At 38.4% G+C, this 56,161-nt stretch carries 47 protein-coding genes and 2 pseudogenes; 6 read left to right on the plus strand and 43 right to left on the minus strand.

Features of this window, described 5'->3' with window-relative positions; translation table 11 throughout:
• Nucleotides 1-55: 55 nt before the first annotated feature.
• The 21 genes and pseudogenes from GPDM_RS06805 to GPDM_RS06910 all read right to left on the minus strand — a co-directional run bounded on the left by GPDM_RS06805 (nucleotide 56) and on the right by GPDM_RS06910 (nucleotide 25,992).
• A complete protein-coding gene (locus GPDM_RS06805; protein WP_008430154.1) occupies nucleotides 56-769 on the minus strand; it encodes a CpsD/CapB family tyrosine-protein kinase in 714 nt (237 codons plus the stop codon).
• Nucleotides 763-1,497, minus strand: coding sequence for a YveK family protein (locus GPDM_RS06810; RefSeq protein ID WP_008430155.1), 735 nt, complete (start codon nucleotides 1,495-1,497; stop codon nucleotides 763-765). Before GPDM_RS06810 ends, GPDM_RS06805 begins: the two co-directional genes overlap by 7 nt.
• Nucleotides 1,498-1,703: 206 nt before the next feature.
• The gene (locus GPDM_RS06815; RefSeq protein WP_008430157.1) at nucleotides 1,704-2,417 is read right to left on the minus strand and encodes a sugar transferase; all 714 of its coding nucleotides are present in this window, start codon (nucleotides 2,415-2,417) and stop codon (nucleotides 1,704-1,706) included.
• A 19-nt stretch (nucleotides 2,418-2,436) separates the two neighbouring features.
• Nucleotides 2,437-3,762, minus strand: a complete 1,326-nt coding sequence (locus GPDM_RS06820) for a UDP-glucose dehydrogenase family protein (RefSeq protein ID WP_008430159.1) — start codon at nucleotides 3,760-3,762, stop codon at nucleotides 2,437-2,439.
• A gap of 14 nt (nucleotides 3,763-3,776) precedes the next feature.
• Entirely contained in the window at nucleotides 3,777-4,664 is an 888-nt protein-coding gene (gene galU / locus GPDM_RS06825) for a UTP--glucose-1-phosphate uridylyltransferase GalU (RefSeq protein ID WP_008430160.1), read from the minus strand.
• 267 nt (nucleotides 4,665-4,931) lie between these two features.
• Nucleotides 4,932-5,884: pseudogene (manA, locus tag GPDM_RS06830) on the minus strand (mannose-6-phosphate isomerase, class I).
• A 62-nt stretch (nucleotides 5,885-5,946) separates the two neighbouring features.
• A complete protein-coding gene (locus GPDM_RS06840) occupies nucleotides 5,947-7,332 on the minus strand; it encodes a sugar phosphate nucleotidyltransferase (protein ID WP_008430165.1) in 1,386 nt (461 codons plus the stop codon).
• 426 nt (nucleotides 7,333-7,758) lie between these two features.
• Nucleotides 7,759-9,069: a glycosyltransferase family 4 protein gene (locus GPDM_RS06845; protein ID WP_008430166.1), complete on the minus strand. Its 1,311-nt coding sequence runs from the start codon at nucleotides 9,067-9,069 to the stop codon at nucleotides 7,759-7,761.
• A 48-nt stretch (nucleotides 9,070-9,117) separates the two neighbouring features.
• Nucleotides 9,118-10,227: a glycosyltransferase family 4 protein gene (locus tag GPDM_RS06850; RefSeq protein ID WP_008430167.1), complete on the minus strand. Its 1,110-nt coding sequence runs from the start codon at nucleotides 10,225-10,227 to the stop codon at nucleotides 9,118-9,120.
• Nucleotides 10,228-10,300: 73 nt separating this feature from the next.
• Nucleotides 10,301-11,677 carry a hypothetical protein gene (locus GPDM_RS06855; RefSeq protein ID WP_008430168.1) on the minus strand — a complete coding sequence of 459 codons (1,377 nt, stop codon included), beginning with the start codon at nucleotides 11,675-11,677 and terminating at the stop codon, nucleotides 10,301-10,303.
• 57 nt (nucleotides 11,678-11,734) lie between these two features.
• Nucleotides 11,735-12,706, minus strand: coding sequence for a glycosyltransferase family 2 protein (locus tag GPDM_RS06860; protein WP_008430169.1), 972 nt, complete (start codon nucleotides 12,704-12,706; stop codon nucleotides 11,735-11,737).
• 39 nt (nucleotides 12,707-12,745) lie between these two features.
• Complete coding sequence (gene gmd, locus GPDM_RS06865) at nucleotides 12,746-13,810, minus strand: GDP-mannose 4,6-dehydratase (protein WP_008430170.1); 1,065 nt, start codon at nucleotides 13,808-13,810, stop codon at nucleotides 12,746-12,748.
• Between the two features lie 11 nt (nucleotides 13,811-13,821).
• Nucleotides 13,822-14,763 carry a GDP-L-fucose synthase gene (fcl, locus tag GPDM_RS06870; RefSeq protein WP_008430171.1) on the minus strand — a complete coding sequence of 314 codons (942 nt, stop codon included), beginning with the start codon at nucleotides 14,761-14,763 and terminating at the stop codon, nucleotides 13,822-13,824.
• Nucleotides 14,764-15,027: 264 nt separating this feature from the next.
• Nucleotides 15,028-16,503 carry an MOP flippase family protein gene (locus GPDM_RS06875; RefSeq protein ID WP_008430172.1) on the minus strand — a complete coding sequence of 492 codons (1,476 nt, stop codon included), beginning with the start codon at nucleotides 16,501-16,503 and terminating at the stop codon, nucleotides 15,028-15,030.
• A 21-nt stretch (nucleotides 16,504-16,524) separates the two neighbouring features.
• On the minus strand, nucleotides 16,525-18,639 hold the full coding sequence (locus tag GPDM_RS06880; RefSeq protein WP_008430173.1) for a protein kinase family protein: 2,115 nt from the start codon (nucleotides 18,637-18,639) through the stop codon (nucleotides 16,525-16,527).
• 38 nt (nucleotides 18,640-18,677) lie between these two features.
• Nucleotides 18,678-19,694: a dTDP-glucose 4,6-dehydratase gene (rfbB, locus tag GPDM_RS06885; RefSeq protein ID WP_008430174.1), complete on the minus strand. Its 1,017-nt coding sequence runs from the start codon at nucleotides 19,692-19,694 to the stop codon at nucleotides 18,678-18,680.
• Nucleotides 19,695-19,706: 12 nt separating this feature from the next.
• On the minus strand, nucleotides 19,707-20,597 hold the full coding sequence (gene rfbA / locus GPDM_RS06890; RefSeq protein ID WP_008430175.1) for a glucose-1-phosphate thymidylyltransferase RfbA: 891 nt from the start codon (nucleotides 20,595-20,597) through the stop codon (nucleotides 19,707-19,709).
• Between the two features lie 17 nt (nucleotides 20,598-20,614).
• The gene (locus GPDM_RS06895) at nucleotides 20,615-21,766 is read right to left on the minus strand and encodes a DegT/DnrJ/EryC1/StrS family aminotransferase (RefSeq protein WP_008430176.1); all 1,152 of its coding nucleotides are present in this window, start codon (nucleotides 21,764-21,766) and stop codon (nucleotides 20,615-20,617) included.
• 36 nt (nucleotides 21,767-21,802) lie between these two features.
• Nucleotides 21,803-23,281, minus strand: coding sequence for a lipopolysaccharide biosynthesis protein (locus tag GPDM_RS06900; protein ID WP_008430177.1), 1,479 nt, complete (start codon nucleotides 23,279-23,281; stop codon nucleotides 21,803-21,805).
• A gap of 474 nt (nucleotides 23,282-23,755) precedes the next feature.
• Nucleotides 23,756-24,667, minus strand: a complete 912-nt coding sequence (locus GPDM_RS06905; RefSeq protein WP_008430179.1) for a glycosyltransferase family 2 protein — start codon at nucleotides 24,665-24,667, stop codon at nucleotides 23,756-23,758.
• A 200-nt stretch (nucleotides 24,668-24,867) separates the two neighbouring features.
• Nucleotides 24,868-25,992: a right-handed parallel beta-helix repeat-containing protein gene (locus tag GPDM_RS06910; protein ID WP_008430180.1), complete on the minus strand. Its 1,125-nt coding sequence runs from the start codon at nucleotides 25,990-25,992 to the stop codon at nucleotides 24,868-24,870.
• Nucleotides 25,993-26,326: 334 nt separating this feature from the next.
• Here GPDM_RS06910 and GPDM_RS06915 point away from each other — a divergent pair, with 334 nt between their 5' ends.
• Nucleotides 26,327-27,316 (plus strand): GNAT family N-acetyltransferase, encoded by a 990-nt coding sequence (locus tag GPDM_RS06915; RefSeq protein ID WP_008430181.1) that lies wholly within the window; start codon nucleotides 26,327-26,329, stop codon nucleotides 27,314-27,316.
• A gap of 35 nt (nucleotides 27,317-27,351) precedes the next feature.
• Here GPDM_RS06915 and galE read toward each other — a convergent pair.
• The 5 genes and pseudogenes from galE to GPDM_RS06940 form a co-directional block, all read right to left on the minus strand.
• Nucleotides 27,352-28,318, minus strand: a pseudogene (galE, locus tag GPDM_RS06920) (UDP-glucose 4-epimerase GalE).
• 250 nt (nucleotides 28,319-28,568) lie between these two features.
• Nucleotides 28,569-29,696 (minus strand): right-handed parallel beta-helix repeat-containing protein, encoded by a 1,128-nt coding sequence (locus tag GPDM_RS06925; protein ID WP_008430185.1) that lies wholly within the window; start codon nucleotides 29,694-29,696, stop codon nucleotides 28,569-28,571.
• 133 nt (nucleotides 29,697-29,829) lie between these two features.
• A complete protein-coding gene (locus GPDM_RS06930) occupies nucleotides 29,830-30,063 on the minus strand; it encodes a hypothetical protein (protein ID WP_008430187.1) in 234 nt (77 codons plus the stop codon).
• Nucleotides 30,064-30,250: 187 nt separating this feature from the next.
• Nucleotides 30,251-30,730 carry a VanZ family protein gene (locus GPDM_RS06935; RefSeq protein WP_008430190.1) on the minus strand — a complete coding sequence of 160 codons (480 nt, stop codon included), beginning with the start codon at nucleotides 30,728-30,730 and terminating at the stop codon, nucleotides 30,251-30,253.
• 171 nt (nucleotides 30,731-30,901) lie between these two features.
• Nucleotides 30,902-31,900: a peptidoglycan bridge formation glycyltransferase FemA/FemB family protein gene (locus GPDM_RS06940; protein ID WP_008430192.1), complete on the minus strand. Its 999-nt coding sequence runs from the start codon at nucleotides 31,898-31,900 to the stop codon at nucleotides 30,902-30,904.
• Between the two features lie 343 nt (nucleotides 31,901-32,243).
• Here GPDM_RS06940 and GPDM_RS06945 point away from each other — a divergent pair, with 343 nt between their 5' ends.
• Nucleotides 32,244-33,245 (plus strand): polysaccharide deacetylase family protein, encoded by a 1,002-nt coding sequence (locus GPDM_RS06945; RefSeq protein ID WP_008430193.1) that lies wholly within the window; start codon nucleotides 32,244-32,246, stop codon nucleotides 33,243-33,245.
• 56 nt (nucleotides 33,246-33,301) lie between these two features.
• On the opposite strand, the gene galU (GPDM_RS06950) is transcribed toward GPDM_RS06945, so the two are convergent.
• Nucleotides 33,302-34,183, minus strand: a complete 882-nt coding sequence (galU, locus tag GPDM_RS06950; protein WP_008430194.1) for a UTP--glucose-1-phosphate uridylyltransferase GalU — start codon at nucleotides 34,181-34,183, stop codon at nucleotides 33,302-33,304.
• A gap of 297 nt (nucleotides 34,184-34,480) precedes the next feature.
• On the opposite strand from galU (GPDM_RS06950), the gene GPDM_RS06955 reads away from it, so the two are divergent.
• Nucleotides 34,481-36,457, plus strand: coding sequence for a putative bifunctional diguanylate cyclase/phosphodiesterase (locus GPDM_RS06955; RefSeq protein ID WP_008430195.1), 1,977 nt, complete (start codon nucleotides 34,481-34,483; stop codon nucleotides 36,455-36,457).
• 45 nt (nucleotides 36,458-36,502) lie between these two features.
• Here the strand turns inward: GPDM_RS06955 and GPDM_RS06960 are convergent, their stop codons facing one another.
• A complete protein-coding gene (locus GPDM_RS06960) occupies nucleotides 36,503-37,696 on the minus strand; it encodes a cation:proton antiporter (RefSeq protein WP_008430196.1) in 1,194 nt (397 codons plus the stop codon).
• A gap of 142 nt (nucleotides 37,697-37,838) precedes the next feature.
• Nucleotides 37,839-38,210 carry a helix-turn-helix domain-containing protein gene (locus tag GPDM_RS06965; RefSeq protein ID WP_008430197.1) on the minus strand — a complete coding sequence of 124 codons (372 nt, stop codon included), beginning with the start codon at nucleotides 38,208-38,210 and terminating at the stop codon, nucleotides 37,839-37,841.
• 193 nt (nucleotides 38,211-38,403) lie between these two features.
• On the opposite strand from GPDM_RS06965, the gene GPDM_RS06970 reads away from it, so the two are divergent.
• On the plus strand, nucleotides 38,404-39,165 hold the full coding sequence (locus tag GPDM_RS06970; protein ID WP_008430198.1) for an SGNH/GDSL hydrolase family protein: 762 nt from the start codon (nucleotides 38,404-38,406) through the stop codon (nucleotides 39,163-39,165).
• Nucleotides 39,166-39,209: 44 nt separating this feature from the next.
• Here the strand turns inward: GPDM_RS06970 and GPDM_RS06975 are convergent, their stop codons facing one another.
• From GPDM_RS06975 to GPDM_RS07000, 6 genes are all read right to left on the minus strand, one after another.
• Nucleotides 39,210-40,229, minus strand: coding sequence for a N(5)-(carboxyethyl)ornithine synthase (locus tag GPDM_RS06975; protein ID WP_008430199.1), 1,020 nt, complete (start codon nucleotides 40,227-40,229; stop codon nucleotides 39,210-39,212).
• A gap of 269 nt (nucleotides 40,230-40,498) precedes the next feature.
• Complete coding sequence (locus tag GPDM_RS06980; RefSeq protein ID WP_008430203.1) at nucleotides 40,499-41,461, minus strand: hypothetical protein; 963 nt, start codon at nucleotides 41,459-41,461, stop codon at nucleotides 40,499-40,501.
• 162 nt (nucleotides 41,462-41,623) lie between these two features.
• Entirely contained in the window at nucleotides 41,624-42,631 is a 1,008-nt protein-coding gene (locus GPDM_RS06985; protein ID WP_008430204.1) for a GNAT family N-acetyltransferase, read from the minus strand.
• 158 nt (nucleotides 42,632-42,789) lie between these two features.
• The gene (locus GPDM_RS06990; RefSeq protein ID WP_039863071.1) at nucleotides 42,790-43,575 is read right to left on the minus strand and encodes an ABC transporter ATP-binding protein; all 786 of its coding nucleotides are present in this window, start codon (nucleotides 43,573-43,575) and stop codon (nucleotides 42,790-42,792) included.
• A 2-nt stretch (nucleotides 43,576-43,577) separates the two neighbouring features.
• Complete coding sequence (locus tag GPDM_RS06995) at nucleotides 43,578-45,314, minus strand: DNA/RNA non-specific endonuclease (protein WP_008430206.1); 1,737 nt, start codon at nucleotides 45,312-45,314, stop codon at nucleotides 43,578-43,580.
• A gap of 160 nt (nucleotides 45,315-45,474) precedes the next feature.
• Nucleotides 45,475-45,714, minus strand: a complete 240-nt coding sequence (locus GPDM_RS07000; RefSeq protein WP_008430207.1) for a hypothetical protein — start codon at nucleotides 45,712-45,714, stop codon at nucleotides 45,475-45,477.
• Between the two features lie 541 nt (nucleotides 45,715-46,255).
• On the opposite strand from GPDM_RS07000, the gene GPDM_RS07005 reads away from it, so the two are divergent.
• Together GPDM_RS07005 and GPDM_RS07010 are read left to right on the plus strand one after the other, a co-directional pair.
• Nucleotides 46,256-47,080: an aldo/keto reductase gene (locus tag GPDM_RS07005; protein ID WP_008430209.1), complete on the plus strand. Its 825-nt coding sequence runs from the start codon at nucleotides 46,256-46,258 to the stop codon at nucleotides 47,078-47,080.
• 72 nt (nucleotides 47,081-47,152) lie between these two features.
• Nucleotides 47,153-47,554 (plus strand): DUF2512 family protein, encoded by a 402-nt coding sequence (locus tag GPDM_RS07010; protein ID WP_008430210.1) that lies wholly within the window; start codon nucleotides 47,153-47,155, stop codon nucleotides 47,552-47,554.
• Between the two features lie 71 nt (nucleotides 47,555-47,625).
• Here GPDM_RS07010 and GPDM_RS07015 read toward each other — a convergent pair whose 3' ends face one another.
• The 8 genes from GPDM_RS07015 to GPDM_RS07050 all read right to left on the minus strand — a co-directional run bounded on the left by GPDM_RS07015 (nucleotide 47,626) and on the right by GPDM_RS07050 (nucleotide 55,618).
• On the minus strand, nucleotides 47,626-48,141 hold the full coding sequence (locus GPDM_RS07015) for a DUF6241 domain-containing protein (RefSeq protein ID WP_008430211.1): 516 nt from the start codon (nucleotides 48,139-48,141) through the stop codon (nucleotides 47,626-47,628).
• A 172-nt stretch (nucleotides 48,142-48,313) separates the two neighbouring features.
• The gene (locus GPDM_RS07020; RefSeq protein WP_008430212.1) at nucleotides 48,314-52,462 is read right to left on the minus strand and encodes a tetratricopeptide repeat protein; all 4,149 of its coding nucleotides are present in this window, start codon (nucleotides 52,460-52,462) and stop codon (nucleotides 48,314-48,316) included.
• Between the two features lie 262 nt (nucleotides 52,463-52,724).
• Nucleotides 52,725-53,201, minus strand: coding sequence for a VanZ family protein (locus tag GPDM_RS07025; RefSeq protein WP_008430213.1), 477 nt, complete (start codon nucleotides 53,199-53,201; stop codon nucleotides 52,725-52,727).
• 171 nt (nucleotides 53,202-53,372) lie between these two features.
• A complete protein-coding gene (locus GPDM_RS07030) occupies nucleotides 53,373-53,672 on the minus strand; it encodes a putative quinol monooxygenase (RefSeq protein WP_008430214.1) in 300 nt (99 codons plus the stop codon).
• Between the two features lie 28 nt (nucleotides 53,673-53,700).
• On the minus strand, nucleotides 53,701-53,991 hold the full coding sequence (locus GPDM_RS07035) for a putative quinol monooxygenase (protein WP_008430216.1): 291 nt from the start codon (nucleotides 53,989-53,991) through the stop codon (nucleotides 53,701-53,703).
• Between the two features lie 154 nt (nucleotides 53,992-54,145).
• The gene (locus tag GPDM_RS07040; protein WP_008430217.1) at nucleotides 54,146-54,442 is read right to left on the minus strand and encodes a putative quinol monooxygenase; all 297 of its coding nucleotides are present in this window, start codon (nucleotides 54,440-54,442) and stop codon (nucleotides 54,146-54,148) included.
• Between the two features lie 35 nt (nucleotides 54,443-54,477).
• Entirely contained in the window at nucleotides 54,478-54,906 is a 429-nt protein-coding gene (locus GPDM_RS07045; protein WP_008430218.1) for a MarR family winged helix-turn-helix transcriptional regulator, read from the minus strand.
• A gap of 64 nt (nucleotides 54,907-54,970) precedes the next feature.
• Nucleotides 54,971-55,618 (minus strand): nitroreductase family protein, encoded by a 648-nt coding sequence (locus GPDM_RS07050; RefSeq protein ID WP_008430219.1) that lies wholly within the window; start codon nucleotides 55,616-55,618, stop codon nucleotides 54,971-54,973.
• Nucleotides 55,619-56,161 lie beyond the last annotated feature (543 nt).

Below are 56,161 nucleotides of genomic sequence, written 5' to 3' on the forward strand. Positions count from 1 at the left end.
GAAAACTGATTGAACTTTTTTTATATTATTGTAACAACAAACGCATAATATTCACTTATTTTTCATTAGGAGCGCGAGTATAGTACTGAGCATAATTAAAATCCTTTTCCACTTGAACGTTGTTGAGGACGGTTCCAAGCAGTCGCGTTTTTGTTGAGGCAGTAATGGCATCTTTTGCTTTTAACGCATGTGCCCTTTCTGTTTTTCCCGAATTCAACACTAAAATAGTGCCTTCGCATTTATTGGCTAAAATAACACTGTCTGTAACCGAAAGCACTGGCGGACTGTCAAAGATTATCATATCGTACGTATCCAAAGCACTTTCAAACAGGAGGTCCATATTAGATGAACCTAGTAACTCTGCTGGATTCGGTGGAATAGGACCTGAAGGCAGTAAGTCTAAATTTTCTATTCCACTCGCTTGAATTGCCATTTTTAATGAAAATCGGCGAACCAGCACATTAGATAATCCCTTTGAATTACTAATTTTAAACGTTTGATGCATTGTCGGCTTTCTCATATCTGCATCAATCAATAAAACACGTTTGCCTTCTTGCGCAAAAACAATTGCCAAATTCGATGAGGTCGTTGATTTGCCTTCTAAATGAGATGCTGAAGTCACGACTAATGAACGAACTTTTCCACCCGGAACAGTAAAATGAATATTCGTGCGCAAAGTTCGAAATTGTTCAGAAACACGTGATTTCGGATTGGTAAATGCAATCAACTTTCTATTTTTCACTTCCGGTTTGTTCTTTTTCTTTACCATTCTTGTTCCTCCCTGCGCTTAAAAGCAATCGGTTCGTTAACCGGAATGTCTTCTTCATCATTCATTGGCGAGATTGCTCCGAGAACAGGTAAATTCAAAAGATCTGTTACATCTTCTTCTACTCTAATTGTCGTATCTAAATAGCGTAATATCATAGCAATTGCTGCTCCAATGATAAGTCCGACTATTGCACTTAATAAAATATTAAGTGGAGGATTTGGCGACACAGGTGTCTGATTTTCCAGGACCACAGCCGGTGATAAAATGGAAACATTATCGATATTCATCAATTCCATAATTTCCGTTTCGAAAACTTCAGCTACTTTATTCGCAATTCCAACAGCTACAGCAGGATCTGGATCTGTAACAAATATGGTAAGTAGCTGTGAATTTTCTGTAACCTCAACATTTACTTTTTCTACCATTTCTTGATACGACATTTCCAAATCCAACTGACTAATTACTTGATCCAATATAATAGGACTTTTTAATATCTCACTATATGTACTAACCAATTGCAAATCAATATCGATACTTTGGGAGTCGACGATTACTTCACTTTGCTTTTGACTAATAAGTAATTGAGTGGATGTTTGATAAATTGGGGTGATAAAGTAATACGATATCAAGGCTGTGATGATCATTATTACAATGGTAATAGCTAGTATTAATCGAATCTTATTTTTTAAGATGCTATAAATTTCACGTAAGCTGATGGTTTCTATCATTTCGCCAAACCTCCTTTCAATTAAAATTTCTCAAAAGCGAATAGCCTCCGCTCCTAAAGTGAGCCCCCTATATTTGCTTTTAAAACTAGTTATAGGACATCAAGGTCATTCCCTGATGTCCCCCAGTTCGAATGTATGAGCATTATGTGCAACTTCAACTTGTAGATTGCTTACCTTCATTCTGAAAATCTACTCATTGGTCACCATTAATACGCATCTTTAGATCCGAACAACACTAGAATCGTTTTACAGATTAACTTAATATCTAATGCCGTCGAGCGCTTGCGGATATATTCTAAATCCATTTCGACCCACTCTTTGAAGCTTATATTGCTTCTACCATTAACTTGCCAAAAACAAGTTAATCCAGGAGTTACACTAATACGTTGTTTCTCATAATTTGTGTACTGTGCGACTTCGTCCGGTAAAGCTGGTCGTGGACCTACGATTGTCATATCTCCACTTAGCACATTAACCAACTGAGGAAGTTCATCGATACTTGTTTTTCTAATAAATTTCCCGATTTTAGTAATTCTCGGATCGGATTTGATTTTGAATACAGGTCCCGATGCCTCATTTTGTTGTTGCAAAGCAGCTTTTAAATCTTCCGCGTTACTGACCATCGATCTGAATTTGTACATATCAAAAGTTCTGCCATGCTTGCCCACTCTTTTTTGTTTAAAGAATACGGGTCCTTTAGGATCTTCCATTTTAATTAACAGACTGATAATCAGAAATACGGGAATCAACATAATCAGCCCTACTAATGAACCGATAATATCTAGAAAGCGTTTTGTATACAAATAGCCATTGCTGGTATTTGTTTTTACGCTTTCAAATACCAATTCGCTGTATCTTGTTTTTATATTCATCTTTTCTTTTTCAGGAGCGGATACTGACATTTGAATCACCACTTTCATCATAAATTCCTGTTACGTATCAGATGGGAGTTACTTCAATCTGCTTGGCTGCAACCGGTCTACCGATCGAACGATACTCTATCCCGTGCGTTTCCATATCTTTTACCAAGAAGCAATTTCGCCCATCAATAACAAGCGGGGTTTTCATTTTATTAAATACGGATAATTCTACATTTTTAATCTCATCCCAATCCGTTAAGATCAGAGCTGCATCGCTATTTTCGATTGCTTCTGCTATGGAGTCAGCGTATCGAACACTTGAGTTAAGAACATTTTTTGCATTATCCATTGCAATTGGATCATAAGCCACTACCTCTGCTCCTTGCTTAATCAATTCGTCAGTCACTAAAATAGAAGCGGATTCGCGTAAGTCATCTGTATTCGGCTTAAATGCTAGTCCTAGAACAGCAATTTTCTTACCAGTAAGATTGGGAAGACAGTCATTCAACTTTCGTATGATAAGGCCTTGCTGCTTTTTGTTGACGTTAACTACACCTTTTAACAATTCAAACTCATATGCCACGTTACCCGCGATTTGGATAAGAGCTTTCGTGTCTTTCGGAAAACACGATCCTCCATAGCCAATTCCAGCTTTTAAAAATTGACTGCCAATTCGTTGATCTAGCCCCATACCCGTTGAAACATTTTCGATATTTGCACCTAACAATTCGCAAATATTGGATATTTCATTAATGAAGCTAATTTTAGTAGCTAAAAATGCATTGGATGCGTACTTAATCATTTCGGCGCTTTTAATATCTGTTTTGAAAATTGGGACATTAAATGGTTGATTGATCTTTTCGATGACGTTAAATGCATGTTCACTATCAGCTCCGATCACAATACGGTCTCCATGAAATGAATCATGAATAGCCGAACCTTCTTTTAGAAACTCTGGATTTGAAACAACTTCAACTTTTAAATCGCTTGTTAATTGAGATTGAATAATGCCTTTTATCATGTCGTTTGTTCCAACTGGAACCGTGCTTTTCGTTACGACAATGACATCCTTCTCTATGCAGTCGACAATATTTTCTGCTGCTTGAACAACAAAAGATAGTTCAGCAGAGCCGTCTGCATTTTCTGGAGTTCCTACCGCAATGTAAATGACATCTGCTTGCTGAAGTCCTTTACGATGATCACTTGTAAAACTTAAACGCTGTGCTGCTATGTTTTTTGTCATTAATTCACTTAAACCCGGTTCATAAATAGGCGATATCCCTTTTTGCATTTTTGCTACTTTTTCTTTATTAACATCGATACAAACAACGTCATGACCAATTTCAGACAAACTCACACCAGTGACCAACCCAACATATCCAGTTCCGATTACAGCTATTTTCATACCGATACCCCCGACTAAAATAGTGGTGTAGCTGATTTTTCAGCCATCAATTCGTTAATGATGTTTTCTACATCTCGGCCGAACTCGGGGCTATCTAAAGCGAACTCAATAGTTGTCCGCAAGAACCCAAGCATCTCACCTACGTCATAACGTTTGCCTTCAAAATCATAAGCAAAAACATTTTGAACTTCGTTAAGCTTTTGAATGGCATCTGTAAGTTGGATTTCTCCTCCTGCACCTGCACTTTGGTTGCCTAAATACTCAAATATTTCCGGTTCTAAAATGTAGCGTCCCATAATTGCCAAATTCGAAGGAGCAGTACCGGGCTTTGGCTTTTCTACAAAGTTACTAACTTCATAACAACGTCCATCCACTGCGCTTGGTTCGATAATGCCGTAGCGGTGAGTTTCGTGATCTGGAACTTGTTGGACCCCAATAATGGATGATTGCATTTTGTCGTATTGATCGATTAATTGCTTTAAGCAAGGTTTTTCAGCTTTAACAATGTCATCTCCTAATAGCACTGCGAAAGGTTCATTTCCGATAAACTTACGTGCACTCCAAACCGCATGCCCTAAACCTTTTGGTTCTTTTTGACGAATATAATGAATCTCAACATTAGAGGTGTGCTGAACTTTTTCAAGAAGTTCAAATTTGCCTTTTTTAAACAAATTATCTTCTAACTCGAAATTCTTATCAAAATGATCTTCAATAGCACGTTTGCCTTTGCCGGTGACAATAATAATATCTTCAATACCAGAAGCGATTGCTTCTTCCACAATGTATTGTATTGTCGGTTTATCTACGATTGGCAACATTTCTTTGGGCATCGCTTTTGTGACTGGAAGAAATCGAGTACCTAGACCTGCTGCTGGAATGATTGCCTTTGTAACTTTTTTCATTAGAGTACCCACCCGCCTTTCATTTTGCTAAACGATATTTTTTGATATTGGAATGGGTACCAAACGCGCCATTTTAAAAACATTTTTTACATATAGCCCGTTAAATATTGCCCCATTGTAACATCGATAGTCCCTAAATAGAAGTTTATTTATACTAAATTTTCAAATAAATTTTTATAAATAGTTTTATATACCTACTAACTAACTCTAAAAAACATAAAATGACGAACTTTTCATTTTTAAATATTCTGATAATTTAAGTCAGTTTTAAGTATGAGAAACAATCATTTCAAGATCTCCGTCAACAAAGTATTCACCGATTGTAGCCGGAACGATGAAATTATCACCTTTTTTCACCGTGGACACACTTTCTTTCGTCACGATTTGACCCATTCCATTAATCACACTAACTAACAAAAATCCAGTTGTTAATGGGACTTGTGCTCTTCCTTCGAGTTTCCAGTGATAAACTGTGAAGTATTCTCCTTCAATCAATCGTGTAGACTCAAGGTTTTTCAATCGCTCTTTCAAATTGTCTTGCATTACTTGTTTATGCGGACAAGTCATTACCGCCATCGCTTGTTCTAAGTGCAATTCACGCTTTTTACCTTCTTGATCCACTCGATCATAATCATAAAGCCGGAATGTAATATCTGAACTTTGTTGTGTTTCTAAAATCACTATTCCTTTTCCAATAGAGTGCAACGTTCCACTTGGAACATAAACAAAATCCCCTTTTTTCACTTTAAGACTTTGAAGTAACTTACTCCATTCACCGCGGTTAACGAGTTGCTGAAATTCTTCTCTCGATTGGGCTTGGTGACCAATAATGATTTCAGCATCTTCTTCACAATCCAAAATATACCAACATTCAGTTTTGCCACATGGCTTATGAATAGATTCATCGGCATACTGATCATCCGGATGTACTTGCACAGACAATTGGTCGTGTGCATCAAGTATTTTTACTAGGAGCGGAAATTCTCTATCCGTTATGTCAAAACCAAATAACTGAGGATATTTCCACCAAACATCCGATAATTTTTTCCTTTTAATTCACCATTCATAATAATAGAAGGTCCATTTTCGTGAGCAGATATAACCCATGCTTCACCCGTCGTTTGTGACGGAATATCATAATCGAACAACTCTTGCAGCTTACCACCGCCCCAAATTCTTTCTTGGAAAACAGGTTTTAAAAAAACAGGTTCTTTATACATGAGACTTCCCCCAATCATAGAAATAACAAGTCGTTACTCCTGTGCCAACTCTTTCGCTCAAGTCATCCGTAGCGAGCAGTCAGTTTCACTTTGCAAATTTCTTCGATTTCTTCCCACTCATTTGATGTACGGAAAATATCTTCTTCGATTAATTCACTGCCTGTTTGTACTTCAATAATTTCCATATTTGTAGTCGCTTTTAATGTATGCTTCGCACCTAACGGGATATGAATTACATCACCTGTTCGTACATGGCTCAATTGATCATTAAAAACGAAAATCCCTTCACCTTTAACAATGGTCCAGACTTCACTTCGTTTATAATGCATTTGGTAGCTAAGGTTTTTCCCAGCAGTTATCCCTAGCCGTTTGATGAGTACTTCGTTGCCTTCAGCATATCGCGTATATTCCAGCACACGATACCATCCCCATCTACGCTCTTCATACATCGGTCGACTATTAAAGCCATCGACATACTCTTTTACTTTCGTACTCGCATCTTTGTCTGTCACCAAAATCCCATCTGGACTAGCAGCAACCACTACATTGTCCAAACCAAGCAAAGTAATTGGAATATCGAGCTCGTTAACAATGTGAGAGTTTTGTACTCCTTTGCCAATGACGCCTTTACCCGTCACTTGAACGGCCATTTCATCTGTTAGCGTATTCCAAGTACCCAAATCTTTCCAATAACCGTCATAAGGTAACGATACAATGTGATTCGTGCGTTCAACCACTTCATAATCAAAACTGTTTTTAGGAAGTTTATGATAATTTCTTAACAATTGAGAATATTCAACAGGCATTCCTCTGTCTTTAAGTAAGTCGATTATATAACCTAATTTGAAAGCAAAAACACCGCAATTCCAAAGCGCTTGTTGTTCAATCAACTCTTCCGCTTGTTCTTCTGTCGGCTTTTCTTTAAAGTAATCGACCGTTAAATAAGAATCTTCGGCTTTATTTTTCGGAATAATATAACCGTATTTTGCTGAAGGATACGTAGGTTTTACTCCCATTAATGCCAAGTCTGCTCCAGAAGAAAGTAAAGCTTCTTCCAAATCTTGAACACGATTAAAGAAACGATTTTCCACGTAAGGATCTACCGGCAACATTCCTACAACTTCATCTAAACTGCATTTTTGAACTGAATACAGATAAACAGCTGCAAGTGCAATCGCTGGGAATGTGTCTCTTCTTTCTGGCTCAGTAACAACATGCACCCCTTGCCCTAGTTGTGTTTTAATCATATCCACTTGAGAGCTACTAGTTGCAATAATAGAATTCTCAGCCATCCCTATTTCTTCGATTTGCTTCCAAACCCGTTGGACCATCGAAACTTTGTTGCCATCTTCATCACTTAACACTTTAAGAAATTGTTTTGATCGCGCGTCATTTGAAAGTGGCCATAGTCGTTTCCCTGACCCACCTGACAATAATACTAATCTCATATTACGTCCTCCTCCTTGCTATACGCTTCTACCTGAGTAATAGTTACTAAGACTCATAAAATATTCTCGTCATGTGACATTTAGATATTTTTTATTTGAAAAATAAACTAAGTAACCAGTTGAACTAGTTAATCTGTAACGTTATGAACTCATTATATATATAAATACCTAATATTTCAATCTAATTTTCTAATTTATTAGAAATATCAGATATATTTACCCATTTAGTGTCCCGAGCATTGGTATATCAAGGGTTGTAAATTATTTTATTTTTCATTCTTTTTAGAAATTTAATAAATTCTTAGAATAATTTCTATGTTCACAGCTATTATCAGCTTTTATTTTCCATATAGTAGGAGAGAATATAGACACAAAAAACCAGATTTACGAAATCAGTTGATTTCGTAAATCTGGTTTTTGTTTGGTTTATTTATTTTTATGAACTGCTCTTTCATATTGCTCAATAGATCGAGTTGCGTCTGGCTCTGAATGATCTGATACTGTTTGCAAAACATTCCGGTACTTATTAATAGAAGTTTCTCTTGTTAAGTTTTGTTCGAGGTAAGATCTTCCTTTCAAGCCCATCGCTTTTAGCTCGTCTTTATCCAGACTCTTTAAGTATTGGATCGCATGAACAACTCCTTGGTAATTTTGAGGTTCAATAACGACACCTGCTCGACTTTCAAAAATCAAGCGTTGCACTTCGCTTCCTTGTTCCAAAACTCCAAGCACCGGCTTTCCAGCAGCCATTACACCATAAATTTTACTTGGTACGGAAACCCCTTTTATCCCTTTTTGATTTACGACCAAATGGACATCTGCTGCATTTAAGGAGTACTTAAGAAATTCTTTCGGTTGGTACGGTAGAAACTTAACGTTTTCCAACTTATTTTCTGTCGCATACGTCTGTATCCGCTGTTTAACAGCACCTTCTCCGATAAATAAAAAGACGATTTCGGGCTGATCCACAAATTCTTTAGCCACTTGAATTAAGTTTTCTAAATCATAATACAATCCGAGATTTCCAGAATACATAACGATAAATTTGTCTTGTAGCCCATTTAATTCTAAAAACTCACGAATTTCAGGTTCGGTTTTCTCAAGCGGTACAATCGCGTCTTCATCTGTCCAATTGCTGATGACCGTATGATTTGGTACTTTTCCTCCCTTAAAACGCGCTCGTAACGTTTCAGCCATGTCTTCACCGACAACCAATACTTGATCTGCATAACTACAGTTTAATTTGTCAATCGCTTTAGCAATTTTAAAGACGGTTTGGTTATTGGTATAGGCTACCGCTTGCGCCTGTTCCGGGTTAAAGTCATGAATGCTGTAAACATGTCGTGAGCGTTTCAACAGCTTGCCGATGGTTCCGATCAATCCGCCCAGTACAGGGGGCTGAGAAATCGTAAAAATAACATCTGTCCCTTTTTCTTTGAGCAAAGCGATGTTTGCCAACAAGAAATAAGAAGAGATGTATTTGATCCGACTGATTTTCGAATTTTTGTTTACTTCGGGCAGCTTGATCCGAACCACTTTAATATTCTCTACGTATGCTTCTTCAAACAGCTTGTGACTGCCATGATTTTCTCCTGCATATCCGGGTTGTGCTGCAATAACTGTGATTGTGAAATTTTGTTGGAGATGTTTTGTTAGCTCGGTCATTAATTGGCTTGTAGCTGCAAGATCCGGATAGAAGTAATTAATAACAAAGGTGATTTTTCTTTTGCGTATCATATGACCCTTCCTTTCCCTAAATGCATGCAACAAATTTGTTGCCTTTATTTACAGTTCATCAAATATAGAAACCAATCGTTCGGTGTATTTATCTTCTGTATAAAACGCTTCAAACGTATCACGGCTCTTTCTTCCAAGACGCATACGCTCTGCATCATTTGTCACCAAATCTTTTATTGCAGCTTTAACACCTTCTACTGTAGGTTCGATAACTACACCACAATCTTTGATCAACTCTGCAATAATTCCTCGGTCCGAAGAAATAATCGGCAACCCCGCTGCCATCCCTTCAATAATAGACATCGGTTGACCTTCCACTTTATATTTGGTCGGTAACGCCATCATATCTGACTCAAGGAAAAACCGTTTTTTCTCTTCTCCTTGCTTCAACCCATGATACTGAATCAAGTGATCCACATCATTTTCTGCGATATAATGCTTGATCTCTTGAAATTCATTTTCATTTTGAATTCCCCCAACCAAATCTAAACGTAAATTATGCCCTTCATGAATAAGCGCAGTTGTTGCTTTAATTAATTCGATATAGCCTTTTTCAAACATAAGATTACTTAAATACAAAAGAGAGATTGGTCCTTTTTTCTTACCTTGTCCCACTTCGTTTTTTAATATAAAGTCTGAAGGAATCCCATTAGAAACCACTTCTACCCGGTTGACATGACCGCGGTAATTCGGCGTCAACTTCTCACCTAATACGATGCCTACATCAATTTTACGCAATGAAGAGATGATAAACTTTTGTGTGATGCCAGAAGTAGCATCAATCGTGCCACCTAAGTTATTGCCATGCAAATGACTTACCACTTTGCCGCGCCCAAGAACTTTACATGCTTGAATCATTACACAATCACGCAATAACCCCATTTTTGTTTGTGAAATGGAAATATACAAAATTGGTTTTCTCATACGTACCGCTAAAAACCCAGAGTAAAGAATAGCTACTGAATCATTCAGCAATTTATCAAAAGAAATCGCACCAGGATGTTCAAAATCCTTCTTGCTTAAATTTATTTTTTTCACATTATATTGTTCGTGAAGTTTTTTAGAATTATACAAAGATTGAAGAGCGATGCTTTCTCCCAATATCGGAGGAGGCAAGGGCCCAACAAATATTAAATTCCCTTTTTTTATCCTAGTCATATGAAAGCACCTCTCCTGTAAATGACATCCACTTGCACAGCGGCAAAACAGCAAGCGTTAAACGTGCAGATTGTTAATATGAATCAGGGGAATTCAATTCACGCTTATCTACTAAATCTTTTTCGAAAGAAGAAACAACAAGATAAATGATGATAAAAACCGGTAAAATAATGACCAATGGTTTGATGTAATAAATAAAGCCATACCAGAACACTCGCGCAATGGTCAAAACAATCCAGTAATACCCTAATGCCATCCCGAAATTACCAAAAAGTTTCTTCAAAATAACGGCTGGTGTAAAAATAATAATATATGTAACAAATGGCGCTATAATTAGCCCAAGAACTCCAAAGTTCAAATAAAATTCTCCGTACACAAACAAACCATAATTGGTGTGAATGAGAGAAGCAACAAGATGGGCAGCTTCTGGACTCTTTGCTTCAATTCCAAGAAAAGAAGGAATCAGTTGCGGAATATAATCGATAATTGTATAAAAATTACCGTACGTATGCGTTACTTCAACTGCAGCAGCTGTGGAATATACTAAATCTTGAACAGTTGGGTAATTGACCAAAATTGAGACCGAATCCAGAATGGCTTGCACGTCAAAAATCAAACCTGAATGTCTTACCAAACCTAAATAAGAAAAAAGCAACAATCCTCCTGCGATCAATGCTACTTTTTTAAACGAAAAGCTCGATTTAATCACATCTAATTTTTTAGTAGCTGTTAACAGCAAATATAAAATCAATAGTAAACCTAAAATATCAACTCGTGCATAGTGAGACAATAACCAAAAAGGGACAAATAAAATCGCGAATTTTCGTAAACCACTTTCTTTTACGCCCATCAGCACGAAGAAATAGGAAATAACCACAACAGAATTCCAGGCATTTCCGGGCAACAAGCTCGGTGAAAGTTCGTTATACGTGCCTCCAGGTAAATCTGGCAAATAGATGATTGCAGAAATTATAGCTAATCCACTAAACAGCCAAGTCGCTAACAAACTATGCACCGTTCCAGAGTAATACGCCAAAATTTTAGCATCGTAATTGCCATACGTTTTGTTCGTTATCCATAGTAAAATTGACCAAACATAGTAGAAAAATAGCGCACTGAAGGCCAATATATGAAAGTGTCGTTCTATCAGATGGGTGCGATCATTAAATAAGGGCTGTACTTCTCCAATGGGTGCATAGCCTAATATGCTAACGATCGGCAAAAATAAAAGCACAAGTGAAAAGGAAGAAAATCCTACCTTAAAAATATATATATCCATTAATAGCTTGAAGGAAAAAATAATTAAAATGAACAAATTCCATGGATCATCAGCATCGAAAACCTGACCTATTTGAAGCAAATAATAGATCACTGAAATCCCAGTTATTAAATTGACGATGATAAATAGGACTTTTTCAAATCGATCATCGGCTTCCATATGCTTTTCCATAGTCTCATTCCTTTATTTATTATTCTCTTTTTTAACACCCTATTGCTCCCTCCTCCTTTAGGAGGGTACATCTGCAGAGAACAATTCGGATTTTTTATTGTTTTTTTTAGATTGCCTATATAGATAGGTCAAAACTTTCATGTGTAAAAACGTGCTAAGGTAATAGAATAGAAAATTCAATGACATTCGGTCATTTTTATATCCTTCTACTAATATTTTTCGAGATAATTGTACGGTTTCCTTATTTTGACCGATAATCCCCGTCCGAAACACAACTTTCCAAATCGTTAACGTAAAACGATGAAAAGTAGATTTCCGCTGCTGCATCGCTAGTTTTTTATACTTCTCAAAAATACTTACATGTCCCTTGAGCACGGAAGCTTTATTGGTCGTAATTCGCTCTCCACTATGATGATAAAATAACACCATACTGTCTTTAACGAAATCGAATTTTGTAACTTGGGCCAAACGGATATACAAATCCCAGTCTTGACAGCTGGGCAAACCAGAATCAAATCCTTCGATTTGATCTAATACTTCTTTCCTAACTAATACCGAAGAAGTTGTATCGATATAATTAAACTCGAGTAATTTAGATAGAATATCACCGCGATATTCCGGAATAATTTTACGAGTAGGCTGATTGTTTTCATCGACTACTTGCACCCCTGTATAAACCACTCCAACATCTGGTTCGTCATGAAATTTCTCCAACTGCTTTTCAATTTTTTCTGGTAGCCACTGATCATCTGAATCTAAAAAACCGATGAAATTTCCAGTCGCTCTTTTTAGACCGGTGTTTCTCGCTTCCGATCCACCCTTGTTAACTTCATGCTTCAAGTAAATAATCCGGTCATCTGTCATTTCTGCCACAACAGCTGCCGTATCATCTGTTGAAAAATCATCAATAATGATGATTTCCAAATTTTGATGACTTTGTTTTTCTAAACTTTCTACAGCTTTTTTCAGCAGTTCCGAACGATTGAACGTTGGAATAATAACACTGACTTTGTCATTTAAGGTCACCATTGCACTTTATCCCTCCACCCGTTAAGGAACCCGCTCTGTTTAGTATTCGCTAATTGCACTCTTTTTTTTGTTTACTAAATTACAATCATGTGTCACCATAATTTCCACTAACTCTTCAAAAGAAGTCGCTGTTGGATTCCATCCAAGTAGCTTTTTCGCTTTTGAAGGATCGCCCAGTAACTGCTCAACCTCAGCTAAACGGAAATATTCAGGATTCACTTCAACTACAACTTCTCCAGTCTTTGCATTAAAGCCTTTCTCATCGATACCTTCTCCTTGCCACTCTACTTCGATTCCCGCATGTTTAAATGCCAGTGTCGCGAACTCACGTACTGTATGCATTTCTCCAGTTGCGATGACGAAATCTTCTGGCGTATCGTGTTGCAACATTAACCACATACATTCTACATAATCCTTGGCATAACCCCAGTCTCGCCTTGCATCAAGGTTCCCGAGTAACAATTTGTCTTGCTTGCCATTCGAAATACGCGCAGCAGCCATTGTAATTTTACGTGTTACGAATGTTTCTCCACGTCGTTCAGATTCATGATTAAAAAGAATGCCATTTACTGCGAACATGTCATAAGATTCTCGGTAGTTTTTCGTGATCCAATAGCCGTATAATTTCGCCACTCCATAAGGAGAACGCGGATAAAATGGCGTGGTTTCTCGTTGTGGAACTTCTTGCACTTTCCCATATAATTCTGAAGTAGAAGCTTGATAAATACGCGTCTTTTTTTCCAACCCAAGAATACGCACTGCTTCTAAAATGCGCAAAGTCCCAATTCCATCAACATCTGCTGTATATTCAGGCGTCTCAAACGATACTTTCACATGAGACATGGCTGCTAAATTGTAAATTTCATCTGGTTTAATTTCACTGATTAGTCGAATGATATTAGAAGTATCTGTCATATCCCCATAATGAATATAAAAGTTGTCACTCGATTTTAACTCTTCAATATATAAGTGCTCAATGCGTCCTGTATTGAAACTTGAACTTCTCCGAATGATGCCGTGCACCTCGTAACCTTTTTCTAATAAGAAATCTGATAGAAACGAACCGTCTTGACCGTTTACTCCAGTAATCAATGCTTTTTTCATAATGATCCCCCTTATAATCGTACTTTCTCTGTCTGTTCTAAAAACCAATCATAAGCCATTTTCAATCCATCATCTAATGAGATTTTTGCTTCCCAGCCAAGACTTGTTAGTCGACTAACGTCCACTAACTTACGCGGTGTACCATCAGGTTTCGATGTATTAAAGACGATTTCACCCTCATAGCCAACTGTTTCCCTTACTTTTTCAGCAAGCTCTTTAATCGAAATATCTCTGCCTACACCGATATTTACCAAATCGTTTCCGTCGTAAGTATTCATTAAGTAAATGGCTGCATCTGCCAAATCATCAGAGTAAAGAAATTCTCGCTTTGGTGATCCAGTGCCCCAAACTTCAACAGCTTCAGATTGAGAGACTTTCGCTTCATGAAATTTCCGAATTAGCGCAGGTAGCACGTGTGAACTTGTTAAGTCGAAATTATCATTCGGACCAAATAAGTTTGTCGGCATGATCGATATAAAGTTTGTGCCGTATTGACGGTTATAAGATTGACACATTTTAATGCCTGCTATTTTAGCAATAGCATACGGCTCGTTAGTTGGCTCAAGTTCCCCAGTCAATAAAGAATCTTCTTTCATCGGTTGTTCTGCAAGCCTTGGATAAATACACGTACTGCCTAAAAACAGCAATTTTTTTACCCCATTCCGATGAGCAGCATCAATCACGTTTGTTTGAATCATTATATTGTCTCGGATGAACTCTGCTGGATAATCATTGTTTGCAACAATCCCACCAACTTTTGCAGCTGCTAAAAAAACGTAATCTGGTCGTTGCTCTTGAAAAAAAGCATCAACTTGATTGGAGTTTGTCAAATCCATTTCTTTACTGGTTCTAAATACCAGATTGTGATAGCCATTTTCTTGTAAGTTCCGTACAATTGCTGACCCTACAAGTCCGCGATGTCCCGCTACGTAGATTTTTGACTCCAAGTTCATAAATACCCCACCTTTTTTAGCTATTACCTTGCACGAAAACAAAAGGAATTACTGTTTATATCATTATCTGTTAAAGAAGTATTCATATTAAACAGAAAAAACCATTATACCCAAGACTTTTTACTTACTAATGGCGTTTATTTTCTTATTCTACCATACAATAGTCTAAATATTACAGATTATTTAGACTATTTGATGTTTTATGTTATTAATTTAAAATGCTTCCTTACTATCGAGTATATAAATGATTTTTCTACTCTTGAATCAAACTTGTTTTACTAACGTCTTTTTTCGAAAAAACCCTTTTACTTCCGCTACTAATTCTCGTTGATTTAATAACAGCAATACCCCATAAATCAGTCCACCAATAATCGCGTCAACAATGATGATGCCGACCTCTCCAACTTCTGTTAGCTGAGAATTCAACAAATACAAGAATGCCAGCATAATAACTGAATGGACGACAGGCTTAGCAATCGAGAGATTTAATTCCCGTAAACTGTCTCCAATAATTTGACGGATCCGCACATAATAACTGACATAAAACAACAGCATTCTAAGCAACCCGACTGCAATCGCAACAATAAAAATCTCACCAGACAACCCTGCTAAAAATACGACCACTGGAATAATCCCTAGTTGAAACAATTGCCAATAAAAACTCCACCTTACTTTGCCAACGGCGATAAACAAGCTGCCGCTTGGATTTCCTAAAGCTTTAAATAATCCGTACAAGCAAAGAATTTGGATAATCAGAACACTTTCTCCCCAGTCTTCACCAAGTAGAAGCGGAACGGCGTAGGGCGCAAGAACAATAACTCCCGCCAACAGGGGCGCATTAAAGCTCGTTAACATGTTCGTAATTAATAAATACGTCTTTCTCAATTTACGTTGATCCAATTGAATTTTTGAAAAAACAGGAAATGCTACTCGGTTAATCATGGAGTTGAGTTTTTGAACCGGCTGCATGATCAGATTCATGGCCATGCTGTAATAACCAAGCGCAACGGGACCTAACATAACACCAACAACCATTTGATCAATTTTAGTGGTAAAATAATTGATACTTGTTGAACCTAAACGATACAAGCCAAAGCTAACAAAGTCTTTAATCGCATTCCACGAAAAGACAAACTGAGGTCGAGTATTTGAATTTCGGAAGCCAGCAACAACCCACGGCACACTTCTAAATAGCGACATGACAATGTGTCCATAAACGAGTGACCAGGCACCTAGAGTGGTAAAAGCGGCTAAGTAAACCGTTAACAAGACGCCAATTGTTGTTGCCAAAATTTCATTTTTAGTAATTTGTGCAAATTCCAGTTTTTTGGTCGCCAGTGTTTGAAACTGCAATCCAAACGGTAAGATGATAAAACTAATCCCAACCACTTGGATCATGCCAGTTAAGCTCGGTTCGTTAAACATCAGCGCAATCGCTGGAGCTAATAGGAATAAGACGAGGAACAAGACACATCCGACAAAAATAGAAAACCAGTACAAACTAGACAACTCTAGTTTGTTGATTTTTTCTTTTTGAATAATGGCGTCTGTTATCCCCATTTCCAAGAACAATTGCGAAAATTGAATTACGATTTGCACCATAGCAATCAGCCCAAAGATTTCCGGACCCAATACCCTACCTAAAATCAGCAGCTGGGCGATTTGGAGAACGCTCGTTACGAGCATCGATATAGAAGTAAGTTTGACACTAGTTACTGCTTTGTTTTTTAAAGATGCCATAAGCCATTCCTCTAATCCGGTTTAATATAGAATTTTTCTCCACATATTTCGTCGTTGCTTTGGGAAGATCCCATAAGGACGGTCTTCTGCAAAATCTTCTGGAAATCCGTTAAGATCAAACGAATCATTCACGCTTGGTGGTAGTTGCTCGTATTGATATAAAAACTCAAAATCGATTAACCTTAATCCTTCAGATGTCAGCAATATGTTCCCGGGATGAAAATCAATTAGCGCATACCCTTTGTTGTAGAAAAATTCGTTAATGCGGAAAATTTCTTGTTTATGTTTTCGTTTTAAAATTTGTTTTTTAATATGCCAGCTTTCCGTTAATGGATTTGTTTTCAAATAAGGAACAATAATGTAGTTTTCTCCGCTGCTAATCAACTTCGGAATAAATTCACATTCCTTACTCAACTCACCGTAAACGAATTTCTCTCGTTCCAAGAACCGTTCTTTGCCTGCTTTGTATGTCTTTTTCACAGCTTTACGCCCTTGATATTCAATAATTTCTACTTTAGCGCGACGCTTTTTCTCTGAAACGTCAGCAATTACCTTTTCCTCTGTTCGGTAAGCTTTATCCCAAGCCATCACAATGTCTTTTACTTCTGATAAAAGATCGGGAGCGACCGCTGTGATATAATCCAATGCTTCAATTTCATCATCTGCACTATGAAGCGGGTTGGCACGCTGTTCGTTAACTAAAGCAAAGTTAATCTCTGAACGCAGTTGTTCTTTCAACAAATAATGTTGATTGGAAACATGGGGATACTTTTTCTTCATTTTTGCAGGTAATGGTTTGGGGTGATAATCATACATGACCAGTAAGGTGGACGGCTTTCCGCCACTCACTGGCCATGGTCCTTGCCCCCAATTTCCGCCTCTCAAGTTTTGAGTTGCGTTTCTTTTTTGTTCTTCATTGAGTGGAATGGCTCGAATAAGGCATAGTCCGTTACGCTCAAACCAATCAATCATTTTATCGGTCAATTCACGTTCATCTGCCCATTCTCTTACGACAAACACCATCAATTCTCCGTCTTTTTCAAAATTGTGCTCACTCGACTTAATAATCGACTCAAGCCAATTGCCACTGACCCCGATTAATTTACGAATTGTGTCTGTAGAAGGGGCCCAACCTTTTTCCTCAAGAAACTGATGGAAATATTCCAAGCTGATTTCATCAAGCTTATGGCCGGTTTCATTTGCTAAACGTTTTAAAATCCCTGGATAATCATGATCCTGTGGAATCTGCTTCACTGAGCCACCCGATTTTGCAGGAATTCCTGATTTTTCGCCTTTATGATAAACTGCGTGATACATCAAACTAAACAAATGATGATCGGCTGACGGTACGTAATACTTGTTGTTCCAGAGCTGTCGCTGATCCAATATGACCTCTCCAATGTACGGAGGATAATAAGCAATGTTTTTAAAATTACTTCCCATCAGCCCGCCCACACTGTAAATATCAAAAGGCAAAATCCCAACTTTTTCGTTTAATAAGTCTCTTACCTTTTCGATATGTTCGTCGGCAATTAATAAATCTACATCCTCGTCCAACTCTAAAAATGGCAATTCATCAAACCAACGTAAAATCACATAATTCAACTGGCGTTGGTTAAGTATTTCAAAGAAATTCTCGAGGCCAAGTTCGGGCGACAAATATTGTCGTGCTTGCTTTTCTTTTCGATGTCCCCGCTTAAAGACGATGCTAGTTCGCGTACCTCCTAAATGATCCGTAAAATTTTCAAAGCGGAAATCCCACTTTTTCTTTCTGGCTAGTTTATAAGCCCATAGAGGTAAAAAGCTTGCTCGATCAATCATTTTTGCAGGCGTAAAAAGAATGACCTCTGCAGAAGAATGGAAAGCATTTTTCAAATCAAGAAAATCAGCTTTGTTGATTACCAATACTTCTGCATTGTTTTTATAAGTAAGTGTTTTCTCATTGGCATAATAAAGATCTGGATTTCGACTTGTCACAGACTTTTGTGTGCAAATCCCTAAATAATTCTCATATCCTGCACTGGCAAGCTGTTTTTTCATACTACTCGTTTCAGCATTAAACTCCAGTATTTTTACTGACTGCTTTGTTGGATACGCATTCGTTATATATTCACAAATTGTTGGCTGATTTGCCATTACCTTATTCCCCCTTGTCCCCCGGCAGATCTTGATTGTTATTTTTGCGCATATTGCCTGTCAAAATATTGTTGGTATTCACCGCTGATAATTTGTTCCCACCATGCCTTGTTTTCTAAAAACCACTCGACTGTCTGTGCAATTCCAGTATCAAAATCATACACGGGTCGCCAACCCAATCGTTCAATTTTTGTCGGATCAATTGCATATCGTTTGTCATGTCCAAGACGATCTTCGACAAATTCGATTAAGTCTTCTGATTTCCCTAAAGTGCGGATAATCGTCTTAACAACTTCAAGGTTTTTTTGTTCATTGTGTCCGCCAATGTTATATACTTCTCCAATTTCTCCGCTATGCATAACCAAATCGATTGCTGAACAATGATCTTGCACATGCAACCAATCCCGAACATTTTTACCGTCTCCATATACTGGCACTTTTTGATCATTCAGCAACCGAGAAATCGTTAACGGAATTAACTTTTCTGGAAAATGGTAAGGACCATAATTATTGGAACAACGCGTAATATTGATCGGTAAGCCGTATGTTTCATAATACGCTCGAACCAATAAATCCGAAGACGCTTTACTAGCACTGTACGGGCTGCTAGGTTGAAGCGGTGTTTCTTCTGTAAAAAAAGTAGTCGGATCAAACTCTAGCTCTCCGTATACTTCATCTGTAGAAACATGGACGAACTTTTTAATGTTTGCGCGTTTAGCAGCCTCGAGTAATACTTGCGTTCCCAGAACATTGGTGCGGATAAAGATTTCGGGTTCGGCAATAGAGCGGTCAACATGGCTTTCAGCCGCAAAGTGAACAATATACGTAAAGTCAATTTTTTCAAATAATGCATCAATAGCTTGACGATCCGCGATATCAATATGAACAAAGCTATAATTATCATTATTTTCGATCGCTTGATGTTTTGTTAAATCTCCTGCATAAGTTAACAAATCCAAATTATAAATATGGTATTTTGGATAGTTAGCGGCCATGTATTGGACAAAATTACCTCCGATAAACCCCGCTCCACCGGTGACAAGTATATTTTCCATAGGGGCTCTCCTTTACGATTTATTCGATGAAAGTGTTCTCTCACAAGCTATGTCTAACAAATACTTGCCATATTCCGTTTTCTTTAAACACTGCGCCAATTCGATCAAATCTGACTGACTAATATAGCCCTTCCGGAAAGCAATTTCTTCAAGACACGCTACATACAATCCTTGTCGTTTTTGAATCGCTTCGACAAAATTTGAAGCTTCTAACAACGCTTCGTGCGTTCCTGTATCAAGCCACGCAAGTCCACGGCCCATAATATTAACGTGTAATTCACCGCGTTTTAAATATTCATTAATAATAGAAGTAATTTCTTTTTCTCCACGCTCTGAAGGTGTGACTGCTTTAGCGATTTCTACCACTTGATTGTCAAAGAAATAAAGTCCAGGAATCGCATAGGAAGATTTCGGCTGTTCAGGCTTTTCTTCTATAGAAACGATGTTCAACTCATCATCAACTTCAACCACACCGTACGCTCTTGGGTCTGCGACATGACACCCAAAAATGATACTACCTTTTGTTAACTCGGCTGACTCTGTTAGCCGGCTACCAAAATCTGAGCCATAAAAAACATTGTCTCCTAAAACAAGTGCAACAGGAGAATCCCCGATAAAACTCTCCCCAATCGTAAAGGCTTCAGCCAATCCATTCGGCTCTTCTTGAATCGCATACTCTATTTTGATCCCTAACTTTTGTCCGTTTCCAAGTAAACTTAAAAATCCTGAAATGTCTCTTGGCGTAGAAATAATCAACACTTCTTTTATACCTGCAAGCATCAAAACAGATAACGGATAATAAATCATCGGCTTGTCATAAACAGGCAGCATTTGCTTTGAAATTGACTTTGTCAATGGATAAAGACGTGTACCCGTTCCACCAGCTAATATAATCCCTTTCATCATCGCTCCCTCATTTCTTATAATTGAAATAAACTTTCTTGAGTTACATGAAGTTCTTGAAGAATCGCACAAATTTGAACGACTGATTCAACAGGTAACTCTCCGTAATAAGGCATTGCCAATACTTGCTGCACAGCCTTTTGAGCTTGCGGTAGATTTTTGGGATGAGCGGATGCAAGTTCGCTATACCATTCAAAATCACTGCAAAGTGGAGAAAAATATTTTCTTGCGAATACATTGTGCTTCTGAAGTTCTTCATAAACAACATCTCTCGATCGACCAAATTTCTCTTGATCGATGCCAATAACAAAATATTGATAACTGCTAGATTCATCTTCTAATGTCGTTAAAACCCGAATTCCTTCAATAGCCGCTAAACTTTTTTCATAAGCATGTTTAATCGCATGGCGTTTGTTCCGTTCTTCTTCTATTACTTTTAAGACTTCTAAGCCTACCCCCGCTTGAATTTCATTCATTTTGGCATTTAATCCGGATAATCCAATTTCTTCAGTATTCACAATTCCAAAATTTCTCAGTAATTGTAACCGTTTGTCGAGTGCTGCATCTTGATAAGTTAATGCTCCACCTTCAACCGTATTAAATAACTTAGTAGCGTGAAAACTGAACATCGTCATATCTCCAAAATGACTAATAGGAAGACCGTTTACTTTTGCACCAAAAGCATGTGCACCGTCATAAATAACTTTTAATTGATGTTTATCAGCAATTGCTTGAATTTTTTCAACATCACATGGATTTCCAAATACATGGACCCCTAGAATTGCACTCGTTTTCTCAGTAATTAATGCTTCGATTTTATCGGCATCAATATTGAAAGTAACTGGATCTATATCACAAAAGACAGGTGTTAGATTGTTCCAATCTAATGCTTGAACAGTTGCTGGAAATGTAAACGGCGTAGTAATCACTTCTCCTGTTAACTCTAAAGCTCTCAGCCCTAGCAATAATGCCAACGTGCCATTTGAGAACAGCGAAATGTGATCTACTTCTAAATAGTCTTTGAGCTGATCACTCAATTCGTTATGTTGTGCCCCAAAGTTTGTCAGTTGTTTACTGTCCCATACCGTTTTCATTCTTTCAGTTACAGCCTCAATATTTGGCAATAATGGTCTAGTAACATAAATGGGTTGTTCAAAAGCTTTTGCCATTCTATTCCCTCCCTTGATAAGCAACTTTTAAGTAAGTTAGCCTGCCTTAACGGCTTTTATCTTTTTTATAAAAGGCACCAATAAATCATAGACGGTATCAAACTCCTGAATTTTCAATAGTTTTGAAATAGCGATATAAAAAATGGCACCAATGCCAATTTGTAAAACTAGCGTCAAAAGTTCTGATAGCGGAAGAAATTCACCGATACTGTAGACAACTGCGCCCATTGCTAGTGAAATAGTATAAATCGGCAAGAGATCTCGTATTTGCTCTTTGACGCCATACGATATTTCGCGTCCTGAAAAATAAATATTGATAAACAATGACACATGAGAGTCTAGAACCATCGTGGCCACTAGTATGGTAATGCTCCAATCCATCCAGATCACAAGAATAATAAGAACTGTAGGAATGATTGTTTTAATAATTTCTAAGTAGAGAAACAAATCAGAGCGTCCTTTAACTTGTAGAATGTTTAAGTTCAACGCATGAATGGGGTACAGCATGCTCGCGATGCACAAAAGTTGAAAATAAGGCACCATAGGCAACCATTTTGCACCAAAAATCAAGTAAACTAATGGCTCTGCCACTGCCGCTAAGCCGACCATCAGTGGAAAAATTAAAAATCCCGAAAGCTTAATAACCTTTTTGAAGCTTTGTTTTAACCGCTCTTCTTGATCTTGAATGCCACTTAACACCGGATAAGTCACCCGTTGAATTGTCGCTGTTAGTGACTGAGTCGCAACATCACTGAATTTAGAGGCATTGGTAAAATACCCAAGAGCTCCAGCTGAGTATTGCTTTCCGATAATTAAGAAGTACACATTGTTATATGCAGTATCGATCAATCCCGACACAAGAAGCTTCCAACCAAATCCAAACAAGCGCTTGAACGAGACAACACTAAAGGTAAGTGAAGGTAACCATTTTCTATAAAAAACTAGTAGTAATGCTTGGATTAAATTCATTCCCAGCATGCGAATCACAAGGCTCCATACACCAAACCCTGTCATAGCCATAACAACCGCAATAACACCTGACAAAATACTCGCTGTCATATTGACCTTTGCTTGCACTTTGAAATTCACTTCTTTAGTAAACATGGCTCGTGGAATAATCGAGAACGCGTTAATAATAACGCCTAACGTTAGCACTCGAATAATAGACGTCAACTGTGCTTGATCAAAAAAGTTACTAATTAGCGGAGCCGATAAAAACAGCACGCCGTAAATAAAAATTGAAACGGCAAAGTTAAAATAAAATACCGTCGAATAATCGGTTTGATCGGCTTTTTGATCTCGGATTAACGCTTGCGTAAAACCACTATCAACAAGTGAATTTGAAAGGGCTACAAACACTAAAATCATTCCTATTAATCCAAAATGTTCAGGTGCCAACAATCGCGCAAGAATAATCTGAATAATAAACTGAATGCCTTGATTGCCCAACATGTCTCCGAAGCTCCACAGCAGTCCACTGATTGTTTTTTTCTTCAATGAGTTTTCCTGTTTCATAGGCCTTCTCCTATCTCAATCGGTTAAAACCTAGTTATCTATAAATCTTAAAACACTGAATATATACCTAGGATAATAGGTATATAAAATCTAATTATTACATTAATAGTGTTACCTCCATTTCAAAAACGTTACTTTGTGCTTAATTCTTGTACTTGCTTTTCATTCTAACATAATACATGTCTAAAATAACAGATAATTTAGATTATTTTTATTTTTTATTTTGCAAATTATTCCACTCTTTTTCATTTCGTAGACAATTCAGTAGCTTTTCAGTACAAAATCTGAGTATCATTCTTCAATTAACTGTTATATCCTTACTATTTTCAGGAAATATTCTATACTCAATCATTGCGCTTCTTTTATAGACCAATTTTACTAATTCCTATTTATAAAATTGGTCGAAAAAAAGCAGTTTCGAACAGCTGGAAATACCAGTTGTTCAAAACTGCTTTTTATAATTTCACAAGATTATTAAATCGTGATTCTTTTGAAGATCCGCTTAAAAAACTCAGGTTTCACATAAAACTGTCGATACCCTTTTTTCAAGGTTTCTTTAATTTTTAATTGCTTTAACAGCAAATAAAAGCGATTACGTTTTTTGGTGCGGCTGATGACGTCATCGTATTTAAAATTGGTATGGGCATTTACCTCATCGAGTAAATTCGCAACATCTTGAAGGTGTTTTTGCTTTGCCGAGATGTCGTTAAGATAGACATCCGTCCAAGAGCCTTTTACTTCCACTCGGTAGGCTGCCATATTCCGATCCATGTAATACATCGTACCACTCAACGCTCCTAAGATGACCATCGGGTAGTCACCAATTGTCGCATTCAAGTAAAAATCGGGCATTCCTGGAATTTTTTCACGAGAATACATAATTGAGTTAGTGGCGAACAATTCGCCTCCACCCTCAATGACTTCTTCCACAGAAAAAATTCTGTCCCGATGGCTCGGTCGAACAGCAGCGACTTTTTTCTTTGTTACAGCAGAGACCTTTTCTGCAGCATGTACGCACATGCTGCATTCAGGATGCGCTTCCATATAATCCACTTGTCTTTGCAGTTTCTCCGGATCCGTCCAATAATCATCGCCCTCACAAACCGCGATATATTTTCCTAATCCACGCTCACTATTGAACACCTCAAAAGGAATATCTTGTGAATACTGATTTTCTGTTTGGTAGATGGGTTTGACGATATCCGGATATTTCTGTTCATAACTTCTGATGATGTCAGCTGTTCGGTCAGTAGATGCATCGTCATGAATTAAAATTTCATAAGCGAAATCTGTTTTCTGCATTAACATACTATCTAATGCCTCCGCTATAAAATCTTCATGATTATAAGCATTACACTCGATACTCACCATTATCCGGTTTCCCATAAATTACAGACTCCTCTACAGTTAAGTAAGTTTTCGTCATTAGCTTAAATAAACTAATTCGAAATTCCTCTGTTAGATTTAACAGAATAGAATGCTAATGATTTTTCTATACATAACGTATCTTAGCATAGAAACTTATTGTAAAAAGATTATTCAGATAAATTAGTTAAAAATTTTACACAAAAGCAAAGTTTTGGATATCATTCATCCATAACTATAAAGTTCTCTCTCTGATACTTCACTCTCAACTCTTCATCACGAAGAATCAAGTTGTTTTTTTCGATGGTATTACCGCGCACAATATGTCCTGTTCCAACATTGATATAAATCCCTCTTTCTGAGCTTTCACGAGGACTGATGGCCAAGTTGTTAAGTATGCTGATGTTATGACTTGGGGTCATTAAGTTTTTCCCACCGTCACCTGGTCTTATCGCAATATTGTATTCATTGTTATAAACTAGGTTGCCTTTTATGACGTTAGATTCTGCTCCATTTTTAACATCAATGCCGTAATAAAAACCACTGACCATATTTTTCTCAATATTGCTTTCTTTTTCACTTTCTATTGTAATGCCTTGTTGATCTGTATAACCAGGACGATTTTCAGATACCATGCAGCCTTTTACTAAATTATGTTTCCCTTTCCCGAATAATGAAAGGTGGCCGTCCCCTGAATTTCTGACTACACAAGATTCGATTGTATTATAATCCGATGCAAAATTGATGATTCCAGAACCATAATTGGATTCACTTATTACATTTCGGATCACATTGTTGTGGGCATGATGCAAATGAATTCCTTGAGAATAATTTTTCGTGTAAACATTTTCTATCGAACTTTCTCGACTGTTCTGCAGTAAAATAGCAATATTCGAAATTAACGAACCACCTTCAGGCAATTGATCTCCCATAAAAAAGCCGCCTTTTAAATGGACATCTGCCGTCGCCATTATCCAAAACACACCATACTCACCCGCTGATTCTGTCTGAAAAATCGCTTGCTCCATTATTATGGTGATTGGTTTGGAGATTTTTAAAGCAAAATAACTGTCTCCATATCCAGTACTAGCCTTTAAATCGGGGTTTTTAGTCAATTTATAAATTCCCGGCGGAATATGCAATTCCCCACCTATTGGAGTTTCATCAATCGCTTGTTGAATTGCTTGAGTATCATCTGTCACGCCATCACCTTCTGCTCCAAATTTTGTAGTAGAATCGCTTGTTTCTTTTTCCCCCAAAAAACCTTGGGTCATCATTACAATAGCAATGAGTCCACAAATTCCCAGTATAACAAGAAGCATACGAGTGATTTTCTTAAATGTCATGGACAGCTCTCCTTCAACCTCACTGCTTTATCGAAAAATCATGATAAAATAGTGCTTGAACTTTAGTATAAGCCAAGATTTCTTAAAATGCACACTCTTCTGAATACTTTTTATATAAATTTAGTCATTTAATTCGTTACTCTATCCTATAGCCTATAAAACTTCACTTATAAAAAACAAAGAAATTTTTTACCCCTCGCATTCACCTATAATGTTCGTTATAATCATTACAATAGTTGTTTTTTGAAAATTTAGTCATATTAACAGGATTCCGAATCCTGCTTAGCTGACTACTTAGAGAAAAGAGAATTTATAAGGAAATGAGGTTTTACTTTTGAGAGATTTATTTTTCGTAAAAGATTATGTCAAATTGTATGAAGAAATCGAAGGAGGAAACTGCGAAGTCTTCGAATTCAACCATCCTGTAGGTACGGTTTATCATCAGTTTATCAAAAGGGAAATTCCCGTTCCCTTAGAAGGCGGCCCATACTTTGATTTGCTTACACCTTACGGTTATGGTGGGCCTGTCGTAACCGAACTCAAGGATACGACAAAAAAAGATGAGTTAATTAATCTTTTCTGTCAGGCCTTTCAAGATTATTGCATGGACCACAATATCGTCAGTGAATTTGTTCGTTTCCATCCACTTGTAAACAATGCTCAAGATTTTGATTCTTGTTATAACGTTCTTTTTAGGCGTCATACTACGGGTATCACACTGAAAGGCTTTGAAGATCCGATTCAAGAAGAATTTTCAAGCTCCACTCGCAAGAGAATTCGTAAAGCATTAAGAGATGGTGTCACTTATCGAATCACAGAAAACCCATCTAACTTAGACGAGTTTCAAGATATCTATCTCACTACCATGAAACGAGTAGGAGCAGAAGATTTTTACTTATTCGACGATGCATACTTCTCGAAAATGATTGAAAATTTAGGCGAACAAATGGTATTAGTCGAAGCGATTTACGATTCACAAGTAATTGGGGCAGAACTTCATTTTCATACTGGGCCGTATGTTCATACTCACCTATCTGGCACCATCGATGGGGATATCAATCATTTGTCTCCTGTTTATGTAATGACTTACGCTATTGTATTATGGGCACAAGAGCGTGGCGTGGAGTATATTCATTCAGGCGGGGGCGTGAATCCAGGTCCTGATGACTCATTGTACTTATTCAAAAAGAGGTTTGGTAAAAACACGGAATTCGACTATTATGTAGGCAATAAAATATGGAATGAAGAAATTTATGAAAAGTTGAATGAGGCGACTAATGCCACTTCAGAAAGCGAACTTTTCCCGGCATATCGCTGGTCATAAAAAAAGGGAAGCAGCCGAGTCTGCTTCCCTTTTTCTTATTTTGAATGCCATGCCCACGCACTTGAAATAATTGCGTTTAAGTCATAGGCTGGTTTCCAACCTAAATCTTCATTAATTTTATGGGCCGATGCTACAAGCGCAGCTGGATCCCCTGCTCGTCTCGCTGCATATTCAATCGCAGCGTTTTTTACCAGATATTTTCTGGCACGTTTCAATAATTTCTTTAACAGAATATCCTGCTCCGTTACCCAGGTTATAGGTTTTGTTCGTAATTTTCCCAGTAGCCATGCCTTCATATGACAAAATATGTGCTCGTGCCAAATCTGTTACGTGAATATAATCACGGATGCACGTGCCATCTGCTGTCTCGTAATCTGTGCCGAATACAGATATTTTATCGCGTTGTCCAAGGAGATGTTGCAGCACAATTGGGATTAAATGCGACTCCGGGTCATGGCTTTCACCAATTTCACCAGATTCATGCGCGCCTGCTGCGTTAAAATAACGCAATACGACATATTGGAAATCATGGACATGTGCTAAGTCGGCTAGAACTTGCTCAATCATTAACTTCGAGCGACCGTATGGATTGATTGGGTTTGTTGCTGTTTCTTCTGTAATCATGTCTGTATCAGGTATGCCATATGTGGCTGCTGTTGAAGAAAAGATAAATCGTTTAACACCATGTTCGATCATTTTTTCCAGCAACACTAGTGTCGCACTAACATTATTACGGTAATATTTTAATGGATTTTGTACTGACTCACCTACTAAGCTGTTTGCCGCAAAATGAAATACCGCATCAATCTTATGCGTTGTAAAGATTTCATCTAAAATCGCAGAATCTCCTAAATCACCTTTGATAAAGGTAGCCTTTGAGTCGATTAATTGTTCAAAACCTGTCGTCAAATTATCCAGCACGACAACGTCATATGTATTCACCAATTCTTTGACAGTATGACTGCCAATATAACCCGCGCCTCCACAAACTAAAATTGCCATAAATATTTACCTCCTATAAGTTATTCTATTTCCAATTATACCATTTGCAGGTGTATTTATTCTGAAAAAAATAGTCAACCGCACCTTATTTCGCTCTGTCCGCACCTCACACAGGTTTAAGCGCACCTCATCGCCCTAGCTCCGCACCTCAAACGTACTTTTCCGCACCTCCACGCACCGATACCGCACCTCACCATAAAAACACGATTCCAAGATTCTTGGAATCGTGTTTAGGATATGGCTTTTAATTTTAATCTTCATCTTCTTCGACAAAGTAATTTTGGCTTTCATAAATAGCTAATTCTTCATCCGACATAATCAGGTTGTGGACATTTAACGTATTGCCAATAACTACATGTCCACTCCCCGCTCCCACATAAATCCCATAAGACGATTTTTCGCGTGGATCAATTACCATATTGTTTAAAATTTGTGTATTATAACTCGGCAATTCGAGATTTTCACCGCCATCTCCGCCTCGCACCGCGATATTGTATTCGTTGTTAAATGAAATATTTGATTGGATGATATTTGATTTCGAGTCATTTTTTACGTCGATTCCATAGTAAAATCCGCTAACCGTATTATTTTCGACTACACTTCTCGACTCACCCTCGACGGTAATCCCTTGTTGGTCATCATAGTTAGGACGATCTTCTGTGACAACACAATTGACCACACGATTATTTTTACCGCCTCCATATAAAGACACATGGCCGTCACCAGAATTTCGTACCACACATGAATCAATAAGATTATCGTCCGAATCAAAATTAATGATTCCTGAACCGTAATTAAATTCAGCAGTTACGTTTTGAACAATGTTGTGGTGAGAATGATTAAGATGAACTCCTTGGGAAAAATTCTTTAAATAAGTATTTTCAATCGAGCTATCATTTGTGTAAAGAAACAATATACCAATATGAGACGTTAAAGACCCGTCTTCTGGTAACCGCTCTCCCATTAAAAAGCCACCTTTTAAATGAACATCCTCTGTTTTATTGACCCAAAACACGCCATATTCATCATCGGTGTCGGTTTGGAATATCGCTTCTTCCATCAAAATCGTAATCGGCTTTGAAATTTTCAACGCAAAATAACTATCACCATATCCCGTAACGGCTTTGTGGTCAGGATTTTTTGTAACTTTGTAAACACCAGGCTCAATTTCCAAAGTGCCTCCTGCTGGCGTATCATCAATAGCACTCTGAAGTTCTACTGTTTTGTCTTCCGCTTCATCAAAACTAGCACTATAACTTTCAGGTCCATTTTGCGCTTCACTGCCTTGTGACATTTTTTCCATTATTAAAAATAAGTAACTAAATCCAGCTATCCCTAAAACAACCACGAACAGAAATCCGAACGTTTTGGCTTTCATCAAAGACACCTCCTTTAGCGAGATTTCATTTCCCCTATCATACAGACTTATTATTAAAAATAAAAGTTTATTGTCCGATAATTCAGATAACAGAGTAAAATAGGTTAATAAGCACTAAAAAACACGACAACCATTAGACTTGTTCTGATGGTTGTCGTGCGTTATTTCCTTTATGTGATTGCTGCTGTTCAGACGATTCTGTATTCGGCTTTACTGTAGTTGTTAGTTCACTCTCGTGGTTTTTACCACGCGCTAACAATTCTTCCCGATGACTGTGGGTTGCTTCTTCTCGCTTCGAACTTGCTTTTCCTAACGAAAAAAGAACAGCCATTACAAACATAAAGCTGCCCGTAATTAAAGCCCACATATACTCCACCTCTTTTTAAGTAAATCAGTTACTATCATGATTGCACTTCTCCTTACAATTGCCATTAATCTTTCTGATTCTATCTATTTTACGCTTATTCCTAACCAATTAATAGATTCATATGTACCAGTAATCTGAAAATAGATGAATCTTTAAGATCAAATTAAATCTATTTTTTGTTATAATTCTATTTTAAATTTCTTTTTATTGTCTTTTCTTTCTGTAAAATCCACAACTTACCAAATATAACCTGAAAAATCACACTCAATCCCACGCCGCCGCTGTCGATTAAGACATCTCTAATTTCTCCACTTCGTCCTTTAATGAATAATTGATGAACTTCATCTGTTATAGCATACAAAACACTTATACCAAAACCTAGCATTAATTGTTTGACTCCTCGCACACCGCTACTTTTCCAAGCATTTAAGCTCAATAACCCTAATATAAAATAGGCGAAAAAATGAGCATTTTTTCGAACAAAAGTATGAAAGCTTTCTATATTCATATCTAGTTGAGATACTACTCCCTCAAAAACACTTAATAATGCTGCGACAATACCTGAACTTAACTGACTAGAAACAGATCCTGGTTGATGGGAAAGATAAAAAATAATAGCCATCCAGCAGAAAACTGCTATCCACGAAATGTGTTTATATACTTTCATAAAACAAATCCTTTTCTATTAAAATCGTTTTCTTGATTAAAAGTTATTATAGCACTCGTTTGAAAAAGCCGTAAATAAGCCCACTAAATCTCTTTTACAAAATAAAAAAGAAGCTGCTTTAAAAAGCAAACTTCTCGTATTTATACCCAATTGATATATAACAAATTACTCTTATATTACTTTAACTGGAGTTGAGCGGTATGCAGGAAAAGAAGTCCCTACTTTATCCACACCTACAGCTTCACATAATGCATCGTACACTTTTGGATTCCAAATTTTATTACTTACATAAAACGGGAATTCGGTATTTTTCCCAAATTGCTTTTTAAAAAGGTATAGGGGATCATCCAGTCTACCTGTTATACCGCCACCTTCATGAATAAGCTCCATACCATGTTCTTTCCCCCATAGCACTAAAGCATAACGCATCACAAAAGCTGACGATAAATGTTGATATTCCTGCAATGTTCCAGATAAATGAATATGAATAAACTTCCCGTAAGCAAAATTTAATCCACTCGCAATTACTTTTCCTTCATATATCACTTCCACAATAAGTGTGTATTCCTTTAATGATTGAAGAAGTCCACTAAAGTATTCATCATCAAAATAATAAACTGATGCGGCATCTCTTCTCTTCATCGTCTCGTGGTAGAGGCGTTTAAAATTCTTTAAGTCAGAAGGATTAACAATTACACGAAATTCAACACCAGCTTTTAAAGCTTTTTGTATACTTTTTTGTTTGGATCTAGAAAACTCCGATTTAATCGGATCCTCAAAATCTTTTAAGTTGGTACCCGTTGTGAAACGACGAAACGTCAATTCATAACAACTTTTAAAGTCTTGAGCGTTTGTTAACAATGGATGAAAACGCACAAACTCGCTAACAATATTTTCTTTAAAACAGTATTCTTCAAAAGCATATTGAAAAGCTTGAACAACTTCTGATTTATGCTCTTCCTCGCAATCAGTAATGCACGGACCTCCATACCCATACGGAGTTGTAATATCGTAGAAAGTTTCTTCATTTATGTTTACGGAAATAGGCCTTTTTATAAATAAGTGTTCGATTTTTCCAAATGGGTGTTGAAATTTGAATACTTCACAAACCCCATTTTCAATCTTTTCGTATAAGCGACCATAATTTTTCTCAAAATAGATATCCTTCAACTCGAAGATGCCTCCTCATTACTGAAAATTTATAAACTCTCTGTAATCTCTAGTTGTAAATTCCCATTATCTTACAAGCGAAACTTCACTATCTATTATTTTAGCACAAATCATTTAGTAATACTTCTAAAAAAACAAAATTATTAGAATATTTAGTAATCTAATTTCACTTAAAATTCCAATTTAATTATATAGTGATTCAAAAGAATCAATCGAAATAATAAAATAGATAGTAAATACCTATTTTACTGTTGACATTATACAGATATTAGCTGATAATCTATTTATATTACTATTTTTTACAGAAAGGATTTGCTATACATATGCAAAAAAATAAAGTGAAATGAAAAATTCAAAGTTCACTTTATGCCTTTTATTTGTAATTGGCATTTGTCTTACACTTTCCATTTCAAAAGCAGAAGCGCATTATACAGATAATCCATTAAACAAATCCGAATTTCTACCAACCAATTACATGTCGCCAAATTTACTCATGGGGACACCACTACGTTTTGTTTTGGAGTATTATCGCTTTAAAATAGGTTGGAACGACACACCTACTGTTGTTCCGATTAGCTCTTCAAAAGCAACTCCAGTAGCTATTCCTGTATTGATGTACCATATTTTGATACTAGGTCGAAATGATTCAATTAGTGTAGATCCGGTTCGTTTCAAAGAACAAATGCTTTCTTTAAAGTCAGCCGGTTATACGACTATTACTGAACTAGAGTTACTTGCTCACCTAGAAGAAGATGCTGCTTTGCCTGATAAGCCAATTTTAATCACGTTCGACGACGGCTATATTAGTAATTACTCAATTGCCTTTCCGATACTAAAAGAATTAAACATGAAGGCAAGTATTTATGTGATTGCAAGTCGTATTTTCGAAACCAATGGCGTTACTGCTGGAGAATACGAAAAGTTTTCTTGGCAACAAGCTAGAGAAATGGTGGGAACGATGAGCATTCAAAGTCATACATGGGACTCTCATTCTAAACAGCCAGATTTCCAGCAGCAAGACCGCGGACTCATCACGAGTCGCTTGTTTACAGACAACAAGTTAGAAACACAGCAAGAGTTTGAAGATCGTACATTTACGGATTTGTCTACAGCTAAAAACACCATCGAGAAAAATGTTGGGACTCAAGTTGTGGCAATTAGCTACCCATACGGGGAATATACGGACGACACCATTCGTTTAGCAAAAAAAGCAGGATATAAAATGGCTTTCACTATTCATAACGGGACTAATAACCACTATTCATCTCCTTTTGAATTAAAACGAATCACCGCTGACGGAAAGTATTCTGGTGAAGAATTGATCCGACTAATTGAATCCGATTAAAAAAGCAGCGACCAAGGAATACTGGTCACTGCTTTTTTAACGTGTTTTCACTTTCATTATTTTTCATTAATAAAAGATTCTTTTAACTTTTCCTCAAACAGCTTTAACAACCGCTCTCTTAATTCAGGACGTTTTAACGCAAATTCAATCGTCGTTTCTATAAAGCCAAACTTCTCCCCGACATCAAATCGGCGTCCGTCAAACTCATAAGCATAAACCTCTTGGATTTCATTGAGTTTTTGGATGGCATCTGTTAATTGAATTTCGCCACCTGCACCAAGCTCATGTTGACCAAGAAACTCAAAAATCTCGGGTGTTAAAATATAGCGTCCCATAATTGCATAATTCGAAGGCGCTGTTCCCGCTGGTGGTTTCTCAACAAAATTATCAACTTTGATCAATTTTCCTTCAATCGAAATCGGATTGATAATGCCATAACGGTGTGTTTCATCTTCTGGCACTTGCTTTACCCCGATAACACTTTTGCCCGTCACTTCATTTTGCTTCATTAGTTGAGCGAGACATGGCTCTTCGTTTTCTACAATATCATCACCTAGTAGCACAGCAAAAGGCTCGTTGCCGATAAATCTGCGCGCAGACCAAATCGCATGTCCTAGTCCTAGTGGTTCTTTTTGACGAATATAGTGAATTTCTACATTGGAAGTTTCTAAGACCGAATCCAACATATCGGTTTTCCCTTTTTTAAATAGATTATCTTCTAATTCAAAAGCATGATCAAAATGATCTTCAATGGCACGCTTTCCTTTACCGGTGACAATAATAATGTCTTCGATGCCAGAAGCTATTGCTTCCTCGACTATGTACTGGATTGTCGGCTTATCAACGATCGGCAACATTTCTTTTGGCATCGCTTTTGTCGCTGGAAGAAATCGTGTTCCAAGACCAGCAGCAGGAATTATTGCTTTTTTTACTCGCATCTTTTCACCTTCTTATCCATATTTTATAGCTATCTATTGTTTAATAATAACATTTTTCTATTATAAAGCTAATATTTAAAAAGTTTTGATAACAAATTCACTTTTAATGATCACATAGGAATCCTAGAAGCTCAATTTTTGTGAGTTTCAACTAAAATTTCGGAAAATTAGTAAAAAATATTTACTTATATGTTACTATAAATACATCTAATGGCCTTGTTCGTTCTAATATTTTTCTTATTTTCTCATAAAACTGTATCCATTTACTCTGCATCACATAAAGGAAGTGTAAATTAGTTGAATGTTTCACCATTATCCAATGACTCTGTGTTAATCGTTCTTTCGATTCTTATTATTTTTTGCTCTTCTTTTATAACTTTGAACGTAAACACTTCTAGATTTGAGTTTGTTGAAAAAGTTAGAGTCAAATGGATTTTGTTTAGTATACTCGCAATGGAACTGTGGATTTGGTCTATGCAATTTATCGGGATTACAAGTTTACCAGTTGATGGGTCTGTAATAATGACACTCCTCTCGGATAACAATAACTACATAAATTATGTGGTTGGTCTGTTCTTCGCACTAACTTTACTGGTTTCTGTTTTTAATCTTCACCGCAACAAAGTAAAATTGCTAGCTGATGAGTACAGCCGTCAATTTGATTCCCTTATTGAAACCGCTACAGATGGCATTGTAGTTACCGACCACAATGGCATTATTACCCAATGGAATCATGGCGCTGAGTCTCTTTTTGGTTATCATAAAGATGAAGTAGTTGATCAAAATGTGCGTATGATTTTTCCGGATGCTTTTCCCACATCTGATATTCAGGAATTTGCGGGCCAAACTCGGGAATTGATAGGATACAAAAAAGACGGAAGCCAATTTCCGATTGAATTATCGACAGGCTATTGGGAAACAGTTCGAGGTGATTATCACAGCCTGATTATTCGAGACATTACTGATCAGAGAAAAAGCGAGGAAAAAATCAGTAACTTAGTTTATTTGGACTCATTGACCGGTTTACCAAATCGCCGGTTATATAACGATCGACTTGAATCCACAATTGACCAAGCCCTCGATAACAAAACGACTCACACCGTTTTGTATTTAGATCTTGATCAATTTAAACTTGTGAATGATACGTATGGCCATCAAATAGGGGACCAGCTATTGATTGAAGTGTCTCAGCGGATTAAATCCTGCATTAGTAAAGCTGACACGCTTGCAAGGCTTGGCGGCGATGAATTTATTTTATTGCTCCCCAATAGCAATTACACAAAAGCGGAAGCGGTCGCGCGAAATATTTTAAACGTCTTAGCCCATGCCTTTTCATTAAATGACGAAGAAGTTTTCATCACCCCATCAATTGGAGCCAGCTTGTTCCCTGCAGACGGTACTGACTCTGAAACTTTAGTCAAAAATGCGGATATTGCTATGTATCGGGTAAAAGAAGAAGGCAAAAACAACTTTCAATTTTTCACTTCTGAAATGAACGACTTGATCTCTCGCAAATCTAAAATTGCGATGAGCATCCGCAAAGGATTGGAACTTGGTGAATTTTCGGTTCATTATCAACCACAAATCGATATAGAAACAGAAAACATCATCGGAGTTGAAGCGCTTGTTCGCTGGAACCATGCAAAGTTAGGACCGATTTCACCTGCTGAATTTATTCCGATTGCTGAAGAAAATGGCATGATACTTCATATCGGAGAGTTTGTTCTTCGCACAGCTTGTCTACAAACAAAAGCTTGGCAAAATGCGGGTGTTGAACCGTTCCGTGTTGCCGTCAATATTTCTGCTAAGCAATTTTCACAAGGTAATATTTCCGAAGTGATCACGTCAGCTTTAGAAAATGCACAGTTAGCGCCAGAATTTCTTGAACTGGAACTAACCGAAAGCCTTATCCAAGGCGCCACATCCGCTATTGCTAAAATGCAGGAACTCAAAGCAATGGGCATCCACCTCTCAATAGATGATTTCGGCACAGGCTATTCTTCTTTAAGTTATTTAAAATTGTTCCCAATCGATAGTTTGAAAATCGATCAATATTTTACGCGCAATATTAACAAAGACGCTAAAGATGCCGCTTTAGTCGACACCATCATTCAAATGGCGCGCAATTTAGGATTAAACGTCATTGCAGAAGGTGTAGAAACTTTAGACCAGCTAGTTTACTTAAAAAACAAACGTTGCAATCAAGCACAAGGCTATTATTTCCAAAAACCCTTATCTCCAGAGAAAATTGAAGAATTGTATTCTAAAGCTTAATAAAATAACCCGTGCCAAGAAATTGAATTTTCGGCAAGGGTTATTTTATTTGCTATTTAGCAGTTTTGATAAAGGATGAATTCCAAGACTTTGAATGATTAACGATAAAATAACAACTGAAAAACTAAGGGAAATTAGTTCACTCGCTATTTCGCCATTTGCCATGGCCCCTAGTTGCAACAATAAGAAGACTGACATGGACCCGCGTATGCCAGACCAAGAAATAAGCAATGCTTTTTTCCAAATATCGCTATGTTGATTCCCTCTCAATAATTTAAAACTGCTGCCTACTACAACAAAACGGACAGCTATACTCGCAAATAATATGATAATTGCTACTACCCAATTGTCCCAAGATAAATATTTCGTAGCTTCAATGCCTATTAACAAAAACAATAAAGCCAGCAATGAAGGCTCCACGACGCTCCAAAATCCCGACAAAGCTTCGCGGTAATGATCTTCTTTATTTGTATGAGAAAATTCCCAAGACAACATAATGCCTGCGGAAACGGTGGCTAATACCCCTGAAAACCCAAAGCTTTCTGCGAGTTGAAATGCACCGTAAGCAAGTACAATGCTGAGCATCACTTGGTAGTCCTTGTGATGGGTGATATGAACTGCTTTGCTTAGTAACCACCCAACCGTAACTCCCAAAATCACTCCACCTGCAGAAACATAAAGAAATTCTCCTAATGCAGCAAACACATTAAGGGATTCGGATTGCAAATACATTGCTGACAACACACTGAACAATACAATGCTCGTCCCATCATTAATCATCGATTCCCCATCGACAATATCCGCAATATTTTTATCCGGTGATGAATTTTTCAAAATGGCAACGACAGAAGCCGGATCTGTTGGTGCCAAAATTGCGGCAACCACAAATGCCCCTGCAAATGAAATAGAAAAAAACCACCCGCCAATCCAATAAATAACGAATCCTACTAGGACTACCGTTACACCAAGACCAATCGTACTTAATAATCCAATAATTCCTGCATTTTTCCGCAAAGCTTTTGCTGAAAATTGATAAGCGGATACAAAAAGTAAGCCTGGCAAGAAAACATCGTAAATTAAGGTCTCTGTCACCTTGACGTTTTCAAAATAAGGGATAAAAGATAAGCCAATACCAATTAATACGAGCACGACCGGTACGGGGAAGTTTTCTTGTTTTTTATCAATGGTGAATACTAAATACCCTATACACAATAAAGTGGTCACAAGTGCAGCTGACAATGCCGTCCCCCCCAAAGTAAGACATCAGTATTTATTAAAGTTCCCGTAAAGCGAAACCATTAAACAAAACAACCAGACCGTTTAGTCGTTACGGTCTGGTTGCTTATATTAATTGGCAAATCTTATGGGGAAATGATTCACTTTATTTGGCAGCTTGTTTTTCTTGCAACATGCCATCTTCTTTTAATCGACGTTTGACTTGTAAATAAGAGGTAACATCTGCTATCTCTTCTTCACTTAATGGATGATCATCCACTACTAAGTTAACCGAATTTAAATCGGCGAATTGTATCAAATCGAGTTGATTGGTAGGTTGATTGCGTTCCAATATATAATCTACAGTAACTTTAAAATAATCGGCTAGCAATTGTAAGTGAGAAACGCTCACTTGTTTTTTGCCACTTTCATAACCCCACACGACTGATTTGGCAATGCCCAGTTGAGATGCTAAATCATCTACGCTCAATTGATGGTCTTCTCTGAGCTCTCTTATTTTTTGTCCTATTCTCTCCATTTCGTCGCCTCCTTTATTTCTATAGTGGCTATATCTTCTATATTACCCCGCCCGAACTTGCTTACAAACTAGTAAAATAGCGCTTTGTTTGATTTCGAAGCTATATACCTATAAAAAATCTGAAATTTCAGCTAATTTTATTCGCAGTTGTGGTAAAATTGAATTAACATAGAAGAGAAAGGTGGGTATTAGGATGCTGAAAAAATTAATATACATATTATTAATCGCCCTCATATTTATTGTCATTTCTGGTGAAAAAAATTTAAACAGCATTCAATTGTCAAAAGAAGACGCACTCCATACAAAAACAGTTGAAACACAGGCCATGCCTAGCAGCTTTTCAACTAAGCTGACATCCGGTCAGCCTGTGACGATTGTTTTTCTAGGAGATTATGTGACCTCAGACGATTCTTTGCCTGACGGGAATTTAAATCATGTTGGATTATTAGCCAAGTGGTTTAACAAAAATTATCCCGATCAAGTAAAAATTATTAATGCAGGCATGAATGCCAATACGGTCTCGCATATGAAAAATAGAATTGAGACTGACGTCATTAAACACGCACCTGATTTAGTGGTGATTTCTGCAGGTTTAAATGATGCACTTGGCGCATGGAAAATTCCAGTTAAAGAGTATGCAGCCAACTATCAAGCGATTGTTGAAGCCATCGTTTCTTCTGACGATACGGAAGTGCTGATTCGAACGCCTAACCCAACTACTTCTGTTGAGGACAACGTAAAAATGAAGAGCTATATACAAGCAAGCCGTGAACTCACTACCCAAGATAGCGTTTACTTATTTGACTTTTATCAAGTCATGGCTGATGACGTGCATGCTAAAAATATTTCTCAACTCGATTTGATGCAAAACAAGCTACTTCCAAATATTAAAGGGCAGACTTATTTAGCGGAGCAATTTAAGGTGTACTTTACTTCCGAAATCATCAAACCTTAATAAAAGCGTCCAGTGATCAATTGATCGCTGGACGCTTTTTGAGTTTATTTTACTAAAAGGTTTCTTGCTTCTCTAAATTCTTTAATATGGTGATCGAGGATATGGCCGTTTTCAATGACCACAGAATTGCGAATCATGTCCGTCCAATTGCCTTCGACAAAGTTATCAACCATTGGTGAGAATCCTTCGCTCAACACTTTTGTTACTGTGTGCGGGAACATCGCTGGGGTATTGTCTACTGTGTAATGAATAATACCATCTACTGTATAAACAGGATCATCAATTGTTGAAGGGCGAGACGTTTCAATTTCCATGTTCGGGTCGCAACTTACATCAATAATCATCGTGCCTTTTTTCAAGCGTTTTAAATCTTCTTTGTAAATGATGCGATCCGTACGGTTCGTATCCCACATAACACAGTTCACAAGAACATCGTAATTGACCATGTTTTTAACAAACAACGACTCTAACTTCCGGCCGTAAACATCCACATCTGCGCCTAAGCCATGAAGAATGCGAAGTACCCCTTTTGTTGTGTGACCATTTCCAAGAACCGCCACTTTTGTTTCATATGGCATTTTGCCAACATATTGATACGCCTGCAACACAGCTGCTTCCCCAGCAACTTCACGGTTGCGATAGAAAATATAACGACCGTCTTCGAACATTTCTTCCCAAGCTACCACTGTATGGTCACCTGCAAGAACGGAATCCGTAAACGCGATATCTTGTACAGCATGAGCCCATCCAATTAATAATTTCCCAGGTGTTAATTGATCAAAATAATCCGCGTTGCCTAGTTTTACATCAACAATCGCATCGCATTTCAATACTTCTTCACGAGACACAAATTGAGCACCAGACACTTCATATTCTGCGTCTGAATAACCAAGCGCTTCGCCATAGCCCACTTCAAAAAACAATTGTTCAATGTTTTTGATATTCGGCATATCTTTCGGTAAAAGCGCTCTTCGTTTTTCGTTGTTTTTATGACTAATAACAAATCCTATTGTGTAAATAATAAAACCCCCAATTAATGAAATAATCGTACTTTTGGTCCGCATATAATAGGCATGTCCTAGAACAGCGACCGAACAACATTCAATAATTGTTTTCGCATGCCTCTTCCGAAAAGCTGACCTACTCTGCATCATACCATATTTCGGAAGCATTATAAGTACTTTGTAATATTGATTGAAAATAAATATAGTATGTGTGTAAGGATGTGGTATAAATCTTTTGTCACGACTGATAGTGTTACCAATTGGAAAAGAAATGCTCCCAAAACTAGAGAAGTTTTGAGAGCATTGAGATAATAGAAATTTTGAGTTTGTTACTCTTTATAAACTAGTTGGCTTTTCAACATTTTTACTAAATACTGCATATCTTCAATGGTATAACGTTGATCACAAGGCAACGGCAAAATATTAGCAGCGTATTGATATTCAATGCTATCTTTTGGACAATCTGCGAGAACATTTGGCCACAATAGTGGAATGTAAATCTTATCTTGGACTAAGCGTTTTCGGATGGCTGGTCCGTCTTCCACTAAGAGAGGATACGCAAACGCCCCGTCTGGCATTGTTAATAGTAAAGGATTTTCCGCTGCTAGCTGTTCCTCTAAATATGCATAGTTTTCATTACGAAGTTGGCGAGCACGCTCGTAATCTACGGCTCCCATCAAGTTGCTTGTCAATTTAGACATTGTACGGAGTGGGGCAACGGAAAGTCCATCGTTAATAGCGATGAAATCAGCATAATAATCACTCGCTTTTCCTTCCGCCCGACCAAGCACATGCACCATGCGATCTTTTGAAATGTCTTGCTCAAGTTCTTCCGAAAGTACCGCATCAGTCGCTAAATATGCGCCATCCGGGACGCCAAAAAATTTGCGACAAGAATAAATGGTATCTACACCTTCTATCGGCTTTTGGAAAAAAGCTTGGCTATGATCTAAAATTAGTTGGCTGTAGCGCTCTTTTAAGGCGCGCGTTTTTTCTTCTGTAACTTGACCGTATAAATTCACAACATATAAGTACTCACCTTGGGCCAATTGCTTGTCAAAAATCGGTTGAAATTGGGCATCTACATAATAATAATCATATTCATATCCTTGCTTGTCTAACAAAATACTGATGCAGTCACACAAATAATAAGGAATGTGTATTTTTTTAATTTGGCGCGCTTTTAGTAAATAAAGCAGCGCATTGCTGCCACTATTAAGAGCTAACAAATCGCTATAAAACTCGTTACGAATCAAGTCCTCTAAACCAAAATATCCACCAATTTCTTTCATATAGAATCTCCCTTTCATCGGCCACCATTAAACTAACCGCACCTTAATTGTTGTTAAGCGCACCTTTTGGAACGAATACCGCACCTCAGCGAGAAGTTTCCGCACTTCAAAGCGAAGTTTCCGCACCTATCGAGCTAAAAAGCGCACTTTCTTCTTGCTTCCTCAGTTCACGGGCACCCAAGATTTAATACTTCGATAAGCAGGGAAATAATCAGTATCTGATGAGATGTTGACGACTTGGCATAATTTTTCATATGCTACGTAATTCCATATTTTGCGTCCAATATAATACTCTAAATCTTCATTACGTCCGAATTTCTTTTTAAAAAGGTAAAGCTTGTCGTCAAGTTCTCCAGTTCGTCCTCCGCCGTGATGAATTAGCTTTTTATCATTTTCCTTGCCCCAAAGAACCAGCGCATATTGCAAAATATATGCCGGCGCAAGTTCATGATATTCTTGAAGTGTACCCGTAAGGTGAATATGTATATAGTCACCGTAAACAAAATTTAAACTCATGCCAATTACTTTTCCTTTATAACTTGCTTCTACCACAACTAAATAGTCACCAAGCCCATCGATACACCGCTGAAAATACACATCATCGAAATAATAAATCTTTTCAGCCGCGTTTCGTTCCATTGTGGAATAATACAGCTCTTTAAAGTTTGTTAAATCATGTGGGTGATCGATCACTCGATACTCAACTCCTGCCTTTAACCCACGGCGAATATCCCTTCGACTTGATGCTGAATATTCTGTGAGGATGGGATCAGGTATATCAGCGAGTCGTGTTTGAATCGTATATCGCTTGAAAGTGAGATCATAAGCGCTCTGAAAGTCCAGATGATTTCTGATAATAGGATGAAATCGAACAAACTCGGTCACAATGTGATTATCTATACAATATTCTCCAAATGCCTGTTTAAATGCGGTCACCAGCTCTTGTTTATCTTCGCTATTCCCCTCCACAATTCGGGGACCCCCATATCCATAAGGAGTCACGAGATCATAGTATACTTGATCGTCTAGCTTGATCGGAACTTCACATTTGATGAATAAATACCGGACAACACCAAGTGAATGCTTAAAGATAAATTCTTCACACTTACCGTTTTCTATTTCTTCATACAAATGTGCATATTCTTTTTCAAAGTAAATGTCTTCTTTCATATGACCTCTCCTTTAAAGTGGGGTTGTCCAGTTGACGATTCTGTTACTATTTTATCACTCTAATTACTAAAAATACAGACAATTAAGAAAACTAATGAAAACATACAAAAACGCCACCGATTTTGGTCGCGTTTAAGCTAGTTATCTTTATTCCACCTCTAAGACATAACTCTTTTTGACAATAATGGCCGCCCATTAGTCCAGACAATGGTCACTGGAATGTTGAAAAACCGGGAAAGCTGCTCGCTGTTGATTAATTTGTCCGTATCCCCAGAATCAAATACTTTTCCTTCTTTTAGTAGCAAGGTTTTATTAAATTCGGGCAATATTTCTTCAATATGATGCGTGACATAAATAATAGTTGGACCCTCTGGTTTTTTAGCGATCATGGCAATCGATTCGAGCAGTTCTTCACGGGCAATAAAGTCGAGACCCGCTGTTGGTTCATCAAGAATGAGAAGTGCTGGGTCTGCCATTAATGCACGTCCAATCAAGACACGCTGTTTCTCACCTTGCGACAAGGTATGGTAGTTTCGATTGGCGTATTCAAGACAGCCCAGTTCGCGAAGAATCTCCACACCTTTTCTGTCAACTTCTTCAGTCGTTTCTTGATGCAAACCAAGCGACGCATAGGCACCGCTCAGCACTACTTCATACGCATTGTCCTGCGGCGGCAACTTTTGCTGAATCGATGACGACACAAAACCAATTTGGCTCCGCAACTTTTCTGCTAAATAGGTTTTGCCAAACTCCATACCGAGCACCGTTACTTTTCCTGTTGTCGGGAAAAAGTAAGCATTGATTAAACTGAGCAACGAAGTTTTGCCCGCTCCGTTCAAGCCGTACAATACCCAATGCTCGCCTTTTTGAATTTGCCAGTCGACTCCGTCTAGTAACATTTTATCGTCTCTTCTACGCGAAACGCCTTCAAGTTCTAAAATCATTGTCATATGGATATGTCTCCTGCCCCTTTAACGCGAGCCGCTTGTCCTTCAGCTAACGGATCTGCTAGACGCAGTTCACCAAAATCCAGACCGGTTAGTTCTTCAATTTTTGTGATGGGCACTTGGTACGTTTCAAACTGGCCGTAAACAAACTCCAAATCGTCTTCGATTAAATTTTCTTGTGTTTGCAAATAAGCGGTGGCCGATAGCTCGGTGCCGTCTTTTACCATAACTGCTACTTTCCAAAACTGATTGGGAATTTGCGCATCTCGGTAATTACGGTCGGTGTCGCGAAACACTGGCCCTGTAAAAATCGACACTTTCATATCGTGATCGCGCGCGTTATCAAGCAAATAATCTTCTAAGTCGAGCCATACTTTTTGATTGAAATTTTTATGTTGCGGCGAACTATTAGTGAAATGGAATGTATGTTCATTGGCTTTCACCGCATCAATGCCCCAGTTTGGGTCACGACGTCTTACAAGGTGACCACGATCGATATCGTTCGATTTGTAAAAGTTATTGCCTAGTTGGTATGCTTTATCGATTCGCGGATCAAAATACCAGCGATCATTTTTTCGTTTCACATCCACCAGTTGATCACCATCAATGTTTACCGCAGTGAAAAAAGCGAGACGACGTGACTTGCTCATCGTGACTGAAAAATGAGTGTAATCGAGTGTCTCTTTTCCTTCCGTTGTTGCCGCTACATCTTTTTTCATTTCTTTATCCAGTTGTGGCAGTGGCACAATAAATTCTTTGCCTAAAAAATCGGGATTATACCCTGTAGCTTCTGCATACCAATCTGCGTTCAACACACCTACTTCCATCGGCGCTTTTGTGGAACCAGGCATAACGACGGACAGTAAATAATCGAGCATTTTGCGTGCTTGCTCTGTTTCTAAACTGCTGCGCTTGTCACTCAAATGTTGAATAATGGAACTAATACGAATGCCTTCATTGGCGATCCATTTATTAGGATCGGTCGGATCTGGAACACCTGCATGATGCAAAGAAACTACCATCCATTGGTCATTGAAAACGGGTGAACCCGAGGAACCAGGTTCGGTGTCGCTTACGTAATGAACATAATCAGAAGAGATGAATTTGACTTCATTTTCCCGAATGGTAATGGCTTTTGGTCCACCTTTTGGGTGTTGAATAATGGTGACGTACTCACCTTCTAAAATTTTTCCCGGCTTTGGCAGGAGCGGCAAATAACCAAAAGTTGCGAGCGGTACAGCATTGGCATTATAAGGTTCGATTGCGACTAAAGTAAAATCTAGCGCTTCATCGGTTATAAATAAGAGCTCTGGATCCAATCGGAAACTAATGATATCGCGCGGTTTAAAATGAACATCGTCTTCGTAATTAAATTCCGCCACTGCATACATCGCCGCTTCAGCTGTTTCCAATACGTGATTGTTTGTGAGTAATAGGTTTGGTCCTACAAGAAATCCTGTGCCGTACCCTTCCAGTTGACCATTTTTTCCGCGAATTGAAATGCGACAAACTGCTTTACTGACATCAAGCCCTGCCTGCAAGTGCGCAATCGGAAACAAGTCGCTTTTGTTGATGATGCGTTCAATCGCTAAATTGTCGTGATGATTGATAATACTAGAGCGCGTCATCATTTTTTCTTCTGTAGCCGCTGCATAGTTCTCGGCTTGATGTTCTTTTTCGAATTTTAAGTATCGCTGTAAGGCTTGTTGTTGGATTTTATCCATTTTGTTAGCCATTTGAGCCATCCCCTTTCGATGGGTGTGAGGTTTGTTTTTTTGGTTATATTTTCATTTTAAAAATTAAATATTCTAACAATTAACTTCAAGAAAAGTTTATCATAATTACATAAAGAAAACTCAATCCTTGGTGCGGAATGAGTTTTCTTTTGCGTTCAGGTTATTTATCTTTCATGATTTTCTTTTCGCCTGTATTTGGATCACGCACTACTTTGTCTTCAGACGGCACATAATCTGGAGATTCATTAGGTGCCTTATGGGGTTCAGCTTTCGCTGGAGACTCCCAACCTTCATCGCCACCGCCTAACATTTCACTCGTTTTTTCAATAATTTTCTCGACGGTTGAATCATTTTCGTCTTTTTGATGATCGGTGTTCTTTCCTTGTGAGTCTTTTGTCATCTAGTATCCCTCCAAGAGTGTAGTTGTTTTTAGTTTACCCTTTGTGTTGGGGGATAATCATTTTTGCGTGAGGAGTTTTGGCGGCGGTTTTAGTCGAGGACAGTATTTGTTGTGATTTGGACAGTATTTCGTCGATTCCGACAGTATTTGCTCTCATTTGGACAGTATTCTACTCAATTCGGACAGTATGCCCAAATTCTTCCTCTCCCTCCTAATTCAAAACCTTTATTACCCAAGACCAGGAAAGCGCAGGGCGCGCTTTCCGCTTTCGACAGTATTTGTTGTGATTTGGACAGTATTTCGTCGATTCCGACAGTATTTGCTCTCATTTGGACAGTATTCTACTCAATTCGGACAGTATGCCCAAATTCTTCCTTTCTCCTCCTAATTCAAAACCTTTATTACCCAAGACCAGGAAAGCGATGAACCCCGCTTTCCGACTCAAGATCTAAGTCCTTCGAGTCAATCAGATGCTTATTCTAACCAAAAAAGGGTAAACTAATAATTGAACTGATTATACATAAAAAAGGGGCTATGCAAAATGGATTTTATTACATTAAATAATGGCTTGAAAATGCCGCAATTAGGCTTTGGCGTGTGGCAGGTTGAAAACGATGAAGCGACAAAAGTTGTGGCGAAAGCTTTAGAAACGGGTTATACGTCGATTGATACGGCGATGATTTATACAAATGAGATTGGCGTTGGACGCGCATTGCAGGATACAAAAATTCCGCGCGAAGATTTGTTTATTACGACAAAAGTTTGGAACACAGACCAAGGGTATGACAACACGTTACGTGCGTTTGATGAAAGTTTAAACCGTCTTGGACTTGATTATGTGGATTTGTATTTGATTCATTGGCCAACGCCTGAGTTTGATACTTATGTGGAAACTTATAAAGCATTAGAAAAGTTATATAATGACGGCCGCGTAAAAGCGATTGGAGTTTGTAATTTTGAAATTGAGCATTTGCAGCGTTTATTGGATGAGTGTGATATTCCGCCAGTATTGAACCAAGTGGAATGCCACCCATACTTGGCACAAACAGATTTGAAGGAATTTTGTGCGAAACACGACATATTCTTGGAAGCTTGGAGTCCACTTGAACAAGGGGGCGACGTGCTGAAAGATGCGACAATCACGAAAATCGCGGAGTCGAAAGAAAAGTCTCCTGCTCAAGTTGTGTTGCGTTGGCACTTGCAAAACAACACTATTGCGATTCCAAAATCGGTAACACCGTCACGTATCGAAGAAAACTTTGATGTGTTTGATTTTGAGTTGAGCGACGAGGAAATGGAAGCGATCAATGCGTTAAACAAAGAGCGTCGTAACGGACCTCATCCGAACGACATGAACGTGCGTTAATAGTTGTCCCAACGCCACTTTGATAAATCAAGTGGTGTTTATTTAAAACGTAGAGAGAGGAGGAGAAACAACTTGAGACACCTTCTTGCACTTGGCATCAAATTTGTTATAGTGACATTTGTCTTAGTTCTTGTGCTGACCTTAATCTTTGACGTTGCGTTCGTGCCTACTTTGTTAATTAGTTTAGCGTTGACCGCGTTGTCTTATGCACTTGGCGATATAATGATCTTCCTAAACGCCAGTAGTCCTGAAAATCAATCAACGCGCAATGGCATCGCGACGTTAATCGATTTTGTTATGGCTTTTTTAGCCATTTGGCTGCTTGGTTGGCTGCTCACGGGACAAAATATCGAAATGGTTACCCCCGCATTAATGGCAGCAGTGATTCTCTCTGTTAGCGAATGGTTCTTTCATCTTTATGTTGATCGCTTTGTTGTGCCTGAGTACAACAATGTTAGCGCAGTTAGACGATAATAAACTCAAAAAGTCGATCCCATTGAAGGATCGACTTTTGTATTTGTTTCATAGTCTATAGTGGCTTTCTCCTACCTAAACTTTCTCTCCACAAAATCTTGTTCTTGCTCAGGTGTCATAAATCCTGTCGCTCTGCCGACAGTGCCCCCGTGCCAATCCCAAATGGTGTTGTGTACATTAACGGCGTTAGAAAAGTCGCCTTCTTTCCATTTCTCCAATGTGGCTAAGTAAAAATCGCTGTGTTTGTAGTCACCAGCATAAGCGTTAACTATGGTGAGTAACCCATCGATATGCTCAGGGGTCATTTCAACTGCGCCTTTTTTTTCACTTGCAGTAATTTTTTGGTGTGTCATTTGGTGCATATAAACTTGCAGTTCGCCTTCGCTCATTTTGAGGTCATCACTGTCAACTTTCACATCATCTTTTTCTGCGGCAACTGCTTTGTTGTCGCTTTTCTCAATTTCTTCGGCTACCTTTGTTATGTTACCGCCCTTTGAAGAACCTTGCGTGAAAAAATAATAGCCACCTACAACTACTAGTGCCAAGACACCGATCGTTATTGCGCTCATTTTTAGTACCGATTTCATTTTATACAGCTCCTTGCGCTAGTCTTTCTATGTAAGACGATATTCCTACCCTAGTATGAACGACACGTTACTAATTATCAAGATTTTTTTGGAAGTCAAGACCAGTAGATACTTATAAAGTAAAAAATGCGCCATCTTTTAAAAAACAAAGATGACGCATTTATTCAGACCACTAAACCCCTACAGTTAATACATCGTCAAGAATTTCTTCGAACAACTCTTCTTCAACAGCGGCTTCGATAAACAATTCGCCTCCGTCTTTTTCAAATAGTTCAGTAAGCAGTTTTTTTGCTTGAATTGGTTTATTTGCGACCATAGTTGCGCGTGCCAGCTCGTAACTTGTCGGTAAATATTCCGGTACTACATCTTGTAACGCACGTAACCGGGTAATAGCCGAGACACTGTCTCCAGTATTAATTGACATAATCGCGAGCGTTACACAAATCCATTCATTCAGACGCAGCTCTTCAGGTATGCGACTTTCAAATTGTGCTGGTTGCACTTTCCGGTGATCGGCAAGCAAATGCATCAACCGGACATAGCTATCGCTGCGATATGGATTCATCGCGATTGCCTGTTCGTAAAACGCCTCGGCCTTTGCGATATCTTCTTCAATAGCAGCCATATCCCCTTGCCATAACACAAGATCAATGTCGGTTGGCTTTTGCTTATGCAGTTCTTGTGCTTGTTTGATCGCTTTAGTTAGCAACTTTGGAGACTGCTTGTTATTGGCTTCTTGGAATGTCGCTTGAAGCAATAGTTTCGCCGCATCAAAATTGCCCGTGCGTTTCACAAACGGCTCCAACTCTTCTGCCGCATCGTCTGCCCCGTCCCGCTCCAAGTAAAATTCGGCAAGGTGCAAGACAGGAATTTCGCTGTCTTTGGATTTTTTCGCAGCGTCTGTATAAATGTCAATAATGTTCGAAACGAGTAAAAAGCGGCGTGATTTGTCGCGTAACCTTCCAAAGAAATTCGTCGATTCCTCTTCTTCTATGTCCAACAACACCACCAATTGATCGGCGCTATACGTTTCAGCCATCGCCAACTCTTCGCCTTTGAGTCGTTTTTTCAAGCGTCTTTGAATATCACCAGTTTTGCGCATTTTTGCTAACACTTGAACATACTCTGCGTAAAAGCCTTCTTCTTCTGGATGCTCTTCAATTAGCTCTTCTAGTAACACAAGCGCGCGCTTCAAGTCTCCTTGACGCACACAAAATTGCATGTATTGATATCGTGAAGGCAACGCTCCGTTAAGTGCTTGCGCTTGGAGCAATAAATTCTCAGCTTCAGCCACTTTTCCTCTTTTCTCTGCAAGTTGCGCTTTTGCGGACAATAACCATTCCTCAAGCACTTGTGCGGACACTTTTTCGAGCACTCGGCCAATTGCGAGTTGTTTGGCGTCGCTGTCGACTAGCTCGAACAATTCTTGCAAATCGAGCGATAATGGTTCATTTTCTAGTACAAATAAAGCGGCTTTAAAAGCTCGGTCCTGATCTTCGAGCGCCAAATAACTACGCATCAATCCTTCATGAGCCACCATAAAACGCGAGTCTGCTTTCACACATTTCGTGTAATGCGCCAGTGCTTCATGCCACTTCTCAGTTTGTTCAGCAAGACGGCCCAACAAATAATGCGCCAAATAAAACCCGTCTATTTCTACTGCTTGTTCGTATAGCGTTTTTGCAAAACGCTGATGGTCTTCAAGTTCATACAAACCACCTTCGTAACACAATAATTGCGAGTCTGGAGCCGTTTCACGGAAGCGTTTGAAACGTTCGAACATCCGGCTACGAAATTGTGGCGCTTCGCCAAACTCTGCATATTGCTCAGCAATTTCGCGAAGGTTTAACGTGTCACGTTCCATCCCCGATTCTAACAAGTCAATGGCTAGTGTTTTCGCTAGGTCATCTTCTGATTCTTGCCAAAGCATAGCAGCGGTTCGGTTAAAGTAAAACGTGTCTCCTGTTTCTTTGTATTGCATAACGAACTTGTTCAGTTCAACGTGTTTTTCTTGTTTTAGCAAGGTATGCGCGATATTTGTGACAGTAAACAAATCGGTTGGATCCAATTCAAGCGATTTTCGGTATTCGGTTTCTGCCTCTGTAAACTGTTCTTGTTCCATTGCGATATGCCCTAAATACGAATGCAACACATCGGTTTTTTCGCAATGATCGATTCCTTCGCGAATAATATTGTCCGCTCGCGCCCAATCTTTTGCTTCCATATGGATTTCCGCAATACGCAAATACGCGAATGGTTCTTTAAAGTCGATTTCTTTGGCTTGCTCTAGCGACGCAATCGCTTCTTTTTCCTGACCAAGCGCTAACAAACAACGACCAATTTCATAAATAAAATAACCGTCTTCTGGATGTTCTTGAGAAAGCTCGCGGAAACGTGTTAACGCTTGTTCATAAGCGCCCGATTCGTATTGAATTAAACTATGTGTAATTCGCGCAAAAACGTCTGTCGGTTCTTGTTCAAGCGCGATACTCGACCATTTAAACGCTTGATAAGTTTTGTCGATTTCTAAATAACAACGCGCCAAATGGCTATAGGCCATTGGCTGATAGTGATCCAGTTCAATCGAACGTTTTAAAAACGGAACTGCTTTTTCGTGTTCGCTTTGGCTCATGTAAATAGCTGCTTTTAAAAACAGTGCATACGGACTGTTTTTTTCTTTCACACCTTCTAAACATTTTAACGCTTGCTCAGTTTCTTCTTTTCGGTAATGCATATGCGCCGCTAACAGCGCCACTTCAGCATCATCTTTCCCGAGGTCTTTATAAAGCTTTTCAAGCCAAGTCGAGTGAAGCGCTTTGGCTCTTTCTGAAAAGCGAGTAACCAATCCAATCATTGCTCCGTAGCGTTCTTCTGGATGAGCTTCAAGAAAATCGATCGAGCGGCCTTTTTCGCCGACTTTTTCTTCAGTAGCCCATATTTCAAACAACTGCGAGAAATAGAGATGTTCTTTATTATCGAGCAAGCTTAAAAACGATTGCTGCTCTGGCAATAAAAACACCATACTCAAAGAATCCGTTAATTTATACGTATCTTTCATGTCTTCATAAGCCAATAAATGCGGCCCTAAATCATTCGGGTCTTGCACAATCAATGCTTCTAAGCGGTCATCATACCCAATAACAACATGCACGTGCGCATTGTTTTCAATCATCATGCTGAGCAATACCGGGATTCCTGCATCGAGCAATTGCTTATAGACATCAAGCTTGCCTTTAAAATAACGCGCCGTAAATCCAAGTGACTCCATATACGTCATCGTCATTTGCAAATCCGAACCCGTCACATCAAAGACATGTTCCGCTATTTCGTCTTGCCCTTTCTTCATATCGTAAGCTTCAAGCATCAGAGATAAAGATGCAGGCACACAATAATTGAGCTTTTGAATATTTGGCGTTAACTTAATTTCGTTACGCTTGGCATCTCGGCGAATTTCTCCTTTACCGTAAACGGTTTTTTCTAGCAATTTGTGAAGACTGTTTACCCAAGCTTGGAGATCTTCCCAGCGTTCTAGCTTGTACAAGCATTCCGCCGCCATATATGACCATGCTTTGTGATGAACATGATACGGGTTTTCTTCATTATAATGTGTCATTTGGGCAAGTGCTTTTTCGTAATGCCCAAGGAAAAACAGCGTCCGAATAATATCTGCACGGAATGTCCAAGATTCTGGTTCTAACTCTTGCCCTTTTTCGAGAACGGCTAAAGATTCTGCTTGTCGACCAGTCATCGCCAATACATCTGCATACAATATGCGTACTTGTTGACTCCGCTCAGTGACTTCGTCGCTCAATGCGTCTTTTAACACGTTTTCTGCCGCTTTCCATTCTCCGCTATAGATAAAATAAAAACCTTCAAGATCTGGCCAAACGAACCCTCTTTGTGCTTTGTACTGTTCAAGTTGCGTTTTTGCTTCTGGTAACCGGGTTAACTGAGCAAATACGCGCAACAACAACTGATGTGCCGCTGCTAATTCTTCTGCTGAGTCATTGCCCGATTCGATGCCGTGCAATCTGTTCATCATTTGTTCTTCTGCTTCTAAGCTGCGCCCTGTTTCAAGCAATCGTCCACATTGCCACGTAAATGTTCTCAACGTGCCAAAGCGTTTATGCGCTTGTGTTGCAAGCAAATGGCCGTACGTATATAAATCTGCTTGATCGGTTAGTTTCATCAAGCGCAAAAAATCTTCTTCTGTTTGGAGTTCCCCGATAAATTTGCGTAATCCCCGAATGGAACGTGTCGCCCATAACTGACGGATTGCGTCTACTGCTTGCTGCGCTGTCTGTATCTCATTTGCTTTCATACCTCTATTGTTCCCGCCTCTCCCATTGCCCCATGTAAATGTGGTTGATTTATTATGTAGTGGAAAATTATAGGACGCAATACAAATATAGGGGTGCCAGAAGTTTATTTTTGGTATTTGTTAATAAATCTATTTGAGGACATTTTAGTGGCTCATCAACAAGCCTATTGGCGATCTATACTAGGATAGAACAAGTAAGAGGTTAAACAAAAAACGTTTCTTCTATAAATATAGAAGAAACGTCAATTTGAGTTGAGTTTATTTAACGGATTTTTTCATCTGTCAGTGCACCGGCTATTTTCTGTATCGTTTTCCAGAAGGTTTGGGTGATGCCGCCTTGTTCTTCCACGTATATACTCAATCGATAAGCTAAGTAAACGCCTCCGATGTCAATAATCGCATCGGAAATTCGTCCCGTTCGTTCGAAAAACAATTGAAGAAATTCAGTGAAGAACGCAAACAGACTGCACAAAATGATGGCTTTGGTTTTATTGCCAATAGTTTGAGCCAGTAGGAGAAAAAGGATACCGAAAGATAAGGCGTGACCGGTTTTTTGGAAAACATAAAGTCTACTGCCGAGATGAATATCTGTGGTGATGAATAAGTCAGATAAGTTGGGGAACAAGCGAATATTGAAGTTTATATCATGTGCGAAAAGTAGAGCTTGGAAATTGTAGTTATTGGTTGCTAGTAAAATGCACAGCCCCCAGAAGATGACCGGTATGTATTTTGCTTTCAAAACGCTCTTCCCTTCGATTTTGTTAGCTGTTTCTATTTGACGGATTATTTACTTACATGATATTCCAGTAGAATCGCTTAGCTTATTATATGTCGGGTGAGTTTAAATAACTAGTAGCTGCTTAATATAAATGCAAAAAAAAGTAGCTAGAGTGAAACAACGGCAGTGGTTTCACTCTAGCTCGATGCTGTCACCACTAAACACTTCTGCTTTCATTGGTGAAGATAAGAGCATTAATACTTTATCGTGATCTTCTTGTAATTCTTCTCTTGGAAAGTGTGCTTTATAGGCTTCCGCATCTTTCCAAATTCCAACTACTTTATAAGTGTATTCCTGCTCTGTAGACTTCAGAAAATCGCACATAATATTGCCTTCTTCTTTTCTTACTTTCTGAAGAATGGAGTTGCTTACTTCTAAAAATGCTCTTTCTTGTTCGGGTTTTACTTGCATGTGTGTGTAAAGAAAGATCATCGTTTTACACCTTCTAATCTGTTATTCATTATCGATATTCACCATGTACGACTTTTTTCGTTATTGGTGCACTTAAAAAATTTGCCGACTTCTCAACGTATTCGGTTATATAATCACTCGCAAGATGAGCGTCATAGACTTCTGCATCTTTCCAAAATCCAACGACTTTGTACAGGTTTTCTTCGCCAAACACCTTCATTAAATTGTAACTAATATTTCCTTTGTTTGCTCTGGCTGCTTGAAGCACAGATTTGCAGGCTTCTAAAAATTCTTCTTCATGACCCGGTTTTACTTCTAAGTGTGAGTAATTAATAATCATCCACTCTCATCCTTTCAACCGTTTTGTGCTGATTGAATAATAAAAAATTAATATTCTGTTAATTATATGCTTTTTGGATGTGAATTGCCACGATTTGTTCTTTATTCAATTAAAAAAGAGCAGCTATAAAGCTACTCTTCAGAAATACTTCTTATTACATTTTTACAGTTTCTGCGCTATACGCGTTTAAGTCCATTGGTGCAGCCATGAATGTTGGTGCTTGTTGAACAAATGCTTGGAAATGTTCGCTTGTGTTATGTGCTTGGATCGCTTCAGCGTCTTTCCACACTTCAACCATTGTGTAATGCTGTTCTTGATCAGTAGATTTTTTCAAGTCGTAGCTGATGTTGCCTGCTTCTTGACGCGATCCTTCGATAACTGTTTTAGCTGCTTCTAGAAATGCTTGTTCTTGAGCTGGTTGTACTTGCAAGTTTGCGTGAATAATAATCATGTGGACTCATCCTCTATTTTTTATTTGGTCGTGCTTTAATACTCGCTTATATTGTTTTGCATGCGGCTTAGCATGTCCGATAAATGCTCAATTTCTTCTGGTTTGAAGTCGTGAAGCATTTGATTGACAAAGCCCATGTTTTCTTGACGGTAGCCGATAATTTTTTCGCGGCCTTCATTGGTTAAGCTGACAAAAATAACGCGGTTGTCGGCAGGGCTTCTTTTTCTCGTAACCATGCCGTCTGCCTCCAGTTGTTTCAGGTGGCGAGTAACGGCCGCGCTGTCAATATTGACGGCTTTTTGAAGCGTCGATTGGTTGATTTCGTCGGTGTTGTAAAGTTGATAAAGCAATTCATAGCGCGATGCACTAATGCCTGTACAACGTTCAAATTTCGGACTAATTTGGTTGGTCAGTCCTTTGAACAATTGCAAGATTTGCTCTTGTTTTGAAAATGAACATGCCATCAATGGACCTCCTCTTTTGTGATTGGGTCAATTGATAGGCTTTCTGCTTTTCATTGACCCTATTTTATTTCCATTGTGTAGTAGTTTCAACAGGCAAACGGTATGACTGGAAGCCATCATTTAATGCTTTCCCGATTGTCAGTAACATAACTGGAACATAACGATCTTTATCTAAGTCTAACACTTCTGCGATGTTTTCTTTATCATAACCGCCAATTGGGTTCGTGCCATATCCATGAGCACGCGCAACAAGCATTAATTGCATAGATACAAGACCTGTATCCAACATAATGATGTCTTTCATTGTATCGTACGGTGCATTTTCATAAGCTGGTTTGAAATAATCAAGCTGTGCGCGCATTACATCTGCAGGCATATAGCCAAGTTCTACAGCTTTCCCGTAAATTTCTTCTCCGTATTCGATGTTTTTAAGATCCGCAAAAATTGCGATGACTGCAGACGCGCTCATTACTTTTTCTAAGTTAAATGAAGCAAGCGGTGCGATTTTTTCTTTTCCTTCTTCTGTGTCGATCACAACAAAACGCCAAGGTTGCATATTAATAGAAGATGGCGCTGTTGAAGCTTGCTCTATGATTTGGCTCATTTCTTCGCGGCTGATTTTCACCGTTGGGTCGTATTGTTTGATCGAACGACGGTTGTTCATAATGTCGTTAAAATCGTTTGTTTTTTGGAAAGTTTGTGTAGCTTGCATATATATCATGCTCCTTTTTCTGTTAAGTTATTATGATTTGATAATGATTGAGGTATCAATCATTGACTCCTCATACAATATAAACCCATCGGAGGGGAATTGCAACTATAAAGTTTTGGGAGTTTTTTTGGGATGGCGTGCGTAACACTCGTTGCACCGTGCGTATGCCGCCATCTTGACTACTTTTAACTCGATAATACTTGCCCACCAAAACCAAAAACATTAGTTGCCCCGCTTTTCGCGAGCGAAAAGCACTAAAAGCTATTAGCTTTATTTCAAGAACAAGCAACCTCTACTTTCGAGTGAGACCTTTTTGCGTCCGGAACCTCGTTCGCGCGTATTTTTTCTGGAACGCGCGTAAGTTTCTCGCGACCGCGCGTATTCTTCCAGCATCGCGCGTAACACTCGCCGCATCGTGCGTACTTCTCTAGAACCGCGCATATCCCGCCACCCAGCAATCTCCCAACCCTAATCATCCTCCCCCGCCTAACAAAAAACCTACTTGCCCCGCTTTTCGCGAGCGAAAAGCATTAAAATCTCCTT

It is taken from the genome of Planococcus donghaensis MPA1U2, assembly GCF_000189395.1.
GTDB lineage: Bacteria > Bacillota > Bacilli > Bacillales_A > Planococcaceae > Planococcus > Planococcus donghaensis_B.

Bases quoted from the DNA above. Each gene is read 5' to 3' on its own strand.
- GPDM_RS06855 (WP_008430168.1), bottom strand. From the start codon at position 11,677: ATGGAAAAGCATATGGAAGCCGATGATCGATTTGAAAAAGTCCTATTT.
- rfbB (WP_008430174.1), bottom strand. From the start codon at position 19,694: ATGGAAAATATACTTGTCACCGGTGGAGCGGGGTTTATCGGAGGTAAT.
- GPDM_RS06845 (WP_008430166.1), bottom strand. From the start codon at position 9,069: ATGATACGCAAAAGAAAAATCACCTTTGTTATTAATTACTTCTATCCG.
- GPDM_RS06930 (WP_008430187.1), bottom strand. From the start codon at position 30,063: ATGTGGGCTTTAATTACGGGCAGCTTTATGTTTGTAATGGCTGTTCTT.
- GPDM_RS06900 (WP_008430177.1), bottom strand. From the start codon at position 23,281: ATGAAACAGGAAAACTCATTGAAGAAAAAAACAATCAGTGGACTGCTG.
- GPDM_RS06985 (WP_008430204.1), bottom strand. From the start codon at position 42,631: ATGAAAGAAGACATTTACTTTGAAAAAGAATATGCACATTTGTATGAA.
- GPDM_RS07045 (WP_008430218.1), bottom strand. From the start codon at position 54,906: ATGGCATGTTCATTTTCAAAACAAGAGCAAATCTTGCAATTGTTCAAA.
- GPDM_RS07030 (WP_008430214.1), bottom strand. From the start codon at position 53,672: ATGATCTTTCTTTACACACACATGCAAGTAAAACCCGAACAAGAAAGA.
- rfbA (WP_008430175.1), bottom strand. From the start codon at position 20,597: ATGAAAGGGATTATATTAGCTGGTGGAACGGGTACACGTCTTTATCCA.
- GPDM_RS06820 (WP_008430159.1), bottom strand. From the start codon at position 3,762: ATGAAAATAGCTGTAATCGGAACTGGATATGTTGGGTTGGTCACTGGT.
- GPDM_RS06945 (WP_008430193.1), top strand. From the start codon at position 32,244: ATGAAAAATTCAAAGTTCACTTTATGCCTTTTATTTGTAATTGGCATT.
- GPDM_RS07050 (WP_008430219.1), bottom strand. From the start codon at position 55,618: ATGCAAGCTACACAAACTTTCCAAAAAACAAACGATTTTAACGACATT.
- GPDM_RS07000 (WP_008430207.1), bottom strand. From the start codon at position 45,714: ATGACAAAAGACTCACAAGGAAAGAACACCGATCATCAAAAAGACGAA.
- GPDM_RS06875 (WP_008430172.1), bottom strand. From the start codon at position 16,503: ATGGCATCTTTAAAAAACAAAGCAGTAACTAGTGTCAAACTTACTTCT.
- GPDM_RS06975 (WP_008430199.1), bottom strand. From the start codon at position 40,229: ATGCGGACCAAAAGTACGATTATTTCATTAATTGGGGGTTTTATTATT.
- GPDM_RS06850 (WP_008430167.1), bottom strand. From the start codon at position 10,227: ATGACTAGGATAAAAAAAGGGAATTTAATATTTGTTGGGCCCTTGCCT.
- GPDM_RS07020 (WP_008430212.1), bottom strand. From the start codon at position 52,462: ATGAAAGCAAATGAGATACAGACAGCGCAGCAAGCAGTAGACGCAATC.
- GPDM_RS06935 (WP_008430190.1), bottom strand. From the start codon at position 30,730: ATGAAAGTATATAAACACATTTCGTGGATAGCAGTTTTCTGCTGGATG.
- GPDM_RS06815 (WP_008430157.1), bottom strand. From the start codon at position 2,417: ATGAAAGTGGTGATTCAAATGTCAGTATCCGCTCCTGAAAAAGAAAAG.
- GPDM_RS06980 (WP_008430203.1), bottom strand. From the start codon at position 41,461: ATGAAAGAAATTGGTGGATATTTTGGTTTAGAGGACTTGATTCGTAAC.
- GPDM_RS06805 (WP_008430154.1), bottom strand. From the start codon at position 769: ATGGTAAAGAAAAAGAACAAACCGGAAGTGAAAAATAGAAAGTTGATT.
- GPDM_RS06965 (WP_008430197.1), bottom strand. From the start codon at position 38,210: ATGGAGAGAATAGGACAAAAAATAAGAGAGCTCAGAGAAGACCATCAA.
- GPDM_RS06895 (WP_008430176.1), bottom strand. From the start codon at position 21,766: ATGGCAAAAGCTTTTGAACAACCCATTTATGTTACTAGACCATTATTG.
- GPDM_RS06970 (WP_008430198.1), top strand. From the start codon at position 38,404: ATGCTGAAAAAATTAATATACATATTATTAATCGCCCTCATATTTATT.
- GPDM_RS06995 (WP_008430206.1), bottom strand. From the start codon at position 45,314: ATGGCTAACAAAATGGATAAAATCCAACAACAAGCCTTACAGCGATAC.
- galU (WP_008430160.1), bottom strand. From the start codon at position 4,664: ATGAAAAAAGTTACAAAGGCAATCATTCCAGCAGCAGGTCTAGGTACT.
- GPDM_RS06925 (WP_008430185.1), bottom strand. From the start codon at position 29,696: ATGAAAGCCAAAACGTTCGGATTTCTGTTCGTGGTTGTTTTAGGGATA.
- GPDM_RS06990 (WP_039863071.1), bottom strand. From the start codon at position 43,575: ATGATTTTAGAACTTGAAGGCGTTTCGCGTAGAAGAGACGATAAAATG.
- GPDM_RS07015 (WP_008430211.1), bottom strand. From the start codon at position 48,141: ATGAAATCGGTACTAAAAATGAGCGCAATAACGATCGGTGTCTTGGCA.
- GPDM_RS06880 (WP_008430173.1), bottom strand. From the start codon at position 18,639: ATGGCAAATCAGCCAACAATTTGTGAATATATAACGAATGCGTATCCA.
- gmd (WP_008430170.1), bottom strand. From the start codon at position 13,810: ATGAAAAAAGCATTGATTACTGGAGTAAACGGTCAAGACGGTTCGTTT.
- fcl (WP_008430171.1), bottom strand. From the start codon at position 14,763: ATGAACTTGGAGTCAAAAATCTACGTAGCGGGACATCGCGGACTTGTA.
- GPDM_RS06810 (WP_008430155.1), bottom strand. From the start codon at position 1,497: ATGATAGAAACCATCAGCTTACGTGAAATTTATAGCATCTTAAAAAAT.
- galU (WP_008430194.1), bottom strand. From the start codon at position 34,183: ATGCGAGTAAAAAAAGCAATAATTCCTGCTGCTGGTCTTGGAACACGA.
- GPDM_RS06860 (WP_008430169.1), bottom strand. From the start codon at position 12,706: ATGGTGACCTTAAATGACAAAGTCAGTGTTATTATTCCAACGTTCAAT.
- GPDM_RS07005 (WP_008430209.1), top strand. From the start codon at position 46,256: ATGGATTTTATTACATTAAATAATGGCTTGAAAATGCCGCAATTAGGC.
- GPDM_RS06905 (WP_008430179.1), bottom strand. From the start codon at position 24,667: ATGGGAAACCGGATAATGGTGAGTATCGAGTGTAATGCTTATAATCAT.
- GPDM_RS07035 (WP_008430216.1), bottom strand. From the start codon at position 53,991: ATGATTATTAATTACTCACACTTAGAAGTAAAACCGGGTCATGAAGAA.
- GPDM_RS06840 (WP_008430165.1), bottom strand. From the start codon at position 7,332: ATGAGATTAGTATTATTGTCAGGTGGGTCAGGGAAACGACTATGGCCA.
- GPDM_RS07040 (WP_008430217.1), bottom strand. From the start codon at position 54,442: ATGATTATTATTCACGCAAACTTGCAAGTACAACCAGCTCAAGAACAA.
- GPDM_RS06910 (WP_008430180.1), bottom strand. From the start codon at position 25,992: ATGACATTTAAGAAAATCACTCGTATGCTTCTTGTTATACTGGGAATT.